Genomic DNA, 47,174 nt, shown 5'->3' with positions numbered 1-47,174 from the left:
GGGGATACTGGAGGAGGTTCACCGTCGCACCGCCCGCCCCGCAGGTCAGAGTCCGTCGCGCGGAGTTGTCAGGGGCGACCGATAGTCTTCGGTACGGTGGGTCGCCGGTTCGACGCCACCGAGCATGCCTGAGGCAAGCATGTCCGCACGCCATGATCTGGGAGAACGACCCTGTGACTGCTTCTGCTGAGACCCTCTACGGGGCCGACGACCTGACACATCTGGAGGGTCTCGAAGCGGTCCGGAAGCGGCCCGGGATGTACATCGGGTCCACCGACAGCCGTGGCATCAATCACCTTTTCGCCGAGATCGTCGACAACTCCACCGACGAAGGCGCCGCAGGTCACGCCACCAAGATCGTGGTCACCCTGCACGCCGACGGCAGCGTCCAGGTCGACGACGACGGCCGGGGCATCCCCACCGGAGTCCACGCCAAATCGGGCATTTCGGGTGTCGAGCTGGTGCTGACCCGGCTCCACGCGGGCGGCAAGTTCGGTGGATCGGGCTACAAGACCTCCGGTGGCCTGCACGGCGTCGGCGCTTCCGCGGTCAACGCGCTGTCACACCGCTTCGACGTCACCGTGAAGCTTGACGGCAAGGTCCACCAGATGTCGTTCGCGCACGGCGTGCCCGGCGTCTTCGACGGCCCGGACCCCAAGGCCAAGTTCACCCAGCAGTCCGGCCTCCAGATCGCCGGCCGAATGAAGCGCGGCGAGTCCACCGGCACCTCCATCCGCTACTGGTACGACGCCCGCTACTTCGAGACCGGCGCCGCGCTCGACGTCGAAGCCGTCCGCACCAAGCTCCGCAACACCGCGTTCCTCGTCCCCGGTGTCACCTACGTGCTGCGCTCCGCGACGGACGGCACGATCGGCGAAGAGACCTTCCACTTCCCGAACGGACTCGCCGACATGGTCGACTTCCTCTCCCCGTCGAGCGACAAGGCCGTCTCCGGCACGATCATCGTCCGCGGCGACGGCACCTACAAGGAGAACGCCGCCGACGAGAACGGCGTCATGAAGTCCAATGTGGAGCGCCGCGCCGAGATCGAGGTCGCGTTCCGCTGGGGCACCGGCTACGAGCGCACCGTCGAGTCCTTCACCAACACGATCCGCAACGTCCACGGCGGCACCCACCGCAAGGGCTTCGAGCGCGCCGCGGTGAAAGCGTTGCAGGACGGCATTTCCAAGACCCGCGGCCTGCTGAAGCCGAAGGAAGCCCTGCCGGTGCTGGACGACGTCCTCGAAGGCATGACGGCGGTCGTCCACGTCCGGATCCCGGAGCCGCAGTTCACCTCGCAGACCAAGGACGAACTCTCCACCGCCGGGATCACCAAGGTCATCCAGGCCGTCGTCGAGCGCCACATCAAGGCGTGGACCGACGATCGCAAGACCAAGGGCGAAGCCAAGATCGTCCTGCAGAAGATCGTCGACGCCGCCCGCGTGCGGCTCGCGCAGAAGCAGCAGAAGGACGCCGCCCGGCGCAAGACCGCGCTGGAAGGCGCGTCGATGCCGCCGAAGCTCGTCGACTGCCGCACTACCGGCGTCGCCCGCAGCGAACTGTTCCTCGTGGAGGGTGACAGCGCCCTCGGTTCGGCCCGGCTGGCGCGCGTGTCGGAGTACCAGGCGCTGCTTCCCTTGCGTGGCAAGATCCTCAACGTCCAGAAGGCGAGCATCGCCGACACGCTCAAGAATGCCGAGATCGCGTCGATCGTCCAGGTGCTCGGCGCCGGCACCGGCCGCACCTTCGACCTGAGCGTCATGCGCTACGGCCGCGTCATCCTGATGGCCGACGCGGATGTCGACGGTTCGCACATCCGGACCCTGCTGATCACGCTGTTCGCCAAGTACATGCGCCCGGTCATCGAGGACGGGCGGCTCTACGCGGCGATGCCGCCGCTGCACAAGATCACCACGAAGGGCCGCAACCCGGAGGTCAAGTTCACCTTCTCCCAGCGGGAGATGGAGACCACCATCCAGAAACTGGAGAAGGCCGGGAAGTCGATCGTCACCCCGGTGCCCCGGTTCAAGGGCCTCGGCGAGATGGACGCGGACGAACTGTGGGACACCACGATGAACCCGTCGACGCGCTCGGTCCGCCGGATCACCATGGACGACGTCGACGCCGCCGAGACGACCCTCGAACTGCTCATGGGCGACAAGGTCCCCCCGCGGCGCGACTGGCTCGTGGAATCCTCCGAGCGGGTCGACCAAGCGAACATCGACATCTGAGTTCTGTACCAACAGGAGACGCTGAGTAATGGCACGCCGCAAGGGCACCCAGATCAAGATCGATCCGTCCGCCTTCGACCGCGCGGGCGCGAACGTGTTCGAAAACCCGCTGAAGACGGAGATCGAGGACTCTTACCTCGAGTACGCCTACTCGGTCATCCACTCCCGCGCGCTCCCGGACGCCCGTGACGGGCTCAAGCCGGTGCACCGCCGGATCCTGTTCTCCATGCACGAGCAGGGTTACCGGCCCACCCACGCCTACGTGAAGTCGTCCCGCGTCGTCGGCGACTGCATGGGTAAGTACCATCCGCACGGCGATTCCGCGATCTACGACGCGATGGTCCGCCTGGCGCAGGACTTCTCGATGAACGTGCCGCTGGTCGACGGGCACGGGAACTTCGGGTCCCCGGACGACGGCCCGGCCGCCAGCCGGTACACCGAAGCACGCATGTCGGGTGAGGCGATGCTGCTCGTCGGCGAGCTCGGTGAGGACACCGTCGACTTCCGCCCGAACTACGACGGTTCGCTGCAGGAGCCGTCCGTGTTGCCGGCGGCGTTCCCGAACCTGCTGGTCAACGGGACGTCCGGGATCGCGGTCGGCATGGCCACCAACATGATCCCGCACAACATCAACGAGGTCATCGCCGCAGCGCGCTGGCTGATCACGCACCCGGAAGCCTCGCTCGACAAGCTGATGGAGTTCATCCCCGGGCCCGACCTGCCGACCGGCGGGATGCTGCTGGGCCTCGACGAGGTCCGCAAGGCCTACGAGACGGGCCGCGGTGTGGTCCGGATGCGAGCGAAGTGTGAAACCGGTCCGCTGGAAGGCAGCCGTGGCCGTCAGGCCATCACCGTCACCGAACTGCCGTACGGCGTCGGGCCGGAGAAGGTCATCGAGAAGATCACCGACGAGGTCAACAAGTCCAAGCGGCTCACCGGGATCGCGGACGTCAAGGACCTGACCGACCGTGAGAACGGCACGCGCCTGGTCGTCGAGTGCAAGGTCGGGGTGAACCCGCAGGCGTTGCTGGCGGACCTGTACCGGCTCACGCCGCTGGAGCAGTCGTTCGGCATCAACAACCTCGTGCTCGTCGAGGGCCAGCCGCGGACGCTGGGGTTGAAGGCGCTGCTGGAAGTGTTCCTGGCGCACCGGTACGAGGTCGTCACGCGGCGGACCCGCTACCAGCGCCGCAAGCGCGAGGAGCGGTTGCACCTGGTCGAGGGCCTGCTCAAGGCGTTGCTCAACATCGACAAGGTCATCAAGCTGATCCGCGAGAGCGAAAACGCGCAGGCGGCCAAGGACGGCTTGATGACCCGGTTCTCCCTCTCGGAGATCCAGGCGACCTACATCCTCGACACGCCCCTGCGCCGGCTCACCAAGTACGACCGTATCGAGCTGGAGTCCGAGCAGGACAAGCTGCGCGGCGAAATCGCCGAGCTGACGAAGATCCTCGAGGACCAGTCGGTGCTCAAGAAGCTCGTTTCGACCGAGCTCGCCAAGGTGGCCAAGGACTTCCCGTCCGAGCGGCGTACCGCGCTCATCGACGGTGACCTCAAGGAGGTTCTCGCCGCGTCGCAGCCCGCCGGGCCGCTGGAGGTCGCCGACGACCCGTGCCAGGTGATCCTGTCCGCGACGGGTCTTGTCGCGCGGACGGCCGCCGAGTCGGAGGAGGCGTCGGAGGTCCGGCGCCGCAACGGCCGGGTCAAGCACGACGCCGTCGCCGCTGTCGTCCATTCGACGGCGCGTGGGCAGATTTTGCTGGTCACCAACAAGGGCCGCGCGTTCAAGACGGATGTCCTGCCGTTGCCGGTGTTGCCCGACCAAGCGGGGACGGTTTCACTGCGCGGCGGGATGGCCGCTCGTGAACTCGTGCCGTTGGACAAGGGCGAGAAGGTCATCGGGATCGCCCCGCTGGGTGAGGACAGCAACGGCTCGCCAGGTCTCGCCATCGGTACCCGCCAGGGGGTGGTGAAGGTCTGCGCGCCGGAATGGCCGGTCCGGTCCGACGAGTTCGAGATCATCAGCCTGAAGGACGGGGACGAGGTCGTCGGCGCCACCTGGCTGACCGATGGCAGCGAAACCCTCGTTTTCGTTTCGTCAGAAGCCTCCCTGCTGCGATATGCCGCCTCGCTCGTTCGGCCGCAAGGCCTCAAGGGCGGGGGGATGGCCGGTATCAACGTCTCTGGTGACTCCGAAGTCGTGTTCTTCGGTGCCGTCCGCACGGACGACGCCGAGCACGGTGACCCGATGCTCGTCACGGCCACCGGTGCCAGCGTCAAGGTCACGCCGTTCAGCGAGTACCCCGCCAAGGGGCGCGCCACCGGCGGTGTCCGCGCGCACCGGTTCCTGAAGGGCGAAACCCGGCTGCTGGTCGCGTGGATCGGCCAGCGCCCGGCGGGTGCGTCGAAGACGGGCGAACCGATCGAACTGCCCGAAGTGGACATTCGCCGGGACGGTTCCGGGCATGCTCACCCGGGCCCGGATGTGGTGGGACATCTGATCGAACGAGGTTGACCGGTACGCCCGCTGCGGTGAACCGGTGCGCCACTTAACCTCTTGAGGCATGGTCCGTACTCGTGTTTACCGCAACGGCGTGCTGGCGGCCGAAGACTTCCCCCTCGCGGAGGTTTCCGATCACCTCGCCGATCCGTCGACGGCGGTGTGGGTCGACTTCTGCGAGCCGGATGAATCGGATCTCGTCGACATCGGTGACGAACTCGGCCTGCACGCACTCGCGGTTGAGGACGCCACACACGAACATCAGCGGCCCAAGGTCGATCGCTACGAATCCCACGCGTTCCTCACCGCTTACTCCGCGATACTGGCGGAAAACGGTGATCTGACGAAGTCGGAGATGGCCGTGTTCATCACCGATCGTGCGCTGGTGACCGTCCGCAAGGACGACAACTTCGACATCGACGCGGTGGTGGACCGCTGGAACATGTCGTCGGACCTGGCGAAGAGCGGGGTCGCGTTCCTGTTGCACGGCCTGCTCGACTACATCGTCGACACCCATTTCGAGGTGGTCCAGTCGCTGGACGACCAGATCGAAGCGTTGGAGGAATTGGTCTTCGACGAAAAGGCCCGCGACTCCGATGTGCAGCGCCGCTCGTTCCGGCTTCGCAAGAGTCTCGTGGAGGTGCGGCGGGTCGTCCTGCCGATGCGTGAAGTGCTGAACTCGATCATGCGGCGGGATCTGCATATCGTCGACTACCCGATGCAGCCGTATTTCCAGGACGTCTACGACCACGTCCTGCGTGCTTCGGAATGGACGGAATCGTTGCGGGACCTGGTGGTCACCATCCGGGAAACGCAGCTGAACATCCAGGGCAACCGGCTGAACATGGTGATGAAGAAGGTGACGAGCTGGGCGGCGATCATCGCCGTTCCCACCGCGATCACCGGGTTCTACGGACAGAACGTGCCGTATCCCGGGTTCGGGCATTCGTCCGGTTTCTGGGTTTCGACCGCGGCGATCGTCTTCGTTTCGGGACTGCTGTACGTCATGTTCAAAAAGCGCGACTGGCTCTGAACGCAACCACCGCCATCTGTCGACAGATGGCGGTCGCTGCACCCGCGGGCTATCACGTTATGTCGACATGTCGCGGCTGGATCGCCCCTTGGTGCATCTCTTGTTACGGGAGTCATCATGTGTGACTATGAGGGCCGCCGAAGGAGGCACTTCATGTCCCAGGGGAACAGCACTGTGTCCAAGGAGGCCCAGCTCGCGGAGGCCTGCACGGTGCTCGAAGTGCTCAACCGCGTCAGCGGGAAGTGGAGCATCGGCGTCCTGCTCGAGACCATGCGCGGCGCGGTGCGCTTCACCGAGTTGGAGCGGTCGATCACCGGCATCAGCCGCCGGATGCTCACGTTGACACTGCGGAACCTGGAGCGCGACGGGCTGCTGGTCCGCAAGGTGTACCCGACGGTTCCGCCCAAGGTCGAGTACACCGCCACGGAGATGGCCCGCGAGCTGTACAGCTCTTTGATGGAGCTGACGGGGTGGGCCGAGCGTCACCGCTCGACCATCGCCGACGCCCGCGAGGCCTACGACAAAGGCGCTGTCAGCTAGCCGAACGGGCCTGTCGCCAGACGGGGGAGTCGACGTAGTGGTTGTCGAACCGGTCCTGTGATTCGCCGATCTCCTTCGGATCCGCCTGGCCGCGGTAGACGCGGTCGAGCAGCCGGTAGTAGTCGAAGCGGTCCATGCCCGGGGTGAACACGAACAGCACGTCGGCGTCCTGGTCGGCCGTGGCACCGAAGGCGTGCGGGGTGTTCGGCGGGACGACGAGCGTGTCGCCCGTTTCCAGCGTGACGAGTCCTTCGCCGACGAGCACCTGCAGTGAGCCGCTGAGGACGAAGAAGAGCTCGGACGCGCTGGTGTGGAAATGTGGCGGCGCGCCGTCGGCGCCCTGGCGGAACGTGCTGCGGTTGCTGGTCAGCGCGCCGGCGGTGGTGCCGGAGTCGGCGAGCAGGGTGAGCACCGAATTCGGGTCGCTGTCGAGGATTTCGGCTTCGTTCGAGCGGGTGATCAGTGCGTTCGTCATTGCGTTCATGAGTACTACGATCGCCTGCCCGGACCCGCCGAACAACGATGAAGATCGAATCGATCGATAACACCAGAGTTATGAGTACGCCGCCTGGCGCCGGGCGGACGCGCTGAGTGTCACCACCGCGGGACAGCAGGCCTGCGCGCCCGCCAGCAGACGCTCCGTCGCGCCGGCGTAGGCCCCGCCGCCTTGGAGCTCGACCAGGAACAGAAGCAGCAAACCGGTCAGCACCGCGCTCGCGAGACCGTTGACGGCCGTCACCCCGGATGCCACCGGCCACGCCGACAGCGTCACGAACACGACCCCGGCGGCGACGCCGTGCCACAGCGACGTTCCGTGCGCGGGGAGCGGGAGGGCGGCGACGGCGATGATCGCCGCGCCGCCGATGGCGAGCAGTACCCGGCCCGGTGTGGCGGCGGTCCTCAGTCCCGCGGCGGTCACCAGATGGCAGATCCCCAGCAGCGCCAGTCCGGTCGTCATGATCCACCGCTCATGCGCCCCGTGTCCCGCGAGCTCGCTGATCGTCCGGCGGACCCAGTCGAACCCGCCGGGCTGCCGGTCGGCCGCGATGGACCAGCCGCCGATCATCGCGACCGGGGCGACCAGCGACGACACCAGAGCCCACTGGGGCACCACGGCGTTGCGCTGCACGTCAGCCAGAAGGTCCATAGGCTTCACCCATCGTCGGAAATGCGCTCTTGGCCGGGTTTGGGGGAACTCAAACCGCCGCCCGGAACGTTGTCACACCACAAGCTGTTCATCGAAAGGGGAGATCATGGCACTGCTTCGCAAGCTGACCGCCCTCGCGGGTACGGCTGAAGTGGCCCGCAGGTACGCGAAGAAGAACCCGGAGAAGGTCAACAAGCTCGCCAACCAGGCCGCCCGGTTCGTCGACAAGCAGACCAAGGGCAAGTACCACCACCAGCTCGACGGAGCCGTTCGCAAGGTTCAGCGGGCTACTGGCGACCCGCGCCACTGAGTGGTCCTTTTCGACTGGTCCCGCGTCGGCCGTGCCGGCCGGATAGAGGCGCGGGCTGCCCCTATCCGGCCGCCCAGGCCAGCAGTTCGTCCGCGGAACGAGTGTTGATCACCCGCTCCGGGGTGATTCCGCATTCCGTCGCGCGTACACATCCGTAGGGCAGCCAGCTCAATTGACCCGGCGCGTGCGCGTCGCTGTCTATGGAGAAGTCGCACCCTATTTCAATGGCGAGATTCAGTAGTCGCCGAGGCGGGTCGAGGCGCTCCGGGCGGGAATTGATTTCGACCGCGACGTTGTTGTCGCGGCAGGCCTCGAACACCGTCTCCGCGTCGAACTCCGACTCCGGTCGTCCCTTTCCCATGACCAGTCTTCCCGTGCAATGGCCGAGTACGTTCACCCGTGCATCCGACACGGCCGTCAGCATGCGTGCGGTCATTTCCCTGGCGGGCATCCGCAGTTTCGAGTGCACGCTGGCGACCACGAAGTCCAGTGACGCCAGCAGTTCCGGCTCCTGGTCGAGAGTGCCGTCGAGGTGGATGTCGACCTCGATCCCGGTCAGTATCCTGAACGGCGCCATCCGCTCGTTGAGCTCGGCGACCACGTCGAGCTGGGCGCGCAGGCGGTCCGCGGACAGCCCGTTGGCGACGGTCAGCCGGGGCGAGTGATCGGTGAGCACCATCCAGTCGTGGCCGAGGTCGCGGGCCGCTTCGGCCATTTCCGCGATCGGGCTGCCGCCGTCGGACCAGTTGGAGTGGGTGTGGCAGTCGCCGCGCAGCGCCTCGCCGAGCGCGCCGCCGTCGGGGATCGACGTGCCGCCCTGGAGGAGCTTGGTGAGGTATTCGGGATCCCGGCCGGCCACCGCTTGGGCGAGTACGGCCGCGGTGGTTTTCCCGATACCGGGGAGGGCCGCGAGGGTGCCATTGCGGGCGCGCTGTTCGAGTTCGCCCTCGGGCAGTCCTTCGGCGACCGTCGCCGCATTACGGAACGCACGGACCCGATATGTCGGTTCGCCGTTGCGTTCCAGATGGAAAGCTATCTGACGTAGTGCCCATACCGGATCCACATCTTGAACCTACCCAACGCGAGATGATTTTGAACGCCTTTCGGCGGTTGTAGCCGACGTACGTACCGAATACCCTTATCACTGGTCTGGACCGCGGAATCAAGGAGTACAGGTGGCCCGACGGAGCAGCGCGTACGTGGTGGAAGTAGAACCGTCCGGAATCCGTTGGGTGAAGAGCTCGGCCAGTGGTCAGGGAGACAACACGAATTGTGTCGAAGTCGTCCTCGGCGCCGACCTCGTCGTGATGCGGGATTCGAAGGACCGTCCGGGGCCGCGCCTTAACTTCCCTGCCGCGGGGTGGACTGCCTTTTTGGTGAACGTGCGCGCCGACGCCGCCATCTGCTAGGCGCATCCGCCTGGTGCGTATGCACGTGCAGGATCGCGGTTCCGGTGCACGTGCTCCTCGGAACTCATCCTAAGTAGCAACTTTCCGGGCCGTCTTCGTCAGATTTAGTGCCCAAACTCGATAAATGTGCCCGTTTTGTGGCGTTATGTCCAAATTTTCCCGTGGCAGTTGGCCTGATATCCGCTTGTCAGCGAGCTTCTAGCTCATTTCCGTATGCCGAGGGGCGTTCTGCTTGCTACCCTAGTGCTATGTAGCAGATTGCGATCTGCTACAGACGGAGGAGGGCTTATGACGAGGGGTGTACGACCGCTCAGCCGGCTCAGGTGGCTGAGCGTGGAGCTGGAGCAGGAGAGGGAGAAGCTTCAGCTCACGCAAGAGGATGTCGCTTACGCGCTCAACTGGTCGCTTTCGATGTTGGCCGGCGTCGAAAACGGCACCAGGGGTATCCCGGTCGCCGATCTCAGAATGTTGCTGCTCCACTACGGCGTGACCGACGCCGACCGGGTGGAGGAACTGGTGCGGATGGCCCGCGCCGAGAACGACCAGGTGTGGCAGTCCGAAGACGGGGGTCGTGCGCTCGAAGCCGTCGCCGCCACGCAGGTTCCGCAGATCGGCCAGCCTTGTTACCGGCGGATCTTCGCCGTCGACATCGAGCAGTCGACCGAGCGCAACAACTCCGCGAAGATGAGTCTCCGCAGGGCGATGTACGACCTTCTCGAACGCTGCATGGTGGAAAGCGGGATCACCGCGCCCCATCGGGACAGGTTCGTGGACCGGGGGGACGGGATCCTCGCGCTCATCCACCCGGTGGACGACATTCCCAAGACGCTGCTGCTCAGCAAGGTCGTCCCGATGCTCGACGAGCTGCTGGCCGGGTACGCCGAAAGTTACCCCGAGGCGCGGTTGCGCCTGCGGGCGGTGGTGCATGCCGGTGAAGTGCACTTCGACGGGCACGGCTGGTTCGGCGAGGCGCTCGATGTCGCCTTCCGGCTCTTGGACGCCCCCGAAGTGAAGAAGCGGTTCCGGGCGTCCGTGCGACCGTTGCTGGTGGTGGTCTCCGACGACATCTACACCTCGGTCGTCCGCCACGGTTATGCCGGCATCGACGTACGCGCCTTCGACGAAGTCGCCCACGTCAAGGTTGCCGGGCAGCGGCACCGCGGCTGGGTGCGTACCTGCGGGGAACAGGAGAGCTGAGGGTGGGGAGGCGGTCGGTGGACCAGCGGCCGAACAGGCCGAATCCGCTGATCGTGTGACGGTGTTGATCCTGCGGTCCATCTTGGCAACCCCAAGACTGTGACCGAGGAAAGCTGGCATTACGCTACACGTCGATTGGCTAGTCCGCCGCTTGCTGACCGACGTTGCGACCGATAGCTTTTCGCCAACTATCCAGGTGCTATGTGGCAGGATTATCTGTCAGATGTTACGAGGAGGATCTATGACCAGGGGTAAAACCCCGCTCAGCCAGCTCCGGAGGCTGAGAAGCGAGTTGCGACAGGAGCGTGATCGGCTCCAGCTCACACAGAAGGACGTCGCCGACTCGCTCGACTGGTCTCCTTCGAAGCTGATCCGCATCGAGAACGGAACGGTCGGTATCTCGATCACCGATCTCAAGGCGCTGCTGCTCAACTACAAGATCACCGACGAGGGCCGGGTGGAACAGTTCGTCGCGATGGCCCGCGCCGGGAAGGAACAGGCGTGGTGGCATAAGTACCGCGACAACTACTCCAAGCAGTTCCTCACCTTCCTTGGCCTGGAGTCCTCCGCGATTCGGCTCCGGCAGTTCCAGAATCTGGCCGTGCCCGGCATCCTGCAGACGCGTGACTACGCCCGCGTCCTGGTTTCAACGGGAATCGCGGACGAGGAACGCATCGAAAACGGCGTGGCGGTGCGGTTGCAGCGGCAGAAGCTGCTCGAACCCGGCGGTCCGGATTCGTACTTCATCCTCGACGAATCGGTGCTGCGCCGTCAGGTAGGCGGCCCGGAGGTCATGCGGGACCAGTTGAAACGGCTCAAGGAGTTGGCCGCACTGGACAACGTCACCATCCAGGTCGTGCCGTTCAGTGCGGGCAGGCATCGGGGGCTGGTGGGCTCGTTCGAGATCTTCGAGCTGTCCGACCAGGAGGACGACTACGCCCTGATGCTCGAGCAGCCGTACAAGGACGTCCTGATCGAAGACAGCTCCGAGGAGACGCGGGAGTACGTCGTCATCTTCCGGGAGCTGGAGAAGGTCGCGCTCAGCGAAGAAGAGACGGTCGAGTTCATCGACCAGGTGCTGGCCGAGGCTTAGCTGGTCAAGGCTTAAAACGCGAGGAGCCGTAACCGGGTGAAGCGTTGTCCGACGCGTTGCCCGGCTCGGCGGTAATATCCCTCTCCGGCGGCCCGGAATGTCAGGAGCCGCACCACACCGGAGGGCGTTCATGGCTGGCGAGGCTGACTTTCCCGAGTCGCCCGCGGCGGTACCCATCGGAGACGCCGAGCCGGCCTTCCTGGACACCGTGCACGGTTACGAGTTCGCCGCCGGTTCGGTGGCGGGCTCCGACAGCCGCCGCGGCGGAGGCGACTGGTCCGAGGCGTTGACCCTCGACGGCGGCAGGCTCGCGGTCGCGGTCGGGGACCTCGTGGGCGGCGGGGACTCTTCGGCGACGGCCATCACCATGCTCCGGGGCGCGCTCGTTTCGGCCTTGCTGGCGGGCGACGACGTGTCGACGGTGCTGCGCCGGCTCGACGCGCTCGCCGGACGCCTTCCCGAAGCCGTCGGCAGCACCGTGGCCGTCGCCATCTTCGATCCCGCGAACCAGGAACTGCGCTGTGCCAGCGCCGGCCACCCGTGGCCGATCTTCGTGCCCCGGTCCGGGCCGGCGGTGTTCCTCGCGGGTTCTCTCGGGATGCCGCTGGCGAGAGCGGGCGAGCACGCCACTCCGCAGACCGTGCCGCTCGCCGCCGGCGACGCGCTGGTCCTGTACACCGACGGTGTCCTGTCCAGGCGGGGCCGGTCGCCGGAGGAGTCGGACGCCCTTTTCCTCGGTGCGGCCGCGGAAGTCCGCAACGGGCATTTCTCCTGCCTGGAACTCACCGAACGGCTTCTCGCCGTCATGCTGCCCGGCGGTGCACCGGTCCAGGACGACGCCGTGCTGCTCGTCGTCCGCGCCGGCTCCGTCGAGATACCGCCGTTCCGCCTCGGCGTCGTCGCCCGGCCGGAGCAGCTCTCGACCGTCCGCCGGGCGCTCAGCGAATGGATGACCGGGGCGAACATCGGTGCCGAGGACGCGATGGCCGTCCAGTTGGCGGTGGGGGAGGCGATGGCCAACTCCGTCGAGCACGCCTACCGCGACCAGGCCCCTGGACAAGCGGTGGTCACCGCCGCCCTGCGGGACAGCGGGCAGTTGCACCTCGAGGTCGCCGACCACGGACGGTGGCAGGAGACCGACCTCGTCGCCAGCGCCCATCGCGGCCGCGGGCTGCATCTGGTCCGCGCGTCGATGGGCGACGTGCGGCTGGACCGCGGCCCCGGCGGGACGACCGTGCGGATGACCTACCAGCTCACGAGCGGAGGGCCGGTGGGCAAACCGGTGGTCGCCGCGGCGTGGGCCGGGACGGACGTGCTGGAGGTCGAGGTCCTCGCCGACGAGAAGCCGGTCCGCGTGCGGATGACCGGGGAACTGGACGCGGCGAACGCCGAAGAAGTCCGCGACCGGGTCCAGCAGATCAGCCGCGGCGGCTCGGTCCCGCTGCGGCTGGACCTCCTCGGCGTCGAATACCTGGACAGTTTCGCCGTCCGGACGCTGTTCGAACTCGCGATGGCCGCGCAGGCCAGCGGTGAGCGGCTGACCGTCACCGTGCCCGCGCGGAGCCCGATCGAGCGCGTCCTGCTCGCCTCCGGCCTCAACCAACTGGCCACCATCGACCCAGCCTGACCCTCGGGGAAAGTGTCGACATATTCCCCGGGGTCAGGCGCCTTCGTCGGCTTCGAGGTGGACGCTGATCAGGTTCAGCAGGTGGTCGGTGTCCACGGGCTTGGTCACGTACTCGTCGGCGCCCGACGCGAGGGTGCGTTCCTTGTCCTCCGCGGTCGCCTTGGCCGTCACGGCGATGATCGGCAGGTCGGCGTGCATGGTCATGCCGCGGATCGCGGCGATCGTCGAGTTGCCGTCCAGCTCGGGCATCATCACGTCCATCAGGACGAGCGCGGTGTCGGGCTGCTGTTCCAGCGACCTGATCCCGGCGACACCGGTGTCGGCGTAGACGACTTCGAGGCCGTGCTGTTCGAGCACCGCGGACAGCGCGAACACGTTGCGCAGGTCGTCGTCGACGATGAGCACCTTCTCGCCGTTGAACCGCAGCGTCGACAGCGGCGGCAGCACGGCCAGCTGTCCCGTGTGCGACGGCGTCAGCGAGGGTGCGCGTTCGGTGTCGATGGGCAGGTACAGCGTGAAAGTGCTGCCGGTGCCCGGTTCGCTGCGCACCCGTAGTTCACCGCCGAGCAGCTGCGTCAGCTGCATGCTGATGGACAGCCCCAGCCCGGTGCCGCCGTACTTGCGGCTGGTCGTGCCGTCGGCCTGGCGGAACGCCTCGAAGATGATCGCGAGCTTGTCCGCCGGGATGCCGATCCCGGTATCCTCGACGTCGAAGGCCAGCACACCGGGTGCGTCGCGGATGCTCTCTTCCTTGACCTCGGCCGGGCTCGCCATGCGGATGTGCAGGCGGACGCTGCCCTCGTCGGTGAACTTCGCCGCGTTCGACAGGAGATTGCGCAGGACCTGCTGCAGCCGATGTTCGTCGGTGTGCAGGCTTTCCGGCACGAACGGCTCGATCTCGACGGCGAATTCCAGCCCCTTGTCCGCGGTCAGCGGGCGGCAGATCGTCTCGACGTAGTCGACGAGTTCGGGCAGCGTGACGTCGGAGATCTGCAGTTCGACGTGTCCCGCTTCGACCTTGGCGAGGTCGAGGATGTCGTTGATCAGCTGCTGCAGGTCGCTGCCCGCCGAGTAGATCGTCCTGGCGAACTGGATCTGCTTCTCGGTCAGGTTTCCTTCGAGGTTGTCGGCGAGCAGTTTGGCGAGGATCAACGCGCTGTTCAACGGTGTGCGCAGTTCGTGCGACATGTTCGCCATGAACTCGGACTTGTAGCGCGACGCCATCGTCAGCTGCCGCGCCCGGTCTTCGAGTTCCTGCCTGGCCTGTTCGATTTCGCTGTTCTTGACCTCGATGTCGCTGTTCTGCTGGGCCAGCAGCCCGGCCTTTTCGGCGAGTTCCGTGTTCGACTTGCGCAGTTCCCCTTGCTGCTCCTGCAATTGCTCCGACCGGGCGCGCAGTTCCTGGGCCAGGCGCTGGGATTCGGTCAGCAGGACTTCGGTCCGGGAATTCGTCAGCAGCGTGTTGATGTTGACGCCGATGGTTTCCCGGAGCTGGTCGAGCAGATCCAGATGGACCTCACTGAATTCGTTGACCGACGCCAGTTCGACGACTCCGAGCACTTTTCCTTGGAACAGCACGGAAAGCACGATGACGTTGACCGGCGCGGCCGAACCCAGCCCGGACGAGATCTGCGCGTAGCCGGGCGGCGCGTTGCGGACCAGGATGGTCCGCCGGTCGACCGCCACCTGTCCGATGAGCGACTCGCCGAGGTCGAACTGGAGTTCCGCCGAGACCTCCGTCGAACGCCCGTAACCGGCGATACACCGCAGGACAGTCTTGCCGCCTTCCACACTGGCCAGGAAAAACGCGGCCTGCTGCGCGTCGACCAGCGGTGCCAGCTCGCTCAGGATCAACGACGCCATCGACGCGGGATCGCGGTGTCCCTGCATGAGACCGGAGATGCGGGCCAGGTTCGTCTTGAGCCAGTCCTGCTCCTGGTTGGTCCGGGTGGTCTCCTTCAGGTTCGCGATCATCTGGTTGATGTTGTCCTTGAGGTCGGCCACCTCCCCGGACGCGTCGACGGTGATCTGCCGGGTCAGGTCGCCCGCGGTGACGGCGGTGGCGACCACGGCGATCGCCCGCACCTGCGTGGTGAGGTTTCCGGCGAGCTGGTTGACGCTTTCGGTCAGCCGCTGCCAGGTCCCGGACACGCCCTCGACCTCGGCCTGGCCGCCCAGCGTGCCTTCGGTCCCGACCTCGCGCGCCACCCGTGTCACTTCCGAGGCGAACGACGACAGCTGGTCGACCATGGTGTTGATGGTCGTCTTGAGCTCGAGGATCTCGCCCCAGGCGTTGACGTCGATCCGCTTCGACAGGTCGCCCTTGGCGACGGCGGTGGTGACCTGGGCGATGTTGCGGACCTGGCTGGTGAGGTTGTTGGCCATGAAGTTGACGTTGTCGGTGAGATCCTTCCAGGTGCCGCCGACGTTCGGCACTCGCGCCTGGCCGCCGAGGATGCCCTCGGTGCCGACTTCGCGGGCGACACGGGTGACCTCGTCGGCGAACGCCCGCAGCGTTTCGACCATGCCGTTGATCGTCTCGGCCAGCGCGGCGACCTCGCCCTGTGCCTCGATGGTGATCTTCTTGCCGAGATCACCGCCGGCGACCGCCGTGGCCACCGTGGCGATGCTGCGCACCTGGTCCGTCAGGTTGTCGGCCATCACGTTGACGTTGTCGGTGAGGTCCTTCCAGATGCCCGCGACGCCGCGCGCCTGCGCCTGGCCGCCGAGCTTGCCCTCGGTGCCGACTTCGCGGGCGACGCGGGTGACCTCGTCGGCGAACGCGGAGAGCTGGTCGACCATGGTGTTGATGGTGTTCTTGAGTTCGAGGATCTCGCCGCGCGCGTCGACGTTGATCTTCTGCGTCAGGTCGCCTCGGGCGACGGCGGTGGTGACCTGGGCGATGTTGCGGACCTGGTCGGTGAGGTTGTTGGCCATGAAGTTGACGTTGTCGGTCAGGTTCTTCCACGTCCCGGCGACCCCCGGCACCTCCGCCTGGCCGCCGAGGCGGCCGTCGCTGCCGACTTCGCGGGCGACGCGGGTGACTTCGTCGGCGAACGACGAGAGCTGGTCGACCATCGTGTTCAGCGTGTTCTTGAGTTCGAGGATCTCGCCCTGGGCGTCGACGGCGATCTTCTGCGACAGGTCACCTCGCGCCACGGCCGTCGCGACCTGGGCGATGTTGCGGACCTGCGCGGTGAGGTTGTTGGCCATGAAGTTCACCGAGCCGGTGAGGTCGCGCCAGGTCCCGGCGACCCCGGGTACCTGCGCCTGGCCGCCGAGCTGGCCTTCGGTGCCGACTTCGCGGGCGACGCGGGTGACTTCGTCGGCGAACGACGAGAGCTGGTCGACCATCGTGTTGATCGTCGTCTTGAGTTCGAGGATTTCGCCTTGGGCGTCGACGTTGATCTTCTGCGTGAGGTCGCCGCGGGCGACGGCGGTGGTGACCTGGGCGATGTTGCGGACCTGGTCGGTCAGGTTGTCGGCCATCTGGTTGACCGAGTCGGTGAGACTCCGCCAGGTTCCGGCCACTCCTGGCACCTGTGCCTGGCCGCCGAGGCGGCCGTCGCTGCCGACTTCGCGGGCGACGCGGGTGACTTCGTCGGCGAAGGCGGAGAGTTGGTCGACCATGGTGTTGATGGTGTTCTTGAGTTCGAGGATTTCGCCTTGGGCGTCGACGTTGATCTTCTGGGTCAGGTCGCCGCCCGCGACGGCGGTGGTGACCTGGGCGATGTTGCGGACCTGGTCGGTGAGGTTCGTCGCCATGAAGTTGACGGAGTCGGTGAGGTCGCGCCAGGTCCCGGCCACGCCGGGGACGTCGGCCTGCCCGCCGAGGCGGCCTTCGGTGGCGATCTCCCGCGCCACGCGGGTGACTTCGGTCGCGAAGAGCGACAGCTGCGCGACCAGCCCGTTGACACGCTGGCCGAGTTGCGCGAACTCACCGTGCAGCGGCTCGCCGTCGAGCTCCAGCGCCATGGGCTGCGAAAGGTCGCCTTCGACGACCGCGCCCAGCACCCGGTGCAGCTCGATGGTGGGCCGCGTCACGTCCCCGATCAGCCCGTTCACCAAGTCGACCGCCGTCGCCCAGCCGCCTGGCCCGACCTCGGACGCGACGCGCACGTCGAGCTTGCCCGCCTGCCCGACACTGGCGCGGACCCGCTGCAGCTCACTGACCAGCCGCTGGTTGCGCTCGGCGATGTCGTTGAAGGCAGCCGCGAGCTGGGCCGGGACCCCGTCGCCGGCGATGACGACACGGCGGCGGAAGTTCCCGTCGCCCAGGTCACGAGCGGCGGCGAGGAGCCGTTCGAGCGCGGTTTCGTCGATCGGCTGGCCATCCTCGCCATCAAGCGGGGAATGCACGGGCTGGGGTTGGATTGTCAACGCTCTCGTCCCTCTCGGCGAAGGTGTTCAGTGCTCACGAAACTTCCGGTCGCAACCACTTGGGCCAGCGTCCCATGATTCGCTCTACACTTCGACCTAGCCCTCGTTGTCTACGCAGAGCTGGGCACCTGCTTACGCCGCGCTACGCTGGGCCAGGAGGTTCGGGAATGGCATTGTGGTCGGCTGTCGGCGGTTGCCGTGCCTAGCCGACGACCCGGCTTGGACGACCTGCCGGACACCGGCGGGTTCTGGCGTGAGGCGCTCACCGACGTCAGCGACGCGGTGATCCTGCAGGACGCCGAAGGGCAGATCCGCTGGTGCAACCCCGCAGCGCTCGAATGGTTCCCGTCGCTCGACGGCGGTGGCTGGGTCGAACCGGGCCGGGTCGCCGTGCTCGGCCTTGGCAACAGTGACGAAGGTTACGTCGAATACGGCGGAGCCCGGTTCCCCGCGGTATGCCGCACGGTGCAGGACGGCTGGCGCATCTGGACCTGTTCCCGCGGCCCGGAAGGGCCGGTGGGCATCGAAGGTTTCCTCGCCGAAGCCGGTGTGCGCCTGACCGGTGTCTGGGATCGGGCGTTGACGGCGGCGGTGATCGCCGAGCTCGCGGCGGCCGAACTCGCCGATTTCGCTTACGTGGTCCTGCCGACCACCCGTGGCCGCTGGGAATGGTGGAGCGCCGGCGCTCCGTCCGGCGTGGCCAAGGGCCGTGTCCGCCGGGTGCTGCCCGAGCTGGCGCCCTTGCTGAGCCAGACGATGTCGGGCGCCGGGCACGTCCGGGCGCGGCCGCTTCCCCCTGCCGAAGTACTCAACCTGCCCACGGCGTTCACGGCCATCCTCGGGCCGTGTATGCACGTGTCGGTGGTTTCGCTGATCGCCGAGGACGGCAGCGGCCCGGTCGGCGCGATCGTGCTCGGCAACCGCGGCGAAGACCTCCCCTTCGGCGACAAGCAAGGCCTGGCGGTCACGGAATTCGCGCGGCGGGCGGGCGCGGCGATGTCCAGCGCGTTCCACTTCGAGCGGCAACGCGACGCCATCGACGGCCTCAAGACCACTCTCGGCCCGACAGAACTGCCTTCGGTGCCGGGCTCGCGGCTGGCTGTCTGGTACGAACCGGCGAAGGGCGCGCTCGACATCGGCGGGGACTTCTACGACGTGCATCCCCGCGCCGACGGCAGCGCTTTGGTGGTGCTGGGCGACATCTGCGGAAACGGCGCCGAAGCCGCCGCACTGACCGGCCGGGTCCGCCATTCCCTCGCCGCGCTGCATCTGGTGGAGCGCAACGGGAAACGGCTTCTGCAACGGCTGAACGAAATCCTCATCGCGGCGGGCAGCAGCCGGTTCGCCACCCTCATCGTCGGGTCGATGCAAGCACTGGACGACGGTGGCCTCCGGCTGACGCTGACCTCCGGTGGCCATCCCGCGCCGCTCGTGCTGCGGAAGTCCGGGGAGGTCGAAGAGCTTGCGCTGCAAGGCATGCTGGTCGGCGTTTCACCGCAAGCGCGATTCGCCGACTGCGTGGTCGAACTGGCCGAGGGTGACATCTGCCTCATCTACACCGACGGCATCAGCGAAGCCCGCGGTACTCACGACCGGGCGGAGCTGTACGGCCAGGAACGACTGAGCGAGATGCTCGCCGAATGCACGGGCCTGCCCGCGCACCTGGTGGTGAAACGCGTCCGCGAGGCCGTGCACGAGTGGCTTGGCGAAGCCGAGCACGACGACATGGCGCTGCTCGCCATCGAGTGCGCCGCGGAGTAGCCGGCTTTCTCCGAGCCGCTCGGCCCGCTTGAGCGTCACGTCACCGATCGCCTTGAGCAGCAACGAGGTTTCCCGGAGCTCGGGTTCGATCCGGCCGAGCGTGGTGGCGTTGACCGCTTCCAGTACGAAGTCGGCCCGGTTGAGGGCTACGTCGTTGATCGCCTTCAGCAGCTTGGAAAATCCCATCGCAAGTTTCCTCCCCGGAGTACAGGAGGCGTTGGTGACGGATCCAGATACGGCCTGGCATAGTTGGCCGGATGAAACCGCCGTGGGGACAGACGCTCGTGGTGTTCGCGGCGGCGGTGGTGTTCGCCGGCGGGATCGTGGTGGCCGCGCTCGCCCGTGACGAGCCGGGAACGACGTCAGAAGGCGCGTTCGGGAGCCTGCGTGCGGTGCCGTTGAGCGGTGGCAGCCTGCCCAAGATGTCGGTGGCGGTCGCCCGGCCGACGTCCATCGCGCGTCTGCCGCTGACGGTCGACTCCGGTTGTCGGCCAGAGCTGGGGTCGGGTGCCGTGGCAGCCGTTCCCGAGGCAGTGGATCAGCGCGTGAACGTTGCGTGGCAACGGATCGAGACCTGGCTGGCGGCACACGCCCCGGCGAGCGCGGCCGCCCTCGCCGGACCGGCTCCCGTCGCGCGGCTCGGTGAGGTGCAACAGCGGATCGGCGTGACGCTACCGCCTGAGCTGGTCGCTTCGCTGCTGCGTCACGACGGCATGGGCACCGGCGGCGGCCAGCTGCTGCCCGCGATCTACCGGCCGGTTTCGGTGGCGGACATCGGCATCCAGGCGAAGTCGTTGTGTGAAGTCCTGACGCAGGGTGTCAACGAAAGCGTCGGCTCCTGGTGGCACGGCCAGTTCGTCCCGTTCGCCGTCGACGGCGCCGGTGATGTGCTCTTCCTCGACCAGCGTCGCGGACATGAAGGCAAACTCGGCCAGAGCGACCACGAGGGCTCCGTCGACTTCAGCCGCCGGCCCGCCAGTCTGACCGAGTTGCTCGAACAGACCGCCACCGCGCTCGAAACCGGGGAGCGGACCTACGGCGATTATCGGGCCGAGGTCACCCCGGCCGGAGTGCTGACCTGGGAACTGGTGCGCTGATCACCTTGACCTCGACCTAGGTCGAGGTGCTTGGCTGAGCACATGAGCACTGCGATCGAAACCGACGTGTGGAACACGGCCGCCCTGGATGTCGACGCCTACCTGGCGCGGATCGGCCTGCACCGATCGGAGGCAACCCTTGAGGCCCTGCACGAAGCGCACGTGCGGGCGATCCCGTTCGAGAACGTGGACCCGGTGCTCGGCACGACGCCGGATCTCGAGCTGAGCGCGATCGCCGGCAAACTGGTGGACCGGAAGCGCGGTGGCTACTGCTTCGAGCACGCGCTGCTGTTCGCCGCGGTGCTGGAACGGCTCGGCTACGCGGTGCAGCGACGGCTTTCGCGCGTGCAGCCGCACAAAGCGGGGCCGCGGACGCACATGATGCTGATCGTGGGGCACAACGGACGCGACCACTTGGTCGACGTCGGGTACGGCGCGGGCATGATGCGCCCGATGCCGCTCGAAGACGGCGTCGTGGTGAGCCAGGCGGGCTGGGACCACCAGCTCACCCAGGACGGTCCACTGTGGACGTTGTCGAAGCGGGCCGGTGACGACTGGGAACCCCAGCACGCCTTCGACGACCAGCCTCAGCGACTGATCGACTACGAACTCTCGAACTACTACGTGGCGACCCACCCGCACTCGCCGTTCACCAGCAAACTGATCGTGATGCGCCTCGACCACGGGATCAGCAGGCGGCTGGTGGGGAACGAACTCACCGTGGAACACGCGGACGGCCGCGTCGACACCACTGCGGTGACTCCAGCCACGTTGGGCGAGACACTGCGGTCGCTGGACCTTGATCTGCCTGCTGCGGTGCTGGAGGGGCTAGTGAGTGTTTCGCGGCGCTATTGACCGCCATCTGTCGACAGATGGCGGTACGTAGTGCCCCCAAAGAAGGGGAGGAAAACGCAAGTGGCCCTACCGTGAAGAGAAGCCGGTAGGGCCACTGAGCTTGAAAGGGTCGACGCGCCCGGTCGCCTCTCGGCAAGCGGCACGACGCGGTTCCAGCCGAACGGTATTCCGCGAAGGCAATGGGGTGAGCCCGGGGGACACGTTGGCGCGTCGACCAAGGTGTTCAACAGGGGTGCCCCGCGTGGTATTCCCACCCGGAACAACCCCTGGTCGGATCCCTATGCGGGGTTGGTGCCGGACTTGCAGCCGCGGGACTCGATGGTGAACCAGGTGCCGCCGACGCCCTGGCCGTTGGCCTGGCCCGGGGCGGTGTCCTTGGAGTAGGTGTAGACGGGCCAGCCGCCGACGGTGACCTGGTCGCTGCCGTCCGCGCGCTTCACGGTGCCGACGAGCTTCTTGTCGACGCCTTCGAGCTGGACCTCGCCCTTGGCGATGACCGGCGGCCAGGTGGTGGCGCAGGCGCCTTCACAGTTCGACTTCGACGGCTTCTTGGTGTCCTTTTGGAACAGGTAGAGGGTGCGGCCGTTCTGGTCGGTCAGGATCGGGCCGATGCCCGCGATCTCACCGGCGGAGATCTTGGTGTTCTCGGCGGCCGGGGCGTCCGAGGAGGGGGCTTCGGCGAGCGCGCCGGCCTTGGTGCCGGTCGGGGTCACCCCGAACCACGTGCCGCCGACGGCCTGGCCCTTGGCGTCACCGGGCTGAGTGTCCTTTGAGTACTTGTAGACGGCCCAGCCGCCGACGGTGACCTGCTCGGTGCCGTCGGTGCGGGTCACCTTGCCGACCACGGACGGGTCGACGCCCTGTACCTCGACCTCACCGGTGGCGGGGGCGATGACCGGGGGCCAGGTCGTGGCGCATTGACCGTCGCAATTGGACTTCGGCGGCTTCGCGGTGTCCTTGTCGAAGCGGTAAAGGGTGAAACCGTCCTTGTCGGTGAGGACCTGGCCGATGGTGGGGAGCTCCACCGCGGTGAGTTTCACGCCGCTGTCGGCAGCGGCGGCGTTCGCGGCAGGCTGCACGGCAAGCGGGGCGGTGGTTTCGGTGGCCTGGCCGCAGGCACTGAGCAGAGCCAGCCCGGCAACGGCCGTGGTGACGGAGACGATGAGGCGCGAGCGGCGCATGAGGGTTGCTCCTTGGGTCCGTGCGGTGGCTCCGCGTTTCCCGCGGCTGCCGATGCCAGGTACACGGACGTCCCCGCTGACCGGTTCAGGGTAGTTTCAAGATTTTTCCGATTTCCGGTCGGCGGGGCGAACAATTCGAGGTCAGAGCGTGATCACGACCTTGCCGCGGAAATGCTTCGAGGCGAAGTCGATCAGCGCCTGCGCGGCGTCGGCGAACGCGTAGGTCGCGCCGATCTCGACACGCAGTTTTCCGTCGGCCACCGCTTGGGCGAGTTCTTCGAGCCGCCCGGCCGGGACCTTCGTCTGGACGTAGGTCGCCTTGACGTCGCGCTCGAACGTCTCCGCACCACCGAGTACGGAGATCAGGCGCCCACCGGGCTTGGCCGCCGCCGCGGAAGGTTCGATACCGGGACCGGCGTTCGCCAGATCGAAGACGACGTCGACGCCTCCGGGAACCAGTTTGTGCGCTTCTTCCGCGGTGTCGGTGGTCTTGTAGTCGATGACCTCGTCGGCGCCGAGTTCGCGCAGGAACTCGACCTCGTCGGCGCGGCCCGTCGCGAGCACCTTCGCTCCGGCCCGCTTCGCGAACTGCACGGCGAAAACGCCGAGTCCGCCGGAAGCACCGACCACGAGCACGCTTTCCCCGGCCTGGATCCCGGCCGCGTCGAGCACGGTCTTCGCCGTCGCCGAGGCGAGCGGCAACGCGGCGCCTTGGGCCGCGCTCAGCGCGTCGGGCCGGATCGCGGTCGACGCGCTGACCTTGACGACCTGGTATTCGGCGATCGCACCAGAGGCGAAACCGTTGGTGGTGATCACTTTGTCGCCGGGGGAGAACCGCGTCACGCCCTCACCGACGGCTTCGACCACGCCGGACGCGTCGATGCCGGGCACGAACGGGTGCTTGATCGGGGCGAAGTCCTTCATCACGCCGGTGGGGAGCTTGGCGTCGGCACCGTTCAGCGACGCGGCCTCGATCCGCACCAGGATTTCACCCGGCCCGGCGACCGGGGTGGCGAGCTCGCCGACGGCGAGCTCTTCCAGCGGGCCATAAGACTGCGAAACGAGCGCCTTCACGGTGGTTCTCCTTAGGACGTCGACCTTGTCGTACGGGCGACAACCAAGGCAGTCACCGATCTGTTCCGCCCGCCCGTCTCACGGTCCACCGGGTCCCTGACCGGGTGGGTCGGCCAGCGCGTCCACCACGTCCGGGTCCGGGTAGCCGGACAGGCCCGATACCGCGACCGTCCCGGCGGGGCCGTGCAACAGCGGGCCGTAACGCGCCGACATCTCGCCGTCGCGGGCGCTGCCGCCGCCGCCACGTGCCCGGCGCAACGCGTTGACGAGCGCCGTTCCGGCCCGGGTGCGGAACGCCCCGGGGTCGGCGCACAGCATCGCGAAGCTCAGGCACCCCAGCACCAGTTCGGGTATCAAAAGCACTATCACGCCGTCGGTCGTCACCGGCCTGGTCTGTGACAGACCGCTGCTGACCAGCCGCGCCGCCCCGGCCACCAGCCACGCGGCCAGCAGCACCTGCGGCCCCCACCACCGCAGCGCGCGGTTGCGTGCCGAGCTGATCAGTCCTGCCTCCCGCAACCGGCTGACGACCGGCGCCATCTCACGCGCCCGTTTCGCCACTCCGATCAGGTCACCGGGCCGGGCGCCTTTCCGAGCCGCGTCCAGGATCACCGCGGACAGGCCCTCTCCCACGCCGTCCGCGACAAGGTGCCCTGGCCGGCGGACCCGCAGCTTCTGCTGGGAAATCAGCCGCGCCAGCTCGGTCTCGGCCAGCCGGTACTCGCCACCGTGCAGGTACGCCAGCTCGTCCGCACCGAGCCCGGGCAACGGGCTGGGCAGCACAGCGCGGCCAACCCCACGCCGCGCCAACCAGGTCACCGCCCCCAGCGCGACCAGCCCGGCAGCGTAGAAGATCACGAACCACAGCGAGGACAGCCCCCACAGGGCAGCCGGATCCCACACGCATCCTCCTCGACCGGCCGCGGAGCTGTGACCATTTAGTATGGTATTGGGTGGCAACGACCTCGTCGAATCTGTGCCTTTCGAGGGGATCAGGCGCCGCGCCGCCGGGGCGAGAGCCGGGGGATGGTCATCGTGAGGGCCGCGGTGGTGAGCCAGCTCAGGAGATCGGGCAGCGGGATCCGCGAGAGCCGCTCGGGCCATTCTTCGGCCACCGTGCGCAGCACGACCTCGTCGTCTCGGGTTTCGATTTCGGTCAGGCTCAGCCCTGGCGGGAGCTCCGGCGGCGGAAGGACGATCGGCTTCAGCCGCTGTGGCAAGGGAATCCGGAGCTTGCCGACGCGCAGCGCGCGCGGGCGCAGGCTGATCGACGCGTCTTCGATACGCGGTTCGAGTTCGGCGTATCCCCAGCGCGGGTGCCGTGCCGAGCGAATCGCGACCATGCCGCCCTCGCCGGGTTCGGCCACGATCCCGGGACGCAGGCCGCTGATCAGCGCACGCACGACATCGCCGCTGACGACGATCTCGATCTCGACGGAAGCGGGGATCGCCGCGGGTGTCGGCAACGACCGCAGCCGGACGTCGCGAGCCACCACCGTCACCCGTTTCACCGGGGTTTCCGGCCAAGTGATGTCTTCGGCGACGATGCGGACGTCCCCGAGTTTGCCGGTGGCCAGGCGAAGGGTGTCGGTCCGGTAGTCCAGCTCGACCACGGTCAGTTCGACGTCGGTCTCACCGACCTTCGCCGTCAGCCTTCGCCCGACGAGCTGTTCGCTGACACTGCGCAGCACGGCCGCGGGTGTGGTGGGCACGGACGGCAGCAGTGCCCGGCCCGCCGCGGCGAGCCCGGCGGGCATCCAGCCGTCGAACCATTTCGCATCGCTCACCCGGACAGTGTGGACGACGAAGGGGGCGCACCGGGAAGGCGCGCCCCCTTCGGGTCAGGTCAGCGGCCCAGCAACCGAGCGATGAAACCGGTTATGACCAGCCAGAACACCGCGGCCAGACCGTAGTTCAGCAGAACCGCCAAATCGGGATTGGACAGGGGGAAGAGACCCGGGAAGAAGAGGGCCAACGGTTCGGCCAACGACTTGATGAAGCCAAAAAAGGCGTTGGCCGGGTTGGCGCCCATCAGGATCATCAAGATGTAGATCACTTCGATGATCGCGAACAGCGCACCTACCCCGGTGACCACTCTTGCGGCAGTGCCTCGACCACTGGAAACTCGCGTTCTCACCATGCGGCCAAAATGCCCGGCGGTTTTCGGAATCAAACCGGATCGGGTGATATGAGCGTGAAGTTGAGGCATCTGGCGGCTTGCGTTGGGCCGATCGGCGCTGATGGACCCCGATGTGACTCTCCGTCGTCAATTGACTGTCGGAATACCGACAGTGGCGGTTAACCGACGCCGCAATGCGGTCTGGACCCCCTTAAAATTGGTCCAGACCTCTCTTGCTGTTCTTTTCAATGTTCCACCGTGTCCCCCTGCATTGGAGAAGACGTCCATGACGACTCGGAGAACCATGCCCAAGATCCGCTGGCACTTCTTGGCCCTGATGACGGCCGTCGTGGCGGTGGTGGCCGGACTGGTGGTCGCGCCCGCGAGCGCCGCCGGTGGCGTTTCGGCCACCTTCGCCAAATCCTCCGACTGGGGGACCGGTTACGAAGGCAAGTACACGATCGCCAACGGCAGCTCGTCGGCGCTGAGCTCGTGGACGGTCGAGTTCGACCTCCCGGCCGCGCACAAGGTCGCCTCGCTGTGGGAAGGCAGCTACACCGCCGCCGGCCAGCACATCACGGTGAAGAACACCTGGAACGGCTCGGTCGCCCCCGGCGCCTCGGTGACGTTCGGCTTCAACATCGCCTACACGGGCACCTACACCGCGCCTTCGGGCTGCAAGGTCAACGGCGCTTCGTGTGACGGCGGCACCAACCCGCCCACCACCACGCCGACCACCTCGAACCCGCCGACGACCACCACGCCGACGACTTCGAACCCGCCGACCACCACGACCTCGAACCCGCCGAACCCCGGCGCGCTCAAGAACCTCGGCTACTTCGCGCAGTGGGGCGTCTACGGCCGCAACTACCACGTCAAGAACATCGAGACGAGCGGCTCGGCCTCGAAGCTGACGCATATCAACTACGCGTTCGGCAACGTGACCAACGGTTCCTGCACCGCCAACGACGACACCTACGCCGACTACGACAAGGCGTATGACGCCGCCGGCAGTGTCGACGGTGTGGCGGACTCCTGGGAGCCCGGCTCGTTGCGCGGCAGCTTCAACCAGCTCCGCAAGCTCAAGAAGCTGCACCCGAACCTGAAGGTCCTCTGGTCGTTCGGTGGCTGGACGTACTCCGGCGGCTTCGGTCAGGCCGCGCAGAACCCGGCCGCGTTCGCCGACTCCTGCTACAAGCTGGTCGAGGACCCGCGCTGGGCAGACGTCTTCGACGGTATCGACATCGACTGGGAGTACCCCAACGCCTGTGGTCTCACCTGCAACACCAGCGGCGCGGCGGCGTTCCCGAACCTGATCTCGGCGCTGCGCACCCGGTTCGGCTCGTCGAACCTGGTCACCGCCGCCATCACGGCCGACGGCAGCAACGGCGGCAAGATCGACGCCGCCGACTACGGCACCGCGGCGAAGTACCTCGACTGGTACAACGTCATGACCTACGACTACTTCGGTGCCTTCAACGCGCAGGGCCCGACGGCTCCGCACTCGCCGCTGACCTCGTATGCGGGCATCCCGCAGGCGGGCTTCAACTCCGACGCGGCCATCCAGAAGCTCAAGGGCAAGGGTGTCCCGGCGAGCAAGTTGTTGCTGGGTATCGGTTTCTACGGTCGTGGCTGGACCGGCGTCACGCAGTCCGCGCCCGGTGGCACCGCGACCGGCGCCGCTCCCGGCACCTATGAGGCGGGGATCGAGGACTACAAGATCCTCAAGAACAGTTGCCCGGCCACCGGAACCATCGCGGGCACGGCGTACGCCCACTGTGGAACGAACTGGTGGAGCTACGACACCCCGGCGACCATCGGCGGCAAGACGAACTACGTGAAGAGCCAGGGTCTCGGCGGCGCGTTCTTCTGGGAACTCAGTGGGGACACCGGAAACGGTGAGCTCATCAACGCCCTCGGCGGCGGACTGTCCAAGTAGGACTCAGCGCTCGTGAAGGAGGAATCATGAAACTGGGTTCTTTAAAGAGTGGTTGGCATCTCTTAGGAATGTTAGTCGCCACCGGCGCTGTCGTGGCCGGTCTCGCGGTCGCCCCGGCCAGTGCCGCCGGCGGGCTCTCGGCGACGTTCACCAAGGTCTCGGACTGGGGAACCGGTTGGGAGGCCAAGTACACGATCGCGAACGGCAGTTCGGCCGCGATCAGTTCGTGGACCGTGGAGTTCGATCTCGGTGCGGGCCAGAAGGTCGGCTCGCTCTGGGACGGCAGCTACACCGCGAACGGCCAGCACATCACGGTGAAGAACACCTGGAACGGCAGTGTCGCTCCCGGTGGCACGGCGAGCTTTGGCTTCAACGGCACCGGCACGTTCAGCACGCCGTCGGGCTGCAGGCTCAACGGCGCCTCCTGCGACGCCGGTGGCACCACGCCGCCGCCGACCACCACCCCGCCGCCGACGACGACTCCGCCGCCCACCACGAATCCTCCGCCCGCCGGTGGGCGCGGCGCACCGTACCTCTACATGGGCTGGGGTGACCCGCCGAACATCGCTTCGGTGATGAACTCCACCGGCGTCAAGTGGTTCACCATGGCGTTCGTGCTCTCGTCCGGCGGCTGCAACCCGGCTTGGGACGGTTCCCGTCCGCTGCAGGGCAGTGCCGACGCGACGGCGATCGCGCAGATCCGCGCGGCGGGCGGCGACATCGTGCCGTCGTTCGGCGGGTGGAGCGGCAACAAGCTCGGCCCGAACTGCGCGACCCCCGAGCTGCTGGCGGGTGCCTACCAGAAGGTGATCAGCGCCTACGGGCTCAAGGCGATCGACATCGACATCGAGAACTCCGACGAGTTCGAGAACGAGGCCGTGCAGGACCGCATCCTGAGCGCGCTGAAGATCGTCAAGCAGAACAACCCCGGCATCCAGACGATCGTCACCTTCGGCACGTCGACGACCGGCCCGAACTACTACGGCAACCGGCTCGTCGACCGGTCGGCGGCTCTCGGCGCGAACATCGACATCTTCACGCAGATGCCGTTCGACTTCGGCAGCTCCAACATCTACGCCGACACCGTGGCGACGTCGACCGCGCTGAAGAACAAGCTCAAGTCGACGTTCGGCTGGTCGGACGCGGTCGCGTTCAACCACGTCGGCATCTCCGGCATGAACGGCCTGTCCGATCAGCAGGAGCTGACGTCGGTGGCGGCCTGGACCCAGATCCGTGACTGGTCGAAGTCCAACGGCCTCGGCAGGCTGGCCTTCTGGTCGGTCAACCGGGACCGCGGCTGCGCCGGCGGCGGCGTCGTGTCCAACTGTAGTGGTATCGCCCAAGCGGATTGGGCTTTCTCGAAGATCACCGCAGGCTTCTAGCGATTGACCGGAGAAGGGGGCTTCCTCGCACCACGTGAGGAAGCCCCCTTCTCCACGTCCGGCCCGCCCCGGGGAATATGTCGACACATTCCCCGGGGCGCTACTCGGGGACGTCGAAGAGGCCGTGGGTGGCGGCTTGCAGGCCCGCCTGGAAGCGGGTCTGGGCGCCGAGGCCGTCCATCACGCGCCGGATCCGGCGTTCCACGGTCCGCTTCGCGACACCGAGTTTCCGCGCGATGGCCGCGTCGGTCAGCCCGGCCGCCAGTAGCGCGAGCAGTTGCTGGTCGTCGGTGGTCAAGGATTCGTCCGACCCGGCTTGCCGCGCCTGCGGCCAAAGCGGAGTCGCGCGCTCCCACAGCGACTCGAACAACGTCACCAAACCGTCCAGCAACGCCGAAGACCGCAGCAGGACGCTTTGGTGCCCGGCGGGCGGTTCGTACGGCACCAGCCCGAAGCGGTGATCGGCGATGACGAGTTTCATCGGCACCCCGGTCAGCACCCGGGCCAGTTCACCGGACGCCGTCAGCTGCTTGAGTTCGTCGAACTGCCCGGCTTCGTCGAGGGCGGCCCGGTCGTAGATCGTCCGGTAGCGCACGCCTTTCGCCTGCAATTCGCGTTGGAGCATCAGCTGGCCACCGTCGGGCTCGACGACGTACGGCGGTTTGTCGAGGATGAGTATTTCGCTCCTGGCGAGCTGCTGGATCTGGCGGAACTGGTGCGCGACGGCCTCGCGCCCGCGCACGAGCTGGATCGGCGAGTCGCTCTCCTCGCGGAAGCGCTTGCCCAGCGCGGTTCCGGCGAGCCGCGCGCGGGCGATCTCCTCCTGACGGCGGGCCGCGAGGATTTCCACGGCGATATCCGGTGGCGCGGCGGTGAACCGCACGGGTTTGTCCTCCGTGCGGGTGAGCATGCCGTGGCCTTCGAGCGCGTCGAGGAGGCCGCCGAGCCGTGTCTTGGTGGTCCCGGAACGCTCCGCCAGCTGCGCGAGAGTCGCGTCGGAGTGGCACAGGAGCAGCTCGTAAACCTCTTGCTCGGCGTCGGTGACACCGAGGCCGCCGAGCCCCATCGCCACGGTGCCTCCTCGTTCAGCGGGCTGAATAGACCTTCTCAGGGTGGTAGGTATACGTTCACGAGCGGCAAAGGTCCAGACCAAAAGGTCTTTTGTGTCCGACCTCTGCCCGAGTCGCCGCCCAAGGGGCGAGCCAGTGCCGCTGTCAGTGACAATGCACCGTGAGCAGCTTCCGATCCCGTACCCGGCCGACCGCCCCGGAGTTCCTGTCCCGGTGGCGGCGGCTCCGCACGCGATACCGGTGGCTCGACCATCTCGCGCGCGCCGTGGACCGCTACATCGACCACAGCGGCTACCACTACGTCGCCTCGATCTCCTACTTCAGCCTGCTTTCGCTGATCCCGATGATGCTCGTCGCGTTCTCGGTCGCGGGGTTCGTGCTGGCCGGCCAGCCCCAGCTGCTGGACCAGTTGCAGACGTCGATCACCAGCCTCGTGCCGGGCTCGCTTGGCCAAAAGGTCGGTGAGCTGCTCAACCAGTTCGTCGAGCAGCGCGCCAACGTCGGGGTGCTCGGTCTCGTGGTCGGCCTGTACTCCGGCTGGAACTGGATCAACGCTCTGCGCGACGCGCTGACGGCGATGTGGGACCAGCAACGCCCGCCGCAGCCGCTGCTGCGGGTGATCGTCAGGGACCTGCTCGCGTTGCTGAGCCTCACCGCCGCGCTGGTCGTGTCGTTCGCGCTCACCGCGTCCGGTGGCGCGCTGGGCAAGTACCTGATGAAGCTCGCCGGGATGGACCAAGAAAGCTGGGCGCACACCGTCATCTCGATCGGTTCGGTGCCGCTGGCGCTGCTGGCCGACTGGCTCGTCTTCCTCTGGGTGCTCGCCAAGCTGCCGCGCGAGGCCGTCGGCACGCGCAGCGCGATGCGGGGAGCGGTGGCCGCCGCGCTCGGTTTCGAGCTGCTCAAGCAGGCCGGGAGCATCTACCTAGGGTTGGTCGGCAAGTCACCGACCGGGGCCGCGTTCGGCTCGATCATCGGTCTGCTGTTCTTCATTTCCTTGGTTTCCCGCCTGCTCGTCTTCATCACGGCGTGGACCGCGACGGCCCGCGACGCACCGCGCAAGCTCGTCCCCCCGCCGACCTCGCTGGTGCTCCGCCCGGTGGCTTCGCCGAGTGCGGATCCCGCCGCCCTCACCGCCGCGGGTGTACTGGCCGGGGTGCTGGGGACGTTGGCGTTCCAGCGCTGGCGACGGTCAAGTCGTTAGAAAACAGTGCTTAGAGCTCGCCCGCCGGACCGGTAGGCTTCGGCGAATCGGTGAGCTTGGACACGTGAAATGATCATTTTCGTCACCACTCGCAGCCGGTCGACCGCGCTACGACTTCGTCAGCCTGGCGTGCATTCGCCCGGTGTTTTCCCGTCATGTGCAGTTCACCGCCTGGACTTCGGTCTGCTGGACTGTTCGCTCGGAATCCCACACAATCGAAGGACGTAGCAGTGAAGAGAAGTTTCGTCGGCCTCGTAGCCGGCACCGCGGTGCTCGCGCTGACGATCACCGCCTGTGGCAGTTCCAGCTCGGACACCCCGGCCGCCGCCGGTGCGGCCACGGCCACTTCGGCCGCCGACCTGGGTGGGATGGACAAGCTCGTCGAAGCGGCCAAGGCCGAAGGCGAACTGAACGTGATCGCCCTGCCGCACGACTGGGCGAACTACGGCGAGATCCTCGACGCGTTCAAGAAGAAGTACGGCCTGAAGGTCAACGAGGCCAACCCCGAGGGCAGCAGCCAGGACGAGATCAACGCCGTCAAGCAGCTCAAGGGCCAGACCCGCGCCCCCGACGTCGTCGACCTCGGTGGCGCGTTCGCGATCTCCGCGGCCAAGGACGGGCTGCTCGCGCCGTACAAGGTCGCGACCTTCGGTGACATCGCCGACACGCAGAAGGACCCGGAAGGCAACTGGGTCAACGACTACGGCGGCTTCATCTCGATCGGCTACGACGCCTCGAAGGTGACCGTCCCGCCGACGTCGTTCGCCGACCTCAAGAAGCCGGAATACAAGGGAAAGGTCGCCCTCAACGGTGACCCGACCAAGGCCGGCGCGGCCTACGCGGGCGTCTACGCGGCGGCTCTGGCCAACGGCGGCTCGTTCGACGACATCAAGCCCGGCGTGCAGTACTTCGCCGACCTGAAGAAGTCCGGCAACTTCATCCCCGTCCAGGCCAGCGCGGCGACTGTCGAAAGTGGACAGACCCCGATCACGCTCGACTGGGACTACCTGCAGGCCGGTTACTCCGCGAAGCTCAAGGGCAAGGTCGACTGGAAGATCGCCGTCCCGACCGACGGGGTCTACTCGAACTACTACAGCCAGGGCATCAGCAAGTCCGCCCCGCACCCGGCCGCCGCGCGCTTGTGGCAGGAGTTCCTGTTCTCCGACGAGGGCCAGAACCTTTACCTCAAAGGCCTTTCCCGCCCGGTGCGCCTGCCGAAGATGACCGAGGCCGGCACCGTCGACAAGGCGCTGCTCGCCGCGCTCCCCGTGGTTTCCGGTGACGTCAAGTTCCCGACCACCGCGCAGGACGACGCCGCCAAGAAGATCATCGCCGACGAGTGGGCGAAGGCGCTCGGCTGAGCTATGACAGCGAACAGCATTACCGCAGAGGCGGGCGTGGGTAACCTCGCGCCCGCCGCCGTCCCCGCCCGGCCGTTGCCGAAGCGGGTGGCAGCCTGGGTGACGGGACATATCGGGCTTTTGCCCTTCCTCGCCTACACCGGGGTCTTCCTCGGCGCGCCGGTGTTCATGGTCGTGCTCGGCGCGTTCCAGGACAACGACGGCGTGTTCACCACGGAGAACATCACCGCGGCGATGTCCGACCAGTTCGGCCGGTCGTTCGTCACCAGTATCGAACTTTCGGCGCTGACAGCGGTTCTCGGCGCGGTGTTCGGCGCGATCCTGGCGCAGGCCGTGCTCGGCACCAAACCGGACGGGCTGGTGCGCAAGGTCGTCTCCAGCGCTTCCGGGGTGCTGGCGAACTTCGGCGGCGTGCCGCTGGCGTTCGCGTTCATCGCCACGCTCGGCAGCATCGGCATCGTGACGAAGGCGCTCACCGCGCTGGGGTTCGACATCTACGCCGGTGGGTTCAGTTTGTTCGCCTTCACCGGGATCGCGATCGTCTACGTCTATTTCCAGATCCCGTTGATGGTCATCGTCTTCACACCCTCGCTCGAAGGAATGCGCGAGCAATGGCGTGAGGCGGCGGAGAACCTCGGCGCGACGAAATGGCAGTACTGGCGCCATATCGCCGGTCCGGTGCTGCTGCCGCCGTTTATGGCCTCGCTGCTGTTGCTGTTCGCGAACTCCTTTTCCGCTTACGCCACGGCGTATGCGCTGACCACCGGTGTCGTGCCGCTGGTGCCGATCCAGATCGGTTCGCTGGTGTCGGGCAACGTCGTCGCCGACCAGCAGAACCTGGGCAAGGCACTCGGCCTCGGCATGATCGTGGTCGTCGCGATCGTGATGTCGATCTACAACTGGATGCAGCGGCGGACTTCGAGGTGGCTGGGATGAGCGCTCCAAGCGGAAAGGGCCGTACGGTCCGGCGCTGGCTGATCCTGACGCTGTTCGGCGTCTACTTCCTCGTGCCGATGCTGGCTTCGGTGGAGTTCAGCCTGCGCGACGTGAACGACACGCACAGTTTGGTGTCCTGGAAGAAACTCCTCGACGAGCCAGGGCTTTTCGAGACGCTCACGACGTCGCTCTGGGTCGCTTTCGGCACGGTGGCGCTGACGCTGATCCTGATGGTCCCGACGGTCAGCTGGGTCCACTTGCGACGGCCGAAACTGCGGAAACTGGTCGAGGGCATCAGTTTGCTGCCCTTGGTGATCCCGCCGATCGTGCTCGTCAACGGCGTGCTCGTGGTGTTCCGTGACGTGCCCGAGGTGATCAGCGGTACGCCGGTGATCCTCGTGCTGGAGTACGTGATCCTCGCGCTGCCGTTCACCTATCGCGCACTCGACGCCGGGTTGACGGCGATCGCGTTGCCGACGCTCGTCGAGGCCGCGCGCAGTCTCGGTGCGAGCTGGCCCGCGGTGCTGCTGCGGGTGGTCGTGCCGAACATCCGTTCGGCGGTCTTCGGTGCCGCGTTCCTCAACCTGGCGCTGGTGATGGGCGAGTACACCCTCGCCAGCATCCTGCTGATGGACACCTTCCCGGTGTGGACGGTCAGCACCGGCCAGTCCGAGGCCGGGGTGTCGGTGGCGGTTTCGCTGCTCAGCCTGCTCGTCGTGTTCCTGCTGTTGTTCGTACTCTCGATGGTGACCGGACGGCGGCACCGAGAGGTCACCGCCCCGATCGCCCCGACTCCGTCACGAGGACCTTCCTGATGTCAGTTATGGAAACCGAAGCCGTCATCACCCAGCGCACCGGTGCCTCGGTGGAGTTCCGCGGCGTGCGGCGCAGTTTCGGCGACGTCACCGCGCTCGCCGGGCTCGACCTCGTGCTCGCGCCCGGTGAGCTGGTGGCCCTGCTCGGGCCGTCCGGGTGCGGCAAGACCACCGCGCTGCGCGTGCTGGCGGGGCTGGAGCAGGTCGACTCCGGGCAGCTGCTCGTCGACGGCAACGACCTCACCGGTGTGCCCGCGAACAAACGGGACATGGGCATGGTGTTCCAGGCGTACAGCCTGTTCCCGAACCTTTCGGTACGGGACAACGTCGCCTTCGGCCTGCGCCTGCGCGGGGTCGCGACGGCGGCCCGCCAGAAGCGGGCGGCGGATCTGCTGGAGCTCGTCGGGCTCGATTCCCAGGGCCAGCGGTATCCGCATCAGCTGTCCGGTGGGCAGCAGCAGCGGGTCGCGCTGGCGCGTGCGCTCGCGATCGAGCCGCGTGTGCTGCTGCTCGACGAGCCACTGTCCGCTTTGGACGCTCAGGTCCGGACCCAGTTGCGGGACGAGATCCGGCGGTTGCAGCTGCGTGTCGGCATCACGACGTTGTTCGTCACGCACGACCAGGAGGAGGCCCTGTCCATCGCGGACCGGGTCGGGGTCATGCGGGGCGGGCAGCTCGAGCAGGTCGACTCGCCGGCCGAGCTGTACGCCCGGCCCGCGACGGCGTTCGTCGCGGAGTTCGTCGGCACGATGAACCACCTGCCCGGGGTCATCGACGGCGACTCGGTGATCGTGGCCGGGCACCGGCTTTCGCTCGCCGATCCTGGCCTGCGTGCGTCGGGTGACCACGTCAAGGTGCTGGTCCGGCCGGAAGCGGTCACCGTCGTGGCCGCCGAAGACGGACAGTTGAAGATCACCGACCACAGCTTCCGCGGCGCGGTCACCCGTGTCACCGGCACGCTGGAGGACGGCACCACGCTGCTCGCCGACCTGCCGAGCGTGACGGCGGCGGCGTTGCAGCCGGGCATCCGGGCGACTGTGGGGTTCGGCACCCTTCCCGTTTTGCTCGCCGCGGGGGAAGCTCCGTAAATGGATACGACTGGCCGCCGGATCGTCCGGGGAACCGCTGATGATTTCGGCTACCAGAAGCTCGTCGAAGCGCCGGGTGAGCCGCACACCGTCCGGGAAGATCTGGTGGCTTCTCGCACTACGCGGCCTGGGACTTCTTTAGAGGACTCTGTGCGGCTCCTGGCGTTCGCGCATCTGTCCGATATGCATGTGATGGACGCGCAGTCACCCACCCGGGTGGAGTTCCTGGATCGGTACGCCGACCCGGATTCGCCGTACCGCGAGCTGATCCCGGTGGTGGGCACCTATCGCGCGCAGGAGCTGTTCACCCCGCATGTGGTGGAGTCGATGGTCCGCGCGGTCAACGAGCTGCCGGTGGACTTCGCGATTTCCACCGGTGACGCCACGGATGCCTGTCAGGCCAACGAATTGCGCACGTACCTCACCTTGCTCGACGGCGGCGAGGTCGACCCGGACTCGGGCGATCCGGAGCGGTGGGAAGGCGTGCACGCCAGCGACCCGGCGACCTACGACATCAGGTACTGGCACCCCGAAGGCACGCCGGACGGCTACGAAGACGACCTCCCGCGCCGCGTCTACGGTTTTCCCGAGGCGCCCGGGACGCTGGCCGGAGCGGCGGAAGCCTTCCAGGCCACCGGTTTGAAGGTGCCTTGGTACGCCGTGCATGGGAACCACGACAACATGCTGCAAGGTGTCGTCCCGCCGTGGCCGGAGCTGGCCGACATCACCGTCGGTGCCCGGAAACTGGTCGATGTCCCGGAAGGCGACGTCGTCGAACTGGTCTACGGCTTCGACATCGCCGACCGGCCGACGATCGGCAAACTCCTCGAAGCCCCGGCCGTGCCCGCGACCCCGGACCCGGACCGGCGACACGTCACGCGCGCCGAGTGGGTCGGCGCGCACGTCGACTGCCACGGCCACGGTTTCACCAAGGCCAACGCCGACGGCGGCACCGCGTACTACGCCTTCGACATGGGCGAACTGCGCGGCCTCGTGCTCGACACGGTCAACCCGCACGGCCACTGGCAGGGCTCGTTCGACGTCGAACAGTTCGAGTGGCTCGAAGACCGGCTGACCGCCGAGCCGGACAGGCTCTTCGTGCTGTTCAGCCACCACCCGCTGCACACCATGACCAACGCGACCGGCCCCGAGCCGCGTGTCCTCGCCGAAGAGGTCGAGGCGATGTTGCTGCGGCACCCGAACATCGTGCTGTGGGTCAATGGCCACACGCACGCCAACACCGTCACCGCGCACCCGCGCCCCGGCGGCGGCGGCTTCTGGGAAGTCACCACCGCGTCGCATATCGACTGGCCGCAACAGGCCCGCCTGATCGAACTACGCGACAACCGCGACGGCACCCTCTCGATCCTCACCACCATCATCGACCACACCGGCGACCTGACCTGGACCGGCGGTCAAGACCCCGCCGCCCTCGCCGGCCTCTCGCGCGAACTCTCCGCCAACCACTGGCAAACCCGCGACCACGAAACCCGCGAATCCGTCGGCTCCGGCCACCCCTCCGACCGCAACCTAACCCTCCTGATCCCCAACCCCCACACCCAAGTGCAATCTGTGCACACCTGAACGCGATCCCCGCACACCCGAACGCGTTCTGCGACACACACCTACCCCCATGTGCAACACGGCAACACGAACGCGACGTTGCTTGTTTCTCGTTCCCGTTGCCGTGTTTCCCTCCTGCGTAGGCGTGTTGCACGTCTGGGTGGAGTCGGTATCGGCAGTTCATCGGTAGTTCACTTCGGGAAGGGTCCGGCCAGCGTCAAATAGGGGAGTGACCCGCCGGGTCCATGGGGTGAGGGGAACGCACTGGTGAAACGTCGGTTGTCCATCGGACTGGCGGTAGCTCTTCTGGTCGCCGTGGTGTGCGTGGTGATCTTCAACCGAGGGGACGAACCGGCGTCCGCGGATCTCGCCACGGTCCGCGGCGTGATCGGCTCGGAGAAGCTGGCTTTCTTCCAGGACCAGCGAGTCATCGACGCCTTCGCGAAGCACGGTCTGCGCGTCGAGGTCGATTCCGCCGGCTCCCGGCAGATCGCGACGACGGTCGACCTCGGCAAGTACGACTTCGCCTTCCCGTCGAGTTCGCCTGCCGCGCAACGCATCCAGCGTGACCGCAAGGTGACGGCCGGTTACACGCCGTTCCAGTCGCCGATGGCTGTCGCGACCTTCGAACCGATCGTCGCGCTGCTCACCGCGAACGGCGTCGTCCACCAGGGCGCCGGGAACTACCAGGTCCTCGACGTCGCGAAGTACCTCGAACTCACCCGTGCCGGGACGAGGTGGGACCAGCTGCCCGGCACCCCCGCGTTCCCGGCGCGCCGCAACGTCCTCGTCACCACGACCGACCCGCGCGAGTCGAACTCCGCGGCGATGTACCTCTCGGCGATTTCCTTCGTGGCCAACGGGAACAACGTCGTCAGCACGCCCGACGCCGAGGCCAAGGTGCTCCCGGAGATCGGCAAGCTGTTCCTGGACCAGGGCTACACCCAGAACAGCACGGAAGGCCCGTTCGAGGACTATCTCGCCGCGGGCATGGGGAAAACGCCGATGGCGCTGATCTACGAGTCGCAGTACGTCGGCCGCGCGGTGAAGGGCGACGGCGCGATCCGGCCGGACATGCGCCTGCTCTACCTGGCGCCCACGGTCTACTCCAAGCACACGCTGGTGCCGCTCGCCGCCAACGGCGACAAGGTCGGCCAGCTGCTCAGCACCGATCCCGAACTCGGCAAGCTCGCCGCCACCTTCGGCTTCCGCACCAGCGATCCGCGCCAGTTCGAACAGGTCGTCGCCGACGCCAAGCTGACCGTGCCCAACGATCTCGTCGACATCGTCGAGCCGCCGTCCTTCGAGACACTTGAGCGCCTGCTCGACGCCGTCTCGAAGAAGTACTGATGGACGGTTTCCAGCTCACGCCCCCGGACGCGATCGAGCCGATCCCCACCGAGCGCGCGGCGGGACTGGTCGCGCTCAGCGACGAAGCGAAGGCGTCGGCGGCCAAGCGGGCCACGCATTTCGCCGAGCGGCTCGAAGCGCTCGACGTCCGGTCGCCGGAGTTCTCCGCCACGCTCGACGAGCTGCTCACGGTCGGTGAGGCGGATCTGCGGGTCGCCGCCACCATCGCCGGGACGCTGCTCGACCGGTCGGCCAAGGCGCTGGCCGGAACCCGCGGTGAGGCGGCGTCACCGCAGCTGCAGGTCACCATCAGCCTGGCGAGCCTGCGGCAGACCGTCCGCGAGCTCGACCCGACGAAGCTGCCGCTCACCGGGCGCAAACTGCTCGGCCTGATCCCGGCCGCGGGCGCGGCACGCAAGGCGCTCGACCGCTACCGCGCGGCGAACGAGCCGGTCAACGCGCTGGTCGTCGAGCTGCGCACCCGCCAGGACGTGCTCCGCCGCGACAACGCGGCCATCAAGGGCGAGCGGCAACGCCTTTGGCAGACCATGGGCAAGCTGTCGGAGACAGCCGCGTTCGCCGAAGCGGTGGACACCGTCGTCGACAGGCAAGCGGGCATCCTCGACCTCGCCGATCCCGGCCGCGCGACGGCGTTGCGCGCCGACGTCCTGCACCCGATCCGGCAGCGGTACCAGGACGTCCTGACGCAGCTGGCTGTCAGCGCGCAAGGCTATCTCGCGCTGGATCTGTTGCGGCGCAACAACGACGAGCTCATCCGTGGCGTCGAGCGGGCGGTGTCGACGACGGTCGCGGCGTTGCGGATCGCGCTGCTGATCAGCGGTGCCCTGGCGAACCAGCGAGACGTCGCCGAAGAGGTCGACGCGCTGCGGTCCACAACGGACGGTCTGATCCGGTCGAACAGCGAGCTGCTTTCCTTGCAGTCGGCGGAACTCCGCCGCGCGAGCGCCGACCCGGCCGTCGGCGTCGAGACGATCCGCGAGTCCTTCGACCGGATTTACGAAGCCATCGACGCGATCGACGAGTTCAAGGCGGGCGCGGTGCACACCATGGCCGCGACGGTCGAGTCACTTTCGGGGGAGATGCGGCGCGCCGAGGAGTATCTGCGCCGCTCACAGGACAGGGGAGCCTGATGAGCCAGAGCTTGACAAAGAGAGTGATCGCGTTCGGCGCGGCGCTGGTGTGCGCGGCTTCGCTCGTCGCTTGCAGTTCCGACGCGGCCGACACCAACGATCCGCGGCAGCCCGCCGGGCCGCCGAAACCCGGCACCCTGCGAGTCCTCGCGGGCAGTGAACTCGCCGATATGCAGCCGATCCTGGAGGAAGCGGCCAAGGCGACCGGTGTCCGGGTCACGTTCAGCTTCACCGGCACCCTCGAAGGTGCCGAAGCGCTGGCCAACGGCAGCGCGGACGGGAAGTACGACGCCGTCTGGTTCTCCTCCAACCGCTACCCGCAGGGCATTCCCGAGGCGGCCAAACGACTCGGCAACCAGGCGAAGATCATGAGCTCACCGGTGGTGCTCGGGTTGTCGGCCTCGGCCGCGGGGCGGCTCGGCTGGGACTCGAAACCCGTTGGCTGGGGCGAAATCGCCGCCGAAGCGGGCAAGAAGTCGTTCAGCTACGGCATGACGGACCCATCGGCGTCCAACTCCGGCTTCTCCGCGCTCGTCGGTGTCGCGTCCGCGCTGGCGGGCAGCGGCAGCGCGATCAACGCGGAGCAGATCGCGTCGGTCACACCCGCGCTCACGCAGTTCTTCAGCGCGCAGCAGCTTTCCGCGGGCTCGTCGGGCTGGCTGTCCGACGCCTACCAGCGCCGCGCGACCGGCCAGGATCCCGGGCAGAAGGTCGACGGGCTGATCAACTACGAGTCGGTCCTGCTGTCGATGAACGCGAGCGGCAAGCTGCCGGAGCCGCTGAAACTCGTCTACCCCAGCGACGGTGTGGTCACCGCGGACTATCCGCTCACGTTGCTGACCGCGGCGAACGAGGACGCGCGCTCGGCGCACCAGCGGCTCAGCGAGTACCTCCGGACGCCGGACGTCCAGCGCAAGATCATGGAAACCACCCAGCGGCGGCCGGTGGTGCCGGGCGTCGACCTCGGCGCCCAGTTCGCGCAGCGCGACCTCATCGAGCTGCCGTTCCCGGCGACCCAGCAGGCTGTCGACGGCCTGCTCACGGCGTACTTCGACAAGATCCGCCGCCCGTCGCGCACGCTATACGTGCTCGACACCTCCGGCTCGATGGCGGGCGACCGGATGGAGTCGCTGCGGACCGCGCTGGTCGGGCTCACCGGTGCCGACGATTCGCTCACCGGCCGTTTCCGCCAGTTCCGCAGCCGCGAAGAGATCACCTTGCTGCCGTTCAGTTCCGCGCCCCTGCCCGCGCAGACGTTCACCGTGCCGGAGACCGACCCGAAGCCGGTGCTCGCCAAGGTCAAGGCGGTCGCCGAGGGTTTGCAGGCGTCCGGCGGGACGGCGATCTACGACAGCCTCGCGCGGGGCTACCAGCTGATGAACGACCTGGTCGCGAAGGACCCGGACCGGTTCAACTCCATCGTCTTGATGACCGACGGCGAGAACGCGAACGGTTCGGACTTCAGCGCTTTCGAACGACGTTTCCCCGCGCTGCCTCCCATCGCACGGCAGATCCCGGTGTTCACCGTGCTCTTCGGCGAAGGCAGTTCCGACGAACTGGACAAGGTCGCGACGATGACCGGCGGCAGGGTCTTCGACGCGCGGGGCACCGCGCTTTCCGAAGTCTTCCAAGAGATCCGTGGTTACCAGTGATGCGGTATCTCGGCTCGACGAAGAACCTCGCCGGGTGCCTGGCCGGGTTCGTCGGCGTCGTCCTGTACCTCGTGGGCGTCGTCGGCGGCGGGTACTGGCTGTTCGTCGTCGCCGCGCTGTACGCGGCCGGGGCGCTGCTAGCTCCACCCGACCGTGTCCATCTGGTCTCCGACGACTCGGCGGAGCTGCGCACCGAACTCGCCTCGCTCCTGAGCAAGCTCGACGAGCACCACGCCCGGATGCCCGAAACCGCGACCGACCGCGTCCGGCGCATCGGCGAGGCCCTCGGCGGCATGCTCGACCGCCCGGCCGCGCTGGCCGCGAACCCGGACCTGCGCCACGCGATGACCCGGCTCGTGCGCGTCGACCTGCCGATGTCGGTGGAGACCTATCTGAACCTGCCATGGTGGTTCGCCGCGAAACGCCGGGCGGGCGGCGAGCCGAGCGCGGGGGAGCAGCTGCTCGCCCAGCTGGAGCTGCTCGAACTCGAGTCGCACCGGATCGCCGAGCGGTTCTACGCCAACGACGTCAACCAGCAGGACGATCAGCTCCGGTACCTACGAGAGCGTGACGGAGAGACGTAGGCTGCATGGGTGAGCCTGCCCATCCTCATGACCGTCGACGACGATCCCGCCGTCTCCCGTTCCGTCGCCCGCGACCTCCGGCGCCGCTACGGCAAGGACTACCGGGTCATCCGTGCAGATTCCGGCGCCGACGCACTCGACGCACTACGTGAAATCAAGCTGCGCGGGGACGCCGTCGCGGCGATCCTCGCCGACTACCGGATGCCCCAGATGGACGGCATCCAGTTCCTGGAGCAGGCGATGGACCTGTTCCCGCACGCTCGCCGCGCCCTGCTGACCGCTTATGCCGACACCGACGCCGCCATCCAGGCGATCAACGTCGTCGACGTCGACCACTACCTCCTCAAGCCATGGGACCCACCGGAGGAGAAGCTGTACCCGGTGGTGGACGCCCTGGTCGAGACCTGGCGCGCCACGGGGGTGCAGCCGGTCGACGAGATCAAGGTCATCGGGCACCGCTGGTCGTCGCCGTCGTACAAGGTCCGTGACTTCCTGGCCCGCAACTCGGTGCCGTACCGCTGGTACTCGGTCGACGACTCGGAGGCCATCCAGCTCCTCAAGGCGGCCGACGCCGACGCCGCCGAAATCCCGGTGCTGATCACCGCCGAAGGCCAGGTGCTGAAGAACCCCGGTGGCCAGGAGATCGCCGACGCCGTCGGCCTTTCCACCCAGCCCGCCGAGGAGTTCTACGACCTCGTCGTCGTGGGCGGCGGCCCCGCGGGACTCGGCGCGGCGGTGTACGGCGCCTCCGAAGGCCTGCGGACAGTGCTGGTCGAGCGCAAGGCGACCGGCGGCCAAGCCGGGCAGAGCTCGCGGATCGAGAACTACCTCGGCTTCCCCGACGGCGTCTCCGGCGCGCAGCTGACAGACCGCGCCCGCAGGCAGGCGCAGAAGTTCGGCGCCGAGGTCCTCACCGCACGCGACGTCATCGCCATGGAAGCCCGCGGCTCGGCCCGGGTCATCAAGTTCGACGACGGCACGGAGATCGTGGCCCACTCGATCGTCCTGGCGACGGGCGTCGCGTACCGCGCGCTCGAAGCCGAGGGCGTGGCCGACCTCGCCGGGCGCGGTGTGTTCTACGGCTCGGCCGCCACCGAAGCGCCCGAGTGCGCGGGCGAGGACGTCTACATCGTCGGCGGCGCCAACTCGGCAGGCCAGGCGGCGGTGTTCTTCTCCCGCTACGCCAAGAACGTCACCATCCTCGTGCGCGGTTCGTCGTTGCAGGCGTCGATGTCGCATTACCTGATCGAGCAGCTCGAGGCGATCGACAACGTCCACGTCCGCACGCGCACCACCGTGATCAAGGCGCACGGCGACGAGCATCTCGAGCAGATCACCTTGTGCGATCAGACCTTGTCCGATCAAGAAGGCGGCGCCACCGAGACGGTGTCGACCGGGCACATGTTCGTCTTCATCGGCGCCGCGCCCCGCACGGAATGGCTCGACGAAACGCTGATCCGCGACGGCCACGGGTTCGTCTGTACCGGGCCGGACCTCGTCAAGGAGGGCGCGCGGCCACACGGCTGGGGCCTCGACCGGGATCCGCACTATCTCGAATCGTCGATCCCCGGGGTCTTCGTCGCCGGGGACGTCCGCGCCCAGTCCGTGAAGCGCGTGGCTTCGGCCGTCGGCGAAGGCGCGATGGCCGTCACGCTCGTGCACCGATACCTGGAGCAGCAATGACCACCCTTTCGCGCGAGGAGTTGCGCGGCCTCTTCCTGTTCGAGCACCTCTCCGAAGCACAGCTGGACTGGGTGTACGAGAACGCCGTCATCGAGGAGTTCGCCGCCGATTCGACGGTGTTCAACGAGGGCGACGCGGCCAGCTGCTTCTACGTCCTGCTCAGTGGCGTCCTGCGGATGACCAGGACCGTCGGCGGCAACGAAGTCGAGATGTCCCGCACCGACCAGCGCGGCGCGTATTGCGGGGCCACGCAGTTCTTCGTCTCGGACGGCAGCGAACAGCGCTATTCGGCGTCGGTGCACGCCACGACGGACCTGACGTTCCTGACCCTGCCCGCCGCGGAGTTCGCCCAGAAGTTCCGCAGCTGGTTCCCGATGGCCAACCACCTGCTCGAAGGCATGTACCTGGGCTGGCGCAAGAGTGACATCGTCGTCGGGTCGCGGCGGCGCCTGCTCGCGCTCGGCGAGCTGTCCGCGGGACTGACCCACGAGCTCAACAACCCGGCCGCCGCGGCCGTCCGCGCGACGGCGTCGCTGCGCGAACGGGTCGCCGGGATGCGCCACAAGCTTGCGCTGCTGGCGAAGAAGGACATCGACCCCGACCTGCTCGAGCAGCTGCTCGACGTCCAGGAACGCCTGGTCAAGCAGGTCGCGGCGGCGCCGAAGCTGACCGCGATGCAGCAGTCCGACCTCGAGGACGAGGTCGGCGACTGGCTCGACGATCACAACATCGGCCAGGCTTGGGACCTTTCCTCGATCTTCGTCGGGGCCGGGCTCAACGCCGAAAGCCTGGAGCACGTCCTCGAATCGGTGGGGGAGACCTTCCTCGACGGCGCGGTCCGCTGGCTCGCGTACGCGCTCGAAACCGAGATGCTCATGGGCGAGATCGAGGACTCCACCACCCGGATTTCCGCGCTGGTCGGCAAGGCCAAGGAGTACTCGCAGGTCGACCGCGCACCGCATCAGTGGATCGACGTCCACGAAGGACTCGACTCCACGCTTGTCATGCTGGGCAAGAAGATCGGCACCGGGATCAAGGTCGTGAAGGAGTACGACCGGTCATTGCCGACACTGCCGGCGTACGCGGGTGAGCTCAACCAGGTGTGGACGAACCTGATCGACAACGCCATCGGCGCGATGAACGGCTCCGGCACGCTCACGCTGCGCACCGGCCTGTCCGACGAATGCCTGCGGGTCGAGGTCGTCGACACCGGGTCCGGGATCCCCGAAGACGTCCGGCAGCGGATCTTCGAACCGTTCTTCACCACGAAGGCCGTCGGCGAGGGCACCGGGCTGGGCCTGGACATCTCGTGGCGGATCGTCGTCGACCGGCATCACGGTGACCTGCGGATCGAGTCCGAACCGGGCAACACGAAGTTCACCGTCCTGCTCCCGCTGACCGAGCAAGCGTCGACGTGACCGAGCCCGTCGAGGACGAGGTTTTCCGGAACGAGGACTGGTACGCCGAGGAGATCACCGCGCGGTCGTACACGCGGTGCTCCTTCAGCGAGATCGACCTGACCGAGTCGATCACTCGCGGTGCGGTGTTCACCGACTGCTCGTTCGGCAACGTGCGGTTCAACGCGTCCAAGCACACGGACTCGGCGTTCACCGGCTGCACCTTCAAGCGCTGCAACCTGTTCGACGCCGAGTTCGAGGGCTGCAAACTGGTCGGGACCACGTTCACCGAATGTGAACTGCGGCCGATGCGGGTACTGGGCGGTGACTGGTCGTTCGCCGGTCTCCTGGGCGCCGACCTGCGCGGGACATCGTTCCAGGGCGTGCGGATGCGCGAAGCCGACCTCACCGGGGCGAACTGCGTCGACGCCGTGTTCGTCGACGTCGACCTGTCCGGCGGGCAGCTGCGCGGCTCGAAGTTCGCCCGGTCGGATCTGCGCGGCAGCGACCTGACCGCGTTCGATCCGTTTAACGTCGAATTGGCAGGCGCGATCATCGGGGCCGAACAGGCGGCGATGATCGCGATGGCGCTAGGGCTGGAGGTCCGCTGATGGCCGTCGTCTCCCCCGGTTTCCAAGGCCGCCCGCGCAGCGCGGACACGCGGATCCCGCCGGGCCAGTATCTGGAAAAGACGTTCCCGGTGCTGTCCGCGGGACCGACCCCGCGCGTCCGGACGGAAACCTGGCAGTTCGAGATCACCACCGAAACCGGCAAGAAGCACAGCTGGTCGTGGGCGGATCTGGTGGCTCTGCCGAGCGAGAAACCGACCGTCGACATCCACTGCGTCACCCAGTGGTCCAAGCTCGACACGACCTGGCGTGGCGTCCCGCTCGACGCGCTGCTGGCCGACGTCGAGACCGAGGCCGACTACGTCATGGTCCATTCCTACGGCGGCTACACGACCAACCTGCCACTCGCCGACCTGCTCGACGGCCAGGCGTGGATCGCCCACGAGTACAACGGCGCGCCGCTCAGCCCCGAGCACGGCGGCCCGGCGCGGCTGCTCGTGCCGCACCTCTACTTCTGGAAGTCCGCGAAGTGGGTCAACGGGCTGCGGCTGATGGTCAAGGACGAGCCCGGTTTCTGGGAGAACGTCGGCTACCACGACTACGGCGACCCCTGGCGCGAGCAGCGCTACCAAGGTGACTAGGTCGCGTCCTGGCCGCCCGCGGTCACGGCCTTGAGTTCGTCCAGTGATTCCCGCATGACCCGCGACAGGTCGTGGTCCTCGTCCGCCACGATCCAGCGCTGGAAGCCGACTTTGAAGACGGCGATCCCCGCTTCGGCGGCCAGGCTCGCCGCCGGCTCCGTGATGCCGTGCCGGCGCAGGGTGTCGGCGAGCGCGGCCGAGATCGCGGCGGTCTTGATCAGGTCGCGCTCCTGGAGCTCAGGGTTCGCCATGATCACCGCCTGTCGGGCACGCACGAAGTCGCGTTGGCCGGCGAGCATCTCCGAGATCGCGTCAAGACCCGCCGCCAGCGCGTCGATCGGCGCGGCGGACGTCAGGGCTTCGGCGACCGCCCGCACGAACAGCTCCTGAAACTCGCCGGAGTTGGCGAACAGTACCTCGCGCTTGTCGGCGTAGTGCCGGAAGAAGGTCCGCTCCGTGAGCCCGGCGCAGGTGGCGATCTCGGCCACGGTGGTCTGCTCGTACCCGCGGTCGCTGTAGAGCTCCAGCGCCGCCGTCTCCAGGCGCTCGCGCGCGTTCGGCTCCCATCTTCCCATAGGCGGATCCTACTTGATGACAGCGGCTGACATCAAGTGTAGTACTGTTGATGACAGCAACTGACATCAACAGCGAGGTTCCTCATGCGTATCTTTGTGACCGGCGCGTCCGGCTTCATCGGCTCCGTCGTCGTTCCCGAGCTCCTCGACGCGGGGTACCAGGTCGTCGGGCTCGCCCGCTCCGACGCCACCGCCGCCGCGCTCACCGCCGCCGGTGTGGAGGTCGTCCGCGGCACTATCGACGACCTCGAGGTCCTGCGGGACGCGGCCGCCGCGTCGGACGGGGTGATCCACCTCGCCTTCAAGGGCGACGTCGCGTTCAGCGGCGATTACCAGGGCGCCGCCGACGCCGATCGCCGCGTCGTCGACACTTTCGGCGACGCGCTCGCCGGCACTGACCGCCCCTTCGTCCTCGCCTCCGGGGTGATCGGCCTCCCGCCTGGGCGTGTGGCGACCGAGCGGGACATGCCCGCGATCGACGGCTCGCCACTGTCGATCCGATCGGCCACCGCCCAGGCGGCGCTCACCTTTGCCTCGCGCGGCGTCCGCTCATCGGTGGTGCGGGTCTCTCCGACCGTTCACGGCGAGGGGGACTACGCCTGGGTACCTACCTTGGTCGCCACCGCCCGCGCCAAGGGCGTCTCCGGCTACCTCGGCGAC

40 protein-coding genes are annotated in these 47,174 nt (G+C 67.4%); 29 read left to right on the top strand and 11 right to left on the bottom strand.

Annotation, left to right across the window (positions count from 1 at the left end; translation table 11 throughout):
* The first annotated feature begins 152 nt into the window (after positions 1-152).
* The 4 genes from VGP60_RS21785 to VGP60_RS21770 all read left to right on the top strand — a co-directional run bounded on the left by VGP60_RS21785 (position 153) and on the right by VGP60_RS21770 (position 6,304).
* Positions 153-2,231 carry a DNA topoisomerase IV subunit B gene (locus tag VGP60_RS21785; protein WP_327549897.1) on the top strand — a complete coding sequence of 693 codons (2,079 nt, stop codon included), beginning with the start codon at positions 153-155 and terminating at the stop codon, positions 2,229-2,231.
* A 28-nt stretch (positions 2,232-2,259) separates the two neighbouring features.
* Positions 2,260-4,746, top strand: a complete 2,487-nt coding sequence (locus VGP60_RS21780) for a DNA topoisomerase IV subunit A (RefSeq protein WP_327549896.1) — start codon at positions 2,260-2,262, stop codon at positions 4,744-4,746.
* Between the two features lie 49 nt (positions 4,747-4,795).
* A complete protein-coding gene (locus VGP60_RS21775) occupies positions 4,796-5,764 on the top strand; it encodes a magnesium transporter CorA family protein (RefSeq protein ID WP_327549895.1) in 969 nt (322 codons plus the stop codon).
* A gap of 153 nt (positions 5,765-5,917) precedes the next feature.
* The gene (locus VGP60_RS21770) at positions 5,918-6,304 is read left to right on the top strand and encodes a helix-turn-helix domain-containing protein (protein WP_327549894.1); all 387 of its coding nucleotides are present in this window, start codon (positions 5,918-5,920) and stop codon (positions 6,302-6,304) included.
* On the opposite strand, the gene VGP60_RS21765 is transcribed toward VGP60_RS21770, so the two are convergent.
* Positions 6,297-6,779, bottom strand: coding sequence for a cupin domain-containing protein (locus VGP60_RS21765; protein WP_327549902.1), 483 nt, complete (start codon positions 6,777-6,779; stop codon positions 6,297-6,299). The genes VGP60_RS21770 and VGP60_RS21765 overlap by 8 nt on opposite strands.
* A 78-nt stretch (positions 6,780-6,857) precedes the next feature.
* On the bottom strand, positions 6,858-7,451 hold the full coding sequence (locus VGP60_RS21760) for a DUF998 domain-containing protein (RefSeq protein ID WP_327549893.1): 594 nt from the start codon (positions 7,449-7,451) through the stop codon (positions 6,858-6,860).
* A 106-nt stretch (positions 7,452-7,557) separates the two neighbouring features.
* On the opposite strand from VGP60_RS21760, the gene VGP60_RS21755 reads away from it, so the two are divergent.
* Positions 7,558-7,761, top strand: a complete 204-nt coding sequence (locus VGP60_RS21755; protein ID WP_327549892.1) for an antitoxin — start codon at positions 7,558-7,560, stop codon at positions 7,759-7,761.
* A gap of 61 nt (positions 7,762-7,822) precedes the next feature.
* Here the strand turns inward: VGP60_RS21755 and VGP60_RS21750 are convergent, their stop codons facing one another.
* Complete coding sequence (locus tag VGP60_RS21750; RefSeq protein ID WP_327549891.1) at positions 7,823-8,824, bottom strand: PHP domain-containing protein; 1,002 nt, start codon at positions 8,822-8,824, stop codon at positions 7,823-7,825.
* A 112-nt stretch (positions 8,825-8,936) separates the two neighbouring features.
* On the opposite strand from VGP60_RS21750, the gene VGP60_RS21745 reads away from it, so the two are divergent.
* From VGP60_RS21745 to VGP60_RS21730, 4 genes are all read left to right on the top strand, one after another.
* Complete coding sequence (locus VGP60_RS21745) at positions 8,937-9,170, top strand: DUF397 domain-containing protein (protein ID WP_327549890.1); 234 nt, start codon at positions 8,937-8,939, stop codon at positions 9,168-9,170.
* Between the two features lie 288 nt (positions 9,171-9,458).
* A complete protein-coding gene (locus VGP60_RS21740; RefSeq protein WP_327549889.1) occupies positions 9,459-10,367 on the top strand; it encodes a helix-turn-helix transcriptional regulator in 909 nt (302 codons plus the stop codon).
* 241 nt (positions 10,368-10,608) lie between these two features.
* Entirely contained in the window at positions 10,609-11,460 is an 852-nt protein-coding gene (locus VGP60_RS21735; protein ID WP_327549888.1) for a helix-turn-helix transcriptional regulator, read from the top strand.
* Positions 11,461-11,590: 130 nt separating this feature from the next.
* Entirely contained in the window at positions 11,591-13,087 is a 1,497-nt protein-coding gene (locus tag VGP60_RS21730; protein WP_327549887.1) for a SpoIIE family protein phosphatase, read from the top strand.
* A 33-nt stretch (positions 13,088-13,120) separates the two neighbouring features.
* Here the strand turns inward: VGP60_RS21730 and VGP60_RS21725 are convergent, their stop codons facing one another.
* A complete protein-coding gene (locus VGP60_RS21725) occupies positions 13,121-17,410 on the bottom strand; it encodes a HAMP domain-containing protein (protein ID WP_327549901.1) in 4,290 nt (1,429 codons plus the stop codon).
* A 255-nt stretch (positions 17,411-17,665) separates the two neighbouring features.
* On the opposite strand from VGP60_RS21725, the gene VGP60_RS21720 reads away from it, so the two are divergent.
* From VGP60_RS21720 to VGP60_RS21710, 3 genes are all read left to right on the top strand, one after another.
* On the top strand, positions 17,666-19,228 hold the full coding sequence (locus VGP60_RS21720; RefSeq protein WP_327549886.1) for a SpoIIE family protein phosphatase: 1,563 nt from the start codon (positions 17,666-17,668) through the stop codon (positions 19,226-19,228).
* A gap of 257 nt (positions 19,229-19,485) precedes the next feature.
* A complete protein-coding gene (locus VGP60_RS21715; protein ID WP_327549885.1) occupies positions 19,486-20,325 on the top strand; it encodes an SMI1/KNR4 family protein in 840 nt (279 codons plus the stop codon).
* A gap of 42 nt (positions 20,326-20,367) precedes the next feature.
* The gene (locus VGP60_RS21710) at positions 20,368-21,180 is read left to right on the top strand and encodes an arylamine N-acetyltransferase family protein (RefSeq protein WP_327549884.1); all 813 of its coding nucleotides are present in this window, start codon (positions 20,368-20,370) and stop codon (positions 21,178-21,180) included.
* 278 nt (positions 21,181-21,458) lie between these two features.
* Here the strand turns inward: VGP60_RS21710 and VGP60_RS21705 are convergent, their stop codons facing one another.
* The 5 genes from VGP60_RS21705 to VGP60_RS21685 form a co-directional block, all read right to left on the bottom strand.
* Entirely contained in the window at positions 21,459-22,361 is a 903-nt protein-coding gene (locus tag VGP60_RS21705; protein WP_327549883.1) for an SCO0930 family lipoprotein, read from the bottom strand.
* Between the two features lie 141 nt (positions 22,362-22,502).
* Positions 22,503-23,435 (bottom strand): NADP-dependent oxidoreductase, encoded by a 933-nt coding sequence (locus VGP60_RS21700; RefSeq protein ID WP_327549882.1) that lies wholly within the window; start codon positions 23,433-23,435, stop codon positions 22,503-22,505.
* Positions 23,436-23,513: 78 nt separating this feature from the next.
* Positions 23,514-24,338, bottom strand: a complete 825-nt coding sequence (locus VGP60_RS21695) for a TIGR04222 domain-containing membrane protein (RefSeq protein WP_327549881.1) — start codon at positions 24,336-24,338, stop codon at positions 23,514-23,516.
* 89 nt (positions 24,339-24,427) lie between these two features.
* Positions 24,428-25,222, bottom strand: coding sequence for a hypothetical protein (locus VGP60_RS21690; RefSeq protein ID WP_327549880.1), 795 nt, complete (start codon positions 25,220-25,222; stop codon positions 24,428-24,430).
* 59 nt (positions 25,223-25,281) lie between these two features.
* The gene (locus VGP60_RS21685) at positions 25,282-25,575 is read right to left on the bottom strand and encodes a hypothetical protein (RefSeq protein WP_327549900.1); all 294 of its coding nucleotides are present in this window, start codon (positions 25,573-25,575) and stop codon (positions 25,282-25,284) included.
* Between the two features lie 283 nt (positions 25,576-25,858).
* Here VGP60_RS21685 and VGP60_RS21680 point away from each other — a divergent pair, with 283 nt between their 5' ends.
* Positions 25,859-27,493 (top strand): glycosyl hydrolase family 18 protein, encoded by a 1,635-nt coding sequence (locus VGP60_RS21680; protein ID WP_327549899.1) that lies wholly within the window; start codon positions 25,859-25,861, stop codon positions 27,491-27,493.
* 68 nt (positions 27,494-27,561) lie between these two features.
* The gene (locus tag VGP60_RS21675; protein ID WP_327549879.1) at positions 27,562-28,875 is read left to right on the top strand and encodes a cellulose binding domain-containing protein; all 1,314 of its coding nucleotides are present in this window, start codon (positions 27,562-27,564) and stop codon (positions 28,873-28,875) included.
* A 100-nt stretch (positions 28,876-28,975) separates the two neighbouring features.
* Here the strand turns inward: VGP60_RS21675 and VGP60_RS21670 are convergent, their stop codons facing one another.
* Positions 28,976-29,941 (bottom strand): helix-turn-helix domain-containing protein, encoded by a 966-nt coding sequence (locus VGP60_RS21670; RefSeq protein WP_327549898.1) that lies wholly within the window; start codon positions 29,939-29,941, stop codon positions 28,976-28,978.
* A 164-nt stretch (positions 29,942-30,105) separates the two neighbouring features.
* Here VGP60_RS21670 and yhjD point away from each other — a divergent pair, with 164 nt between their 5' ends.
* The 14 genes from yhjD to VGP60_RS21600 all read left to right on the top strand — a co-directional run bounded on the left by yhjD (position 30,106) and on the right by VGP60_RS21600 (position 45,939).
* On the top strand, positions 30,106-31,149 hold the full coding sequence (gene yhjD / locus VGP60_RS21665; protein WP_327549878.1) for an inner membrane protein YhjD: 1,044 nt from the start codon (positions 30,106-30,108) through the stop codon (positions 31,147-31,149).
* A 230-nt stretch (positions 31,150-31,379) separates the two neighbouring features.
* Complete coding sequence (locus VGP60_RS21660) at positions 31,380-32,510, top strand: extracellular solute-binding protein (RefSeq protein ID WP_327549877.1); 1,131 nt, start codon at positions 31,380-31,382, stop codon at positions 32,508-32,510.
* A gap of 36 nt (positions 32,511-32,546) precedes the next feature.
* Entirely contained in the window at positions 32,547-33,446 is a 900-nt protein-coding gene (locus VGP60_RS21655; RefSeq protein WP_327549876.1) for an ABC transporter permease, read from the top strand.
* A complete protein-coding gene (locus VGP60_RS21650) occupies positions 33,443-34,261 on the top strand; it encodes an ABC transporter permease (RefSeq protein ID WP_327549875.1) in 819 nt (272 codons plus the stop codon). Before VGP60_RS21655 ends, VGP60_RS21650 begins: the two co-directional genes overlap by 4 nt.
* Positions 34,261-35,349 (top strand): ABC transporter ATP-binding protein, encoded by a 1,089-nt coding sequence (locus VGP60_RS21645; protein ID WP_327549874.1) that lies wholly within the window; start codon positions 34,261-34,263, stop codon positions 35,347-35,349. Before VGP60_RS21650 ends, VGP60_RS21645 begins: the two co-directional genes overlap by 1 nt.
* Positions 35,350-36,933, top strand: coding sequence for a TIGR03767 family metallophosphoesterase (locus tag VGP60_RS21640; protein WP_327549873.1), 1,584 nt, complete (start codon positions 35,350-35,352; stop codon positions 36,931-36,933).
* Between the two features lie 246 nt (positions 36,934-37,179).
* Positions 37,180-38,262: a hypothetical protein gene (locus tag VGP60_RS21635; RefSeq protein WP_327549872.1), complete on the top strand. Its 1,083-nt coding sequence runs from the start codon at positions 37,180-37,182 to the stop codon at positions 38,260-38,262.
* The gene (locus VGP60_RS21630; protein ID WP_327549871.1) at positions 38,262-39,413 is read left to right on the top strand and encodes a toxic anion resistance protein; all 1,152 of its coding nucleotides are present in this window, start codon (positions 38,262-38,264) and stop codon (positions 39,411-39,413) included. The genes VGP60_RS21635 and VGP60_RS21630 overlap by 1 nt, the downstream gene beginning before the upstream one ends.
* On the top strand, positions 39,413-41,065 hold the full coding sequence (locus VGP60_RS21625) for a vWA domain-containing protein (RefSeq protein WP_414640389.1): 1,653 nt from the start codon (positions 39,413-39,415) through the stop codon (positions 41,063-41,065). Before VGP60_RS21630 ends, VGP60_RS21625 begins: the two co-directional genes overlap by 1 nt.
* Positions 41,062-41,649 (top strand): hypothetical protein, encoded by a 588-nt coding sequence (locus tag VGP60_RS21620; RefSeq protein WP_327549869.1) that lies wholly within the window; start codon positions 41,062-41,064, stop codon positions 41,647-41,649. Before VGP60_RS21625 ends, VGP60_RS21620 begins: the two co-directional genes overlap by 4 nt.
* 9 nt (positions 41,650-41,658) lie before the next feature.
* Complete coding sequence (locus tag VGP60_RS21615; protein WP_327549868.1) at positions 41,659-43,332, top strand: FAD-dependent oxidoreductase; 1,674 nt, start codon at positions 41,659-41,661, stop codon at positions 43,330-43,332.
* The gene (locus tag VGP60_RS21610; RefSeq protein ID WP_327549867.1) at positions 43,329-44,750 is read left to right on the top strand and encodes an ATP-binding protein; all 1,422 of its coding nucleotides are present in this window, start codon (positions 43,329-43,331) and stop codon (positions 44,748-44,750) included. Before VGP60_RS21615 ends, VGP60_RS21610 begins: the two co-directional genes overlap by 4 nt.
* A complete protein-coding gene (locus VGP60_RS21605) occupies positions 44,747-45,340 on the top strand; it encodes a pentapeptide repeat-containing protein (protein WP_327549866.1) in 594 nt (197 codons plus the stop codon). Before VGP60_RS21610 ends, VGP60_RS21605 begins: the two co-directional genes overlap by 4 nt.
* Positions 45,340-45,939 carry a sulfite oxidase-like oxidoreductase gene (locus VGP60_RS21600; RefSeq protein ID WP_327549865.1) on the top strand — a complete coding sequence of 200 codons (600 nt, stop codon included), beginning with the start codon at positions 45,340-45,342 and terminating at the stop codon, positions 45,937-45,939. Before VGP60_RS21605 ends, VGP60_RS21600 begins: the two co-directional genes overlap by 1 nt.
* On the opposite strand, the gene VGP60_RS21595 is transcribed toward VGP60_RS21600, so the two are convergent.
* Positions 45,936-46,514 carry a TetR/AcrR family transcriptional regulator gene (locus VGP60_RS21595; protein WP_327549864.1) on the bottom strand — a complete coding sequence of 193 codons (579 nt, stop codon included), beginning with the start codon at positions 46,512-46,514 and terminating at the stop codon, positions 45,936-45,938. The genes VGP60_RS21600 and VGP60_RS21595 overlap by 4 nt on opposite strands.
* A gap of 84 nt (positions 46,515-46,598) precedes the next feature.
* Between VGP60_RS21595 and VGP60_RS21590 the strand changes: the two genes are divergently transcribed.
* Positions 46,599-47,174 (top strand): NAD-dependent epimerase/dehydratase family protein (locus tag VGP60_RS21590; protein WP_327549863.1); only part of this gene is annotated, 576 nt, incomplete at its 3' end.

This window comes from Amycolatopsis sp. (genome assembly GCF_036008905.1).
Taxonomy (GTDB): domain Bacteria; phylum Actinomycetota; class Actinomycetes; order Mycobacteriales; family Pseudonocardiaceae; genus Amycolatopsis.
Note: the sequence above shows the minus strand (reverse complement) of the source record. Positions and strands in the feature narration are given on the sequence as shown.

Excerpts from the sequence above, each read along its gene's own strand:
- VGP60_RS21675 (WP_327549879.1), top strand. The coding sequence starts at position 27,562 with ATGTTAGTCGCCACCGGCGCTGTCGTGGCCGGTCTCGCGGTCGCCCCG.
- VGP60_RS21670 (WP_327549898.1), bottom strand. The coding sequence starts at position 29,941 with ATGGGGCTCGGCGGCCTCGGTGTCACCGACGCCGAGCAAGAGGTTTAC.
- VGP60_RS21645 (WP_327549874.1), top strand. The coding sequence starts at position 34,261 with ATGTCAGTTATGGAAACCGAAGCCGTCATCACCCAGCGCACCGGTGCC.
- VGP60_RS21755 (WP_327549892.1), top strand. The coding sequence starts at position 7,558 with ATGGCACTGCTTCGCAAGCTGACCGCCCTCGCGGGTACGGCTGAAGTG.
- VGP60_RS21760 (WP_327549893.1), bottom strand. The coding sequence starts at position 7,451 with ATGGACCTTCTGGCTGACGTGCAGCGCAACGCCGTGGTGCCCCAGTGG.
- VGP60_RS21630 (WP_327549871.1), top strand. The coding sequence starts at position 38,262 with ATGGACGGTTTCCAGCTCACGCCCCCGGACGCGATCGAGCCGATCCCC.
- VGP60_RS21715 (WP_327549885.1), top strand. The coding sequence starts at position 19,486 with ATGAAACCGCCGTGGGGACAGACGCTCGTGGTGTTCGCGGCGGCGGTG.
- VGP60_RS21740 (WP_327549889.1), top strand. The coding sequence starts at position 9,459 with ATGACGAGGGGTGTACGACCGCTCAGCCGGCTCAGGTGGCTGAGCGTG.
- VGP60_RS21625 (WP_414640389.1), top strand. The coding sequence starts at position 39,413 with ATGAGCCAGAGCTTGACAAAGAGAGTGATCGCGTTCGGCGCGGCGCTG.
- VGP60_RS21705 (WP_327549883.1), bottom strand. The coding sequence starts at position 22,361 with ATGCGCCGCTCGCGCCTCATCGTCTCCGTCACCACGGCCGTTGCCGGG.
- VGP60_RS21730 (WP_327549887.1), top strand. The coding sequence starts at position 11,591 with ATGGCTGGCGAGGCTGACTTTCCCGAGTCGCCCGCGGCGGTACCCATC.
- VGP60_RS21680 (WP_327549899.1), top strand. The coding sequence starts at position 25,859 with ATGCCCAAGATCCGCTGGCACTTCTTGGCCCTGATGACGGCCGTCGTG.
- VGP60_RS21770 (WP_327549894.1), top strand. The coding sequence starts at position 5,918 with ATGTCCCAGGGGAACAGCACTGTGTCCAAGGAGGCCCAGCTCGCGGAG.
- VGP60_RS21710 (WP_327549884.1), top strand. The coding sequence starts at position 20,368 with ATGAGCACTGCGATCGAAACCGACGTGTGGAACACGGCCGCCCTGGAT.
- VGP60_RS21610 (WP_327549867.1), top strand. The coding sequence starts at position 43,329 with ATGACCACCCTTTCGCGCGAGGAGTTGCGCGGCCTCTTCCTGTTCGAG.
- VGP60_RS21640 (WP_327549873.1), top strand. The coding sequence starts at position 35,350 with ATGGATACGACTGGCCGCCGGATCGTCCGGGGAACCGCTGATGATTTC.
- VGP60_RS21600 (WP_327549865.1), top strand. The coding sequence starts at position 45,340 with ATGGCCGTCGTCTCCCCCGGTTTCCAAGGCCGCCCGCGCAGCGCGGAC.
- VGP60_RS21780 (WP_327549896.1), top strand. The coding sequence starts at position 2,260 with ATGGCACGCCGCAAGGGCACCCAGATCAAGATCGATCCGTCCGCCTTC.
- VGP60_RS21785 (WP_327549897.1), top strand. The coding sequence starts at position 153 with ATGATCTGGGAGAACGACCCTGTGACTGCTTCTGCTGAGACCCTCTAC.
- VGP60_RS21595 (WP_327549864.1), bottom strand. The coding sequence starts at position 46,514 with ATGGGAAGATGGGAGCCGAACGCGCGCGAGCGCCTGGAGACGGCGGCG.
- VGP60_RS21775 (WP_327549895.1), top strand. The coding sequence starts at position 4,796 with ATGGTCCGTACTCGTGTTTACCGCAACGGCGTGCTGGCGGCCGAAGAC.
- VGP60_RS21650 (WP_327549875.1), top strand. The coding sequence starts at position 33,443 with ATGAGCGCTCCAAGCGGAAAGGGCCGTACGGTCCGGCGCTGGCTGATC.
- VGP60_RS21685 (WP_327549900.1), bottom strand. The coding sequence starts at position 25,575 with ATGGTGAGAACGCGAGTTTCCAGTGGTCGAGGCACTGCCGCAAGAGTG.
- VGP60_RS21765 (WP_327549902.1), bottom strand. The coding sequence starts at position 6,779 with ATGACGAACGCACTGATCACCCGCTCGAACGAAGCCGAAATCCTCGAC.
- VGP60_RS21735 (WP_327549888.1), top strand. The coding sequence starts at position 10,609 with ATGACCAGGGGTAAAACCCCGCTCAGCCAGCTCCGGAGGCTGAGAAGC.